Raw genomic sequence first — 57,671 nt, forward strand, 5'->3', positions numbered from 1 at the left:
TCAGAATTTTAACCTTAACAGATGCTGGACGCTTACCATCTTGGTTATCTGCATCATCCCACTTCTTCTGACCAGCAACTGTGGTTGTTTCTGATTGATGGGTATTGGTCACAACAAATCCTTCAGCAGCATTTCCAATAACTTGAGCTTGATAATGAGGGACTGCGTCCTCTTCCAGAGAGTAAACTACTTCTTGTCCTTTTTCATACTTGTTCAAGTTAGTGAACTCAGTTGACCACTGGTCAGCTTCGGTCAAAGTTCGGTTCGCAACTTCTGATTTCTGACCGCCGACTTCTTTATAAAGTTTGACAACAACACTGGCAGGACGTTTGCCGTCTTGATTCTCGGCATCATCCCATTTCTTGCTAGCTTTGATAACTATTTTCTCTGGCGTACGACTATTGGTAACAGTGAGATTCCCCTGATCTACTTCTGGGGCATCGTAACCATCAAGCTGATCTTCACCGATTGTATAGGTGATTTTTTGACCATTTGCATCAAGGATTGGTAAATCAGTTGTCTGAGCTGTCCACTCCGCATCAGTACTGCCACCAGTTACGGTCACTGTCTTATCAGCCAGTTTTTGACCATTAGCGTAAACATCTACAGCAATGGAAGCTGGACGCTTACCATCCTGGTTGTTTTCATCTTTCCAAACTTTCTTAATTGTCAACTTTTTGTTGGCATTGGGATCTACCGTATTCTTGACTGTCTTAACCGCTCCTTCAGCCTTGATAGTCACCTTCATCGGATCACCGTCCAGCACATATCCTTCTGGAGCTGTTACTTCTTCTACTGTGAATTGGCCTTTCTTGATTTCTTCACTTGAGAAAGGCTGTGTAGAAACCCGACCGTTAGCATCTGTTGGCGGCAGAGTAATTTCTTCGCCACTCGGAGTTATCACCTTAAAGATAGCTCCCTCCAGCATTTTACCAGTCTTAGAATCCTGTTTGTAAATAACCAGACTATTACTGATATCAGCAGTAATGACACCGCCTTCTGTAATGCGGCTACTTCGTTCAACAGTGAAACTCTTCTGAGCAGGACGATCATCTCTAAACGGTAACGTTTCATTGTCAACTTCCATCTCAGCTGTATTTGAAACCAAAGAGCCATCAGCAGGTGAAGTCGTCGTATAGCTCAACATAAAAGCATGATTGCTCGGGTTGCTAATCGTTAAAGTAAACTCTGTATAAGTCTCATTATATGTAATGGTATAATCTTGACCTTGTTTTAATACAACTGAATTGGAAATACTGGATAAACTATTTGTATAAGCTCCCTGGCGTAAAACAATCCCTTCTGGAACAAATTGCATAGGAGCACTGTTATCAGGAATCTTATCTTTAATGACAATTGGCGAATTGTAGGTTTTTTGTTGAGTGTTAATCCGCACAACCCAGTTATGTGAATAATCTCCACTTTTTCCAAGAATAGCCGAATTATATGGTTTTTTAGCAATAACTCCTCCAAACTTGGCAAAGTTTTCTCCAGCTGTAGAAAAACTACTTTGCCTACGTTCATTAATAGTTACCTTATGTGCCATCGTACCTTGGGTCTCATCTGGATTATAATTCCAATCTTGATTAGCCCCTATCGATGTTGCCTGAAAGTCAAAGAAAAAACTACCTTTTACTCCACTTGCAGTTGTTTTAGCCTTATACTCCTCCAAATTTTGAAGAGTTACTGTTATAAGACCACCCTTAGCCGAACCGTTGGATTTAGTCTTTGCTGCACCAAGCTGAACCTGTGTCTCTTGGTCTGTCAGATTAAACTTGGTGCCATCAGCAATGGTTGCTCCATTCGGAACTGTAAAGGTAAAGGTATCTCCATCTTTCAGTCTATTGTCATAAGCAGACAAATCAAAAGTCAGTTGATAGCGATAGCTTCCTCCTTGCGTCAATGAGTACGCACCATTAATCTTAGTTGCTTCCCGGCCATTTACATAATCCCAGATTTTTATGTCTGTAATTGCATTTTTCAAAGTATCCGCTTGAATATGTCTTACAAAAAGCCTCACATCCAGCAAAAATAGAAGGGGCAACATCAGAAACAACAACCATTTCTTAACTTTCATCATATCTCCTCTTTTATTTTATAGCCAAATAAACATATATACTTCATTGTAACAAATCCATACTGTAAAGGCAATGAAATCAGCAAATCTTTTTCTATCTATTTCTTTATTGAATAATTTTTTCATTCTCTATTGGCATTTTCACAAAAATAAGTTATAATAGAATCTCAAGCGGAGGTGGTGGAACGGCAGACACGCATGCTTCAGGCGCATGTGCCCGTACGGGTGTGAGGGTTCAAATCCCTTCCTCCGCATAAAAAGCAATCCTATCATGATTGATAGGATTTTTTGTTATTATGAAGTAGAATTACACTGCTGAGAAAAGCCAGAAAGGTCAGTCCCCCTGTTAAATACTTCTCTAATAGACTAGCGGTCACAAAGAAATTGAAAACAGTAGCCAAAAAGAGAAAAACAGTTCCACTTAAGATAATCTTTCTCAGAACAGAAGACTTCAAGCTACTTCTTAGCCAACCACCAAAAGATAGATAACTAAGACTAAAGAAACCCCACAGCAAGAAAAGCAGGAAGTTAACTGGCCGCAACCATAAAGGAAATACTATATAAGCGCCGCCAAATACCAAAAGTCCCAGAGGCAGACCTAGCATAAGCAGGAAATGGAGTAAAGACTGCGAAAACCAGAGCAAGGCAGAAAACAAAGACAGAAATTTCACTTTCATATGTACCTCATGAGCAAAATAGAAGACCAGCTATATAGAGCGGATCTTCTATTTTTTTATAATCCTTCAGACTTCAAAGCGTCTGCCAAGCGCGCAAATTCCTCTAAACTCAGAGCTTCTCCCCGAACACTTGGAGATAAGTCAGCTCGTTCTAAAGCTGCTGTTAGTTTGCCTTTAGTCTCCTCTGACTTTCCAAAACAACTGGTCAGGTTATTCCATAGGGTCTTCCTGCGGTGGACAAAGCTGGCCTTGGAAACCTTGAAAAAGAATTTCTCGTCCTGTACCTCAACAGCTGGCTGGTCTCTGCGCACCATCTTGAGAATAGCCGAATCCACATTTGGCGCAGGCACAAATACTGTTCGCGGTACAATAAAAGCAACCTTGGCCGTCATGTAATACTGTACCGCAATCGACAAACTACCGTAGGCCTTGGTATTAGGCTGAGCTGATATCCGATCCGCTACTTCTTTTTGCATCATAACGACAAACTCACTAAAAGGAATCCCGCTTTCAATCAAATGCATAAGAATAGGCGTAGTAATGTAGTAGGGCAGATTTGCCACTACCTTGATAGGCAGGTCTGGATTTTTAAACTCTGCTATGTACTGGGCCAAATCAACCTTGAGAATATCCTGATTGACCACTGTCACATTGTCAAAATCGCGCAGGGTATCCGCCAAAATTGGCACCAGACGATCATCAATCTCAAAGGCCATAACTTCTGCAGCATTTTCCGCCAAAAACTCCGTCAAAGCCCCAATACCAGGACCAATCTCGATGACATTGACTTTTTTGTCAATCTCAGCAGTATCCACAATTTTCTGGAGGATGTTGGTATCAGTCAGGAAATTCTGACCGAAGGATTTTTTAAAGGTGAAACCGTGACGCTCCAGAATGGCACGGGTCACACTATGATCTGCAATACGCATGTTTTCTCTTTTCTAATTATTTATTCATTATCTTTTAAGGAGGTCATTTGCTCTAGCAAGCTGTAAAGTTTTTTCTGCTCTTCTTCCTCGTAAGCAAATGCGTTAGCCTTTACTTCTCTGCATTTCTCGTCATACAAAAAGCCCTCATAACCATCTTCTGTAGATAAGGCTGTATAAACTTTCGCCATTTCTTCAGGACTAATCGAAAATCTCGACTTAATTTTATACAGATTTTTCATAAAAACGCTGAGATGATCATAGCGACGCATATCTACTTTGACAATGGTTACACGGATGGCCTGAATTTTGATGCCTTTCGACTGTTTCCGCATGTAAAGGGATAGCATCAACAAGGCCAGTTTATTCTGATAATAGGTCTTAGCAGGACTGTAATGTTTTTGTCCAGATAAATTTTCAAAATCAAGCTTCATGAAAGGATAAAGCACTAGCCCTTGGGAAGAAATATTAACAATCCGACCACTTTCTGACTTTTCCAACAAGCCCTTCAACAAGGCAGAAAGTAAAAAGGGAGCAACCACGTTGGTCGCAAATTGTCTTTCTAATCCGTCTTTGGTAAGAATTGGCTTTTTGATTGATAAGTCAAAATCAGCCGCATTGTTAATTAAAACATCTAAAGTCTCTTCTTTTTGGATATACTGTTCCACTGCTTTCCTGACGCTCTTCATCTCAGATAAATCAACCAAGATATAATCTACATGCGAATTTCCTGTTTGTTGACGGATTTTCTCACAGGCTTGCTCAGCTGCTTCTTTCCGCCGACAAAATAAGGTCACTGACCAGCCCTTTTCAGCTAACTGTTTTGCAGCCTGATAGCCAATACCACTATTGCCGCCCGTAATAATTACTTTTTTCATTTCTTACTCCGTTAGACCTGAATATCTGAGCATGGTTTCTTCCACTTCCGCCAAGGTCACCCCAAATAATTCCAAGCGTTTGAGGAGCTGCTTACCATTAGAATAGCCGATACGGAGCTCTTCTCCCAGATACTCTCGACGCTGACGGCTGTCACTTCCCATAAGCAAACCTAGTCGCACAAGATCGCTTTTGGTGATGTCAAAATTATCCTCATCATCGAAATATCCGACTAGACCAGCTAAAGCTTGCTGCAAATCCTCAAACGAAGCGTGTTCTACTCCGAGCGACCGACCTTTGTTCTTAGACTTGGGAGTTGCTTCATCTCGTCGGAGAAAGGCATGCTGAGCAGTTGGCACTGCCTCCATAATCATTCGACGGATACGCTCGCCATTGTAGTCTGGATCAGTAAAGACAATAACCCCACGCAGCTGGTGCAGTTTCTCAATCCGCTCTAGGTCTTCTTCATTGATAGCGGAACCTCTCGTCTCGTAAGTGTCAACTTGGTAAAATCGCTGCAGATTGGCCGTATCATCCTTGCCCTCAACGACAATTACCTGGGGGATTTTTATCTTCTCAGTCAAGCCCAAACACCTTCTTTGCATTATCATAGGTCGCTTGCGCTACTTCTTCGACAGGCAACCCACGAAGCTCAGCAATTTTCTTTACAACATAGCGAGTATAGGCTGTTTTGTTTTCTCGGCCTCGTTTGGGAACAGGCGCCAAGTAAGGTGCATCCGTCTCGACGAGGATTTTGTCCAAAGGCAGATTCTGAGCCGCCTCCTGAATATCCGTCGCTTTCTTAAAAGTGACAACTCCAGAAAAGGAAATCATCATTCCTAACTCGATAAAGCGCTCTGCCATTTCCAAAGAACCCGAATAAGAGTGCATAATACCACCTCGAGGGCCCACGCCTTCACTCTTGATAATCTCATAGGTATCTTCTAAAGCATCACGTGTGTGAACGACAAAGGGCAGGTTCAGCTCTTTGGAGAGCTGGATTTGGCGTCGAAAAACCCGCTCCTGAACATCCTTGGGCGCAGTCATCCAGTGATAGTCCAGTCCAATCTCGCCCAGAGCCAGCACTTTGGGGTGACGAAGCTTGTCCAGCAGATAGGCTTCCACAGCCTCATCATAAGTCCCAGCCTCAGTCGGATGCCAACCGATCGTAGCATAAAGCTGATCATAGCTGTCAGCCAACTCCAAGGCGCGTTCAATGGTTGGTCGGTCAAAACCGACAATATTTATTTTACTGACGCCCATTTCTGCAGCCAGCTGCAGCTCCTCTGCCTCTCGACCAGCAAATTCTTCCACATTTAAATGCGTGTGTGTATCAAAAATCTTCATGGTTTACTTCCTTGTATTTCCTGTCCTTTATTATACCAAAAATGACCTGAAAAATCAGAAGTCTCTTCAAAGCAGAAAAATAAGATAGCTGCCATTCAACAGCTATCCGAATCTGCCTTCAAGTTCTCCATTGGAATAATTAAGTAAAAAGAAAGTGCCAGCATTAACACAAGCGGGAGGAGAATATAAATAATTCCCATACTGCTGGCAAGAGCTATTAACAGCATGGATAAAACACTCGGAACAGCCATGCTAAATAGATTAATAGCCGACTGGATAGCCCCCATGGACTCTTCTGGAATCATACTGAATACAGATTTCTGCAATCTTGGACTCAGCAAACCGACTGTAACAGCACAAGCAAAGCTCGCTATCAGGACAAGTAAAAAGTTTTGCCAGAAAAAACCGCAAAGAATAAAAACTTCACATACTTGGCTACTATACATAGCAAGCTTAGTCGAAAGTTTTTTCAGCAAACTGCCACTCAAAATGTTTCCTAAAATCAAACCAGCAGAACTTAGAACAATTAACACGGCAATGGACTGACCAACATGCAAATTCCAAAAAGGCCTTTTCAGCAATAAGAGAGTCGTTACTGGCGTCAGAATGTTCAGAGTGACCTGCCCAAAGGTTGAAACCAATAACAACCTCACAACATTCTTCAATCCCAGCAAGGCTTTAAGAGAATCCAATAAATGCTGCCAATAATTCTCTCTATTTAGCTCCTTGGCACTGCTGAGCTCCGGTTCTAAGTCCTGTAAGCTTTTACTAATATGCCAAAACCCAAGGTAAGCTAGCAAGAATGTCAGAGCATTTAGACCTGCCAAAGCTCCGATACTCATCCAAGCGATGAGAAAACCGCCAGCTAGATTCCCCAAAATATGAACCAGACTCATACTAGCTTGTCGAAAGCCCATAGCAGAGGTCATATCTTGCTCAATCACCTTTACATAAACTGGGGTCAGCATGGCCCCTGAAAAATAACTCAGACTATCCGACAGAAAGTTAATCAAGCAAATTACAAGCAGAATCAAGAAAGAGAATTCTTGTCCAAGCAGCAAAAACGTTACCAAGCTATATAAAAGCACCTTACTAAACTGTATAAGCAGGTATTTATGAATACGATTCTTCTGAAAGTCCGCCGCAACTCCAGTAAAAACCTGAATTAACTGGGGCAGCGTTTCAGAAAGGGAAATCAATAAAACCGCAAGTGGAGCAAAGGAATAGGCGGAAACATAGTTCATCAAAGCCAAATAAAAAATAATGTCTCCAAAACCTGAAATCCATTGATTGATGAGCAACTGGCGAAAATTTTTGTTTTTTGCAAAAACAATCATACGACATCTCCTTTACTCTTGTTAGATTTTTGTTTAACAAATCATAACAATAAATTAGATTATTGTCAAATTATTGTTAGGTTTTCATTTTACAAAATAAAGGCCTAGAATGAATCTAGGTCTTCTTAAACTATTTTAGGTCCTGTTTGAACTTCTCTATAATTTTTTGAATCAGTTCTTTATTGACCGTGTATTTAACCGAATCATCATCCATCACAAGCTCCAGCAAGCCAGAATTTAGGAGCTTTTGCGTATGGAATGAGATAGAGGCTCTTGTAAGCCCCAATTTTTTAGCTATATCTTTATTCTTGGCATGCGGTTGAATCAATTCAATCAAGACTTTATAGCGGGTTTCATCACCAAGAGTTTTTAAGGTCAGAGCCAATGTTTCATCGTTAAGCTCTGATTCCGCCTTTGATAACTGGGAACTTCTCGTCGAAAGGACTAAGGAATAGGAAGTGAAATCAGGAACCTTTTCGAGAAAAGAATCAATAAACATGGGTGACAGAACAAAGACTTGAGTGTCCTTTTCAAGAAGCTTGGCATTCTGCTCTTCATCATCCATCACATCAGATAGGCTAAATTCTTGTTCAAAAGCTAGAACTTCCTGCTCAAACTGCTCATAAATAGGCTGATAGAGCTCGAACACTCTTTCCAGCAAGGAAACTAATTGATCCCGAAGCTTCTCTGGATACTGAATAGCTTGGTACCAGTACCATTTATTTTCCGGAGACTTGTCACTATTCTCTATAAAATCCAGCAGATCTTCAGGATATCCCTTGGTAACTCCCCCTTTAGAAAGCTTAAGTGATAAGCAATAGATGATTTGCTCTGCGTCTAGTTTTTTCAGACATTCTAACAAGTCATGCAAATTGGCCGGATCTTCTCCTTTTTCTAGCAAGTAGAGGTAGAGGAGCGGAGCCAGTCCCACTGTAGCTCCTTCGAACAAACTAACCGCAACAAGCTCGCTTTTCAAAGGAAGTAAATCCTGATAAAGCTTATCATAGTGCGGCTGTACATCAAGAAGCAGCTCCTTTTGATTCTGCCGTAAATCCTTCCACATATGTTTATCTTCCCTTGAAACGATGGCAGGCACCATAAGAAATTCATATAACTTACTACGATAATGAACAAGCTTTACACCCACAGATTCTTCCCTCCTTACATACACATACTCCGCTTCTGACCAGAAGAGTATACAATTCCTGTTTTTCATTATACCAAAAATCAAGCAAAATATTCATCGTCTTCTGCTCTGTTCATCTCCTGACAAGAAATCTATCTCTATACAATAAGAACTTTTTAGAAAATTTCACATAGTCCTTAAGACTGATTTTATCATTTTTCGATATTTTCTTATTGATTATCGATAAAACTTGTGCTATAGTTACTAAGAAATGAAACGTTAGTCGGAGGAAATTATGACAGACAAAATGAAAAAGACTGCTGAAGATATGAGCATTACACTTACAAAAATCAGTATCAGCCTTTTATTTATTGCTTCCATTATCCTGATAGCTCTAGGACCTTGGGTCGTCAACCTAGTTATCGAATTTCCCTCTCCATTCTTTCAAGGAGAGACACGCTTTTGGGTCTTGCTGCTGCTCGGCTATGTCCTCGGCTGCCTGGCTCTGGCCTGCATTGTCCATCTCTATCGACTCCTTAGCCGCATTGGTAAAAATCAGGTCTTTATCACACAAAATGTTCAGTACATGCGCTATCTTGGCTGGGAAGTGGGCACTGTTGCTCTTATCTCTCTTTTTATGGGGCTGACAGCCTATTTGCCCATGCTCTTAGTCACTGTTTCTTGCAGTATATTGACCCTGATTATCCGTGTCATCCGCAATGCCTTTGGCAAGGCCATTGAGCTGCAGGATCAAGTGGACTACACTATTTAGGAGGTCTTATGATTCAGATAAATTTAGACCTTGTCATGGCGCAAAAGCGCATCAGTGCTGGCCGTTTAGCAGAGTTGATTGACCTAACACCAGCCAATCTATCTATCCTAAAAAATAATCGAGCCAAGGCTGTCCGCTTTTCAACACTCAACGCTCTCTGCCGTGAATTAGACTGCCAGCCTGGCGATATTTTGGAGTATATCCCTGACGATGAGGAGGAGAAATAATTATGGAATACCCAGCACAAGATCAGATGAATGTCCAGCCTTGTCTGCCCGCAGAGGAAGAAAGAAAGACCATCTTCGCAGGCCTAGAGGACAAGCAACTGCGATTCTTTAAAATCAGCTATCTAATCCTCTATCTTTTAACCTACTTTTACTCTGCAGTATTTTTTAATTATCAAACGGCATCCTTTTTCCCTTTTGCAATCGGTCTTATATTGCTAAGCGAAGCCTTAATCAGGAAATTGGCCTATCCATCACTGCAGATAAAAAATCTTGACAGCAGATTAGAGGCTAGAAGCTTTCTGATCATGACGCTAGCTCAAGCCCTAGCTTTAAGCCTCTGGGGACTTCATCGCCAGCTAGAATTTTTTCAATTTCTGGCCATCCACATCTCATTCGCCTTCTATATTCTGTCCCGTACTGGCTGGTTAAGCCAGGGACGTTTGGGGATTCTGGTCTGGTTTGACACCATTCAAGCCTTCTGCATCCTGCCCTTTAAAAATTTCATTGCTGCTATTCTAGTCTTTATAGAAGGTAAGCAGCAGGACTCTTCTGACAGCTCTGACAGTCTGTCTTCGAAGAAAGCCCAACAGCTCGCGATTATCGTCAGCAGCTTCTTTGTTGCAGGAATCTTGGTCTACTTTGTCTGGTCCCAACTGAGTCAGGTTTCAGACAGCTTTGCCTCCTTCTTCAGCGATACCGCTGATGTTATTGAGAATCTACTTGACTCCCTCTTTTCAAGTCTTGATAGCAGCATGATTCTATTCAAGGCCTGCCTGGCTGTTCCTGTCAGTCTTTACCTTTATGGCCTCCTAGCCGGCAGTCTGTTAGGCAAAAAAGATACTAAACTTAGCTACAAAAAATTTCAAGCAAGTATCCGCCCTTTGCGAGTAGCACCCGCTTTCGCAGCCTACATTATCATCGGCAGCCTCTGCCTGACCTATGCACTCTTCTTCCTGACGGGTCTGGGTGAGCTCGGTCAGCTCCTAAGCGCCGGAACAGTAGCTCAGGCTATTTCTCCCCAGAATGCCTCAACTGTTGCCGTAGCTGGCTTCTGGCAGCTGGTTCGGGTGTCTATCCTTAACTTTGCAGTCCTAGGTGTCTTCTATCTGATTGCCAAAAAACCGCTCTGGGATCAGAAAGGGACGCGATTCGCAGCTACTATTCTCTTTATCTTTACCGGTCTGCTAGCTTTACTAGCTGGCTGGAAATTATTTGGAATCTACATCTATCTCTACGGACCAACACCACTGCGCTTGATTTCAGCTTGGTTCATCCTAGTTCTCTTAGTCTGGTGCCTACTGACTCTGATTCGCTTCTACAAACCTATCCAAGCTATCCGCACCGGCATCTTTTACGCCTTGATTAGCTTTACCTTGCTCTGCTATCTGTATCCAATGCTTTTACCAGTGGCAAAATAAGCAACTGTACTTAACTATACACAAAAAACCAGAAAGAAAAACAGTTTCTTTCTGGTTTTATTCTCCTTTTTTACATCATTTACCAGCATTCAATAATAGACCGCTCACCTTTCCAATTCAAAGGAAAAATGATTATATTCTAAAATCACAGGTCAGCAAATGATCATTGACCATGCCAATTGACTGCATAAAGGCATATACAGTCGTAGAACCAACAAAAGAAAAACCTTTCTTTTTGAGTTCTTTGCTGATTTTATCGGATAGATCCGTTCGAGCGGGCACCTCTTCAATACTGGACCATGAATTGACAATCGGTTCATTCTTTACAAAAGACCAAATATAAGAATCTAAACTACCATATTCTTCTTTTAGTTTTAAATAGTCTTTAGCATTTTTTATAACTGCCTTTATTTTTAGCCTATTTCGTATCACTCTTTGATCACTAAGCAATTCTTCAATCTTCTGCTCGTCATAGTTGGAGACTATTTCAGGATCGAAGTTTTCATAAGCCTCTGTCATAGCATCCATTTTTGACAAAATAGTTTGCCAGCTCAAGCCCGCCTGCTGACCTTCCAAAATCAACATTTTAAAGAGTTTATGCTCGTCATGCACAGGTCGCCCCCAGTCATGGTCATGATAATTTCTCTCAAGCTCACTATTTTCAGCCCAATCGCACCTTTTTATCTCAACCATCTATTTTCTCCTTATAGTTTAATTTTCTCAACTTGATTATTATCTAAGACCAAGAAAGCATCAGAAAAAGAGACTTCAAAAAGTTGCAAGGAGTTTATGTGTTGCTCAATAATATCTTGATAATAAGGATATTTCTGGACAAAAACGCCTCTTATATCCTCAATAGAAAGCTGGCTTTCTTTGACTCTCCCTTGAATTCGGATATACCTCCCATCACCTTTCGGGATTGTTGTAAGAGCTATACGATTATTGGTTGCCAACTCTTGAATTTTTTGACTATTTTTAAATGAGATAAAGAACAATTTCTTTGTATCCTCATCATAGTAAAAATTTACAATTCTTACATTTGGCATATCCTTTACAGAAGTTGCTAGGGCCATTTCTGTCTGTTCTGCCAATAAGGCCTTAAAATATTGCTTCATATTTGACTCCTTTATTATTTTCTCTAAAACTAGTATAATATAAAAAGGTATCATTATTTGAAACCATTTTATAAAAATATGGAGCTTAGCATGAATAAATCTCAAAGAATTAACGATATGCTTATTTTTCTCAATAAGAAAAGACAATTCAATCTAAAAGATATTATGAATCGATATCATATTTCAAAAAGCACTGCCCTTCGTGATATTGCCAGCCTTGAAACGTTAGGCATTCCAATTTATTCTGACTTAGGCCGGAATGGCAGTTATAAAATTCTTAGCAACGACTTGTTATCTCCTATTATTTTCTCCATAGATGAAATTTCTGCCTTGTATTTTTCCATGCTGACTCTAGAAAACTACAATATGTGCCCTTTTGATATTGACCTACAAAAATTAAAAGAAAAATTTGAAAACTCGATTTCAGAACAGCAGTTAAGCAAGATCACAAAAATTGAGAAAATCCTTCAACCAGAAGTCAGGAAAACAATCAACAACTCTCAGTTGCGAATCATTCTTGATATTTTATTACATAGGCAGGAAGAATTTTTTCCAATTAAGTATGAACAGCAGTCTCTTCAGGTTCAATTTATCAAACTATATAGCCACAAAGGAGATTGGTATGTAGAAGTCATAAATAAAGACACTGGAAAAAAAGAGGAACTTTCCTGCCAGTCTATTGAATTTCACCCATAAATTTAAGACAAAAAAACCAGCGGTCTCGAGTCTCCGCTGGTTTCTTGATAAATCGTTTGGATTAAGCAGCCAAAACTTTGCGTCCTTTACGACGGCGAGCTGCCAATACACGACGACCGTTTTTAGTTGACATACGGTGGCGGAAACCATGTTTACGCGCACGACGGATTTTACTTGGTTGATAAGTACGTTTCACGATGAATACCTCCTCTTAGATTCTTGTATTCGTTTAGCCGGCTAGTTGTGATCAGTTACTAAACATACTTTACTATTCTATATGATTCCGGGGCTTTTGTCAATACTTACTTAAATAACTTTCTCTTTGTAAACGTAATCATATGGTCCGAGTTGCCTCATAAAAGGGAATCAAGGCTGTCATGGCCTCCTGCAGCTGGGACAGCACCTGCTCTCTTGAAGCGGCCTGAGAAAGGGGAATATCGTATTTGACTAAGACCTTACGAACCTGACCGACTGCCAGCTGCTGAGTAAGGAACTGGCGATTTTCCTCAGTACCTTCAAAGCGCTGACTCACACCATCAATCTGGGCAAAATAGTAAGCTGGCGACTGAATAGGCAGATTCAGTACCCGATTTTGCTTGTTGAGGCTGTTCTCATCTTTCTTACGCTCCATAAAGCTCACCTCTAGTGACACTCCAAAATCTTCTGCAGTCCCATACAAGCGCAGAGCAAACATCGGTTCTGTGATTTCTCCATAGCCTTTAAGATAATTCCAAAAATGGGGCCGCAGTATCTGTGCCTGATTCATCCACTGGCTGGTTCGCTCCAAGGTCAGCTTAGGATAGAGGCTCTGAAAATCCTTGACCAAATCCGTAAACTCCTTACGTGCCGCCTGGCCCTTAGCTCTCAACTCCAACATAGACTCACGCAGCCGCCCTGCCTTGTCTGGAGATATATACTTAGCCCCTTGATGAGGCAGATAAGTTTCAATAGCTGGAAAAAGTGACATAAAAAATCCTTTCTTTACTCTCTATAATAGAAAACCTCAGGCTTATCAACAACAACACTCTGAGTTATAAGAATTCGATCTTGTTTTTTATTAGAAGCATCTGCTATCGTTTGATCATCCGCAGTCACAGACATATCAACACCTGCTGGAATAAATAAGATGGCTGCACCCGGACCTCCAGAGGATACTCCACCTTGTAAATAAGAATCAATCATTCTAAAATTATTTCCCAATTTTAGGTCGTTATTAACCAAGCCATTTTTATCAAATACTAATTCACTCCCCTTCCCATTTCTCCATCTACCTTCAATACTAGTATAATCTCCTTTTTGGATGGCTTCCAAATCCAATTGAGGCGAACTACTTTGTTCTTTGCGATTTTCAACACTTGTCGTTGCTTGATAGTCTTCTATGTCTTTCCACTTTAACGAAGATAGATCAACTTCTTTTTTAGAAGCTAACCCAAAAACTGAATCTACGCTTTTTTCAGAATTTGAATCTACACCTGCTATTTGAAAATCTGCTTCTTTTAGCACATCTATACCACTATTATCAGATCTCAGTCGATAAAGATAACCCTTAGCATCAGGACTTAGAGAGTGCCATTGAGCATAAAAGACTGTTCCATCTGTATATATTGTGGCGCTTTCTCGACTTCCACCTGCTGAAGCTACTTTTGATTGAGCTAAATAAGTTGATGTTCCTTGATTCAAATAATAAATAGCCTCTAAATAATAAGCCCCGTCAGAATGATGTCCTGTGATTAGTTCATTCGTCCCATTTTTATCAATATCATAGAATGTGTATATCTGCGCACGGCCTTCAGAAGTATCTTTTGTTAATTTCTCCAAAGTCGAAGCATATAATTTTTCATCTTGTTCTACTGAAATTGAAGAACTCTTTTGCTCTTTATCCAATGCACTCTTACTCGAATCAGGAGTATTATCCTGATTCTCTATTTTCTTTTGGCCACAGGCAGCAAGTAATGCTAACCCTAAAATAATTAGAAAAACTCTCTTCTTCATAATTCTTTCTCCTAGTTTATTACTACAAAAACCAGCATCTCTGCTGGCTTTCTTTTTATTCGCTATCAATATCCACGACGACATAGCGGTTAGGCTCGTCGCCTTCGGAATAGCTAGTCACGCCATCGATGCGAGAGATGATGCGGTGGATAATTTTGCGCTCGCTGTTAGACATAGGGTCAGTGTGCTGACCGCGTCGGTCTTCCAAAGCCCGCTGAGCCAGTTTCTGCGCATAGCTTTGCAGCACTTCTGCCCGATGCTCAACATAATCATTGACATTAATAGAAATGTAGAAGCTCTTAGAATATTGGTTATAAAGATAGTTTTGTGCCAATAGCTGCAGAGCTTTCAAGACTTTTCCGTGGTAGCCAATCACGCGCCCTGGTTCATTGGTATCAATCTGCATGTTAATGGTACGGCGATTGTGACTGCTGGAAATGCCCGCTTCAACATCCATCTCATCAACGATTTTCTGAACATAGTTCGTTACATTCTCAACCACTTCTTCAATATCGTAGTCAGCTTCAACTTGGATGCCCAAGTCAGCAAAAGAGCTTTCTTCTGTTTCTGTCGGCTCAGCCTTGTCTTTAGCTGCTTGTTCAAAAGAGATAACCTTGCTATCGTCCGCTTCTGCTTGAGCAACTGCCTCATCAATAGCTTGGTTGGTCTTGAGAAGATCAATGGTGCCAGTCTCTTCTAAAATTGTATTAGCTTGCTTGTCATTTTTGAGAATTTCAGCCTTTACCTCATCTGAGATAACTTCGCCTTCTCCTTCAACCTTCTTGATGGCAGCTACCACACGACCCAAATCAACCGTTGCTTCACTGACAGACTGCACAGGCTCATTCTGAGCATTAATCTCTTCGGGAACACCTTTTACAGCCTTTTGATTGGCCTTGACAACTGTCGTCTCAGCAATCGGCTCGACATCCACCTGAGCTGGCTTCTTGCCAAACAGACCTAAAAAGCCTTTTTTCTCACGTGAAATAACAGTGATATGCGCTCTCATACGTGGAATATCCAACGTTTTCAAACCATTTTGAATGGCTTCTTCAACACTTGCTCCTGTAAAAATAACCATTGCAAGAGTCCTCCTTCTTACTTACTTTTTCTTTTTCTGTGCTTTTTTCAGGGCACGTTTCTTTTTCTGTTCTAATTGACGCTCTGACCGTTCCTTTGCTTCCCGCTCGGCAATGATTTTAAAAGGATTGCTCAGCAGCAAGGTCTGAACCACCTGATAAGCATTTGAGACAGCCCAGTAGAGGGCTACCCCGCTCGCCGCATAGAGGGCAAAAAAGAAAATCACAACTGGCATTAGGTACATCATGACTGTCATCCCGCCATTTCTCTCAGGCAAAGCTTTGTTTGAAAGCCACGTACTGAAGAAAGTGAAGAGAGCCGCCAACAGCGGAAGAATAAAGGTCGGATCTGTCGCTCCTAGATTGAGCCAGAGGAAGTGACCTGTCTTCATAAAATCAACCCGAGTTAGGGCTTGAAACAGAGCCAGGAGCACTGGCATCTGGATAAAGAGCGGAATGAATGAGGCATAAGGATTGACACCCATTTCTTTGTAGAGCTTTTGAGTTTCCTCAGCCAAGGCCGTTCTGCTCTCCATATCCTTACCAGGATACTTTTCCTGTAGCTGCTTGATATGCGGCTGCACTTCCTGCAGCTTACGCGAAGAAGTCGTCTGGAATTGGAAGACCGGCAGGAGAACTGTCCGGATAATCAAGGTAAAGAGAATAATCCCAATCCCCTTGCTGCCACCAAAGGATAGAAAACGAATGGTGTCCGCAAAGAAATAGACCAACTTCTCCCAAAAGTCATGTGAATCGGCCGTTACTTGACTGGTTCCGCAGGCTGTGAGAAAGAGCAGCGAGGCGACCAGTAAAATCCCTAATTTACTTTTCTGTTTCACAAATGAATCCTTCCTGATAAAGTTTAGCAATCTTTAATACATGCAATAAATTTTGTTCAACTTGGTGGTAGTCCAGCTCCTCTACTCCTTTGCGAGCAATAACTACGAAGTCTGCCTGGACTAACTGTTTCTGATGCTGCATCAAGACATGGCGGATTTTTCTTTTAATACGATTACGAACCACTGCATTCCCCAGCTTTTTACTGACCGAAATTCCAACCCGAAAATGCTTTTGCTCTTTTTCTAACATGTAAACGACAAATTTTCGATTAGCAAAACTCTGTCCACTTTTAAAAATCGCATTAAAATCTTTTTCGCTCTTGACGCGATATTTTTTTCTCAAAACTCAACTCCATCCACCAAAATTATATCTATTATACCATATTTTTCGAAAATGCCAATAAGTCCTGCTATGACGCCGGTTTTGCAAATATTTAAAAGGTTGATTCACTTAAAAAACACCGCAATTTCCTTGCGGCGTTCCCTATATCTTATCCCTTTTTCAGCTGTTTCTTCGCTCTTTCCAACTCCTGACGGATCTGTGCAAATCCTGTCCCACCAAGGGATTTCCGCTTCTGTACAGCAGTCTGCGACTCAAGAACTTGATAAATATCTTCCTCAATCAGAGACGACACTTCCTGATAACGGCTCAGCGGGATATCCTGTAGATAATAGCCTGCCTTGCTGCATTCCAGCACCAACTTTCCGACAATCTCATGGGCTTCCCGGAAAGGCAGTCCTTTCTTGGCCAGATAATCAGCCAATTCTGTCGCATTGGAGAAGTCTTGCTGAGTTGAAACCAGCATTTTTTCTTTGTTTACTGTCATACTAGACAGCATACCCGCCATAATATCCAGCGATTTTTGGATAGTATCTACTGTATCGAACATGCCTTCCTTGTCTTCCTGCAGGTCCTTATTATAGGCCAAGGGCAGTGATTTCATAACCGTCAGAAGGCTGAAGAGATGACCATAGACCCGACCACTCTTGCCCCGAATCAGCTCCGCCATGTCCGGATTTTTCTTTTGCGGCATAATGGATGAGCCAGTACTAAAGGTATCTGATAAGCTGACAAAGCCATATTCATAGCTGCACCAGTTAATCAGCTCCTCGCAGAGACGAGACAGATGCATGATGAGAATGCTGCTGTTAGATAGAAACTCCAGGATAAAATCTCGATCACTAACCGCATCCAAGGAATTGTGATAAATGCCTTTGAAGCCCAACAAATCAGCCGTCAGCTCCCTGTCAATCGGAAATGTTGTCCCCGCTAGAGCGGCTGCACCTAAAGGAGATAAATCCGTATGCTCCAGGTTAAAGGCAAAGCGCTGACTATCCCGGCTGAACATCTGATAATAGGCCAGCAGATGATGGGCAAAGCTAATCGGCTGGGCATGCTGAAGATGGGTATAGCCTGGCATAATAGTCTCTACATGCTCCTCAGCCAAGTCCAGCAGCACCTGGCGCAAATTCAAGAGTTTATACGCAATCTGACCGAGCTGATCCTTGAGATAAAGGTGCATATCTGTCGCCACCTGGTCATTACGAGAGCGAGCCGTATGAAGCTTGCCAGCTACTGGCCCAATCTCCTCAGTCAGAAGAGCCTCCATATTCATATGAATATCTTCATTCCGCACATCAAACTCAAGCTCTCCAGATTCATAACGCGCCAACAGCTTTTCCAAGCCTGCCTGAATAGCAGCTGCTTCCTCTGGAGCAATGATTCCCGTCTGTCCCAGCATTTTGACATGGGCTAGGCTGCCCTGCAAATCATAAGGAGCCAGACGATAGTCAAAGCCAATGCTGGCACCAAATTCTTCTACCCAGCCTTCCAGAGAGGCTTCAAAACGTCCGCCCCACAGTTTATGATTCACCATAGGAAAGCCCCTTTCTATTTGTCCTTGTGAGCCTGAACCTCTGCGTGAACCTTAGACGGAAGCCCCCATAGCTTGATAAAGCCAATTGCGGCATCCTGATCAAAAGTATCTGCACTGGTATAGGTAGCCAGACTTTCATCGTAGAGAGAATTGTCAGACTTACGCGCTACGACTGTTGCAGAGCCCTTATAAAGCTTCACTTTAGCTGTGCCATTGACCACCTGCTGAGTGGACTTAAGGTAGGCAATCAAAGCTTCTGTCGCTGGATTAAACCAGAGGCCATTATAGATGAGATTGGACAGTTCATTTTCGATAATCGGCTTGAAATGGGCCAGTTCTCTGACTAGAGTCAGATCCTCGATTTCCTTGTGGGCAGCCAAGAGAGTCACCGCCCCAGGGCATTCATAGATTTCCCGAGACTTAATCCCTACCAAACGGTTTTCCACATGGTCAATCCGTCCAACACCGTGCTGTCCAGCTAAGTCATTTAGCTCAAGGATCAAGTCCGCAAGCTTCATCTTTTTGCCATCTAAAGCAACTGGCACACCTGCCTCAAAGTCAATATTTACATAGACTGGGCTGTCTGGCGCTGCTTCTGGTGCAACCGTCAAATCATAGGCATCTTCCGGTGCTTCATTCCAAGGATTTTCCAAGACTCCGCACTCATTGGCCCGTCCCCAAAGGTTTTGATCGACTGAGTAAGGACTATCCAGATCTGCAGGAATTGGCACACCATTAGCTTTGGCGTAATTAATTTCTTCTTCCCGAGACCATTTCCACTCCCGAACCGGAGCAATGACATTGAGACTGGGATCCAGGGAGGCGATAGCCACTTCAAAACGTACCTGATCGTTTCCTTTTCCGGTACAGCCATGGGCAATGGTTGTCGCCCCCGTCTTGTGGGCAATTTCAACCAATTTCTTAGAAATCAAAGGTCGGCTCAGAGCGGACACTAGAGGATATTTTCGTTCGTAGAAGGTGTGTCCTTGCAGAGCAACCAAGACGTAGTCTTCTGCAAACTCATCTTTAACATCAATAACATGTGATTCGATAGCGCCAACTTTCAGCGCCTTGTCATGAATGAAATCCAAATCATTTCCTTCACCTACGTCCATACAGACCGCGATCACATCATAATCCTTGTTCAGCCAAGTAATGGCCACTGAAGTGTCCAAGCCGCCGGAATATGCTAAAATGACTTTCTCTTTAACCATATGATTACCTCTATCCTTCTACATTTTATTTTTAAACATTCTACTGTATGAAAATGCGATTGTCAAGAGAAATTTTAATATTTATTAAAATAAAAGTGTTTTATCGATTTTTATTCAAAATCAATATATTATATACTGGACTCAAAATAAGAAAAAAGAGTCCGTCAAGACTCCTTATTTTACACGGTAAAAAACATCGGGATGTTCGGAAACGCTCTGGGTGATGATGAAGCGATCTTGACTGGTATCAGTCGGATCCGTCCCATTGACAGTCTCCCCAGCTGGAAGACTCTTTCCTGCTGGAATGATAAGAAAGGCAGCACCGGTTTGGTTTTTCCAACGAATCCCTGCTCGGTAAATCCCATTTTCATCTGGCCCAGAGTAATCTCCTGTCTCAAGCTTGGCAACATCTGACTCGATACCAGACGCATCGAATGTATAACTGTTCCCTTTGGCATCCTGCCAAGTACCAATCATGCTGGAAAAATCGCCAGAAGCAATAGCCTTCATATCCAAATTAGAAGTTGGTGCCATCTCTTTCTCTTCTTTGCTAGCTCCCTTGGTAGACTGTTCACTTTCTGTTTCCGAATGCTGCTGAGAGCCAGCATCAGAAGTTTCTTGATTATCTGAGTCGCCAGAAAGTTCGCTCGAACTGTCCCCTCTTTCAGACTTTTTAGAAGATGCGGAGCTAGTCGAACTTACTTTAGAACTGTTGGAAGCAGGATTCGTCTGCTCTTTCTTTTGGTTACAGGTTACTAGCACGAGTAAAGCTACTAGCCCTCCAACCAAGATGATGAGCCATTTTTTCATTTTTCTCTCCTTAAAGTATTTTCTTATTACAATTGTGACATAAAAACAAAAATTTGCAAAGTAAAAACCAGCTCGAAAGCTGGTTTATCTTATTGAATTTGATTTAGCATGTTTTCGATATGCTGGATGGATTTTTCGCGGCCTAGCAGGTAAATCGTATCTGGCAGCTCCGGTCCATGCATTTCACCCGAAACGGCAATCCGAATCGGCATAAAGAGGTTTTTGCCCTTGATCCCTGTCTCTTTTTGTACAGCCTTGATTTGCGGGAAGATATTCTCTGTCACAAAATCTGCATCAGACATAGCTTCTAGCTTTTCTTTAAAGGCTGTCAACACGGTCGGTACCGTTTCACCAGCCATGACCTCACGCTCCGCATCTGTCAACTCTGGGAAGTCCGCAAAGAAGAGGTCTGTCAGCGGCACAATTTCGTCTACAGACTTCATTTGTGGTTTGTAGAGCTCTACAAGCTTTTCTGCCTTATCGGTCAAACGACCTGCTTCTTCCAAGTATGGCTTAGCCAGAGCAAAGATTGTGTCAAAATCCGCATTCTTGATGTATTCGTTGTTCATCCAGTCCAGCTTCTTCTGGTCAAAGGCAGCTGGGGACTTACTGAGACGTTTTTCATCAAAGAGCTCGATCAATTCTTGGCGAGAGAAAATCTCATGCTCGCCGCCAGGATTCCAGCCCAGCAGTGCAATAAAGTTAAAGACTGCTTCTGGCAGGTAGCCCTTCTTGCGATAATCCTCGATAAACTGCAAGGTATTGGTATCGCGCTTGGACAGCTTCTTACCTGTTTCAGAGTTGATAATCAAGGTCATGTGCCCAAATTCTGGAGCTTCCCAGCCGAGGGCTTCATAAACCATGAGCTGCTTAGGTGTGTTAGCAATGTGGTCATCCCCCCGAATAACGTGCGAGATTTCCATCAGATGGTCATCAATAACCACAGCAAAGTTGTAGGTTGGGTAGCCGTCTTTCTTCTGGATCACCCAGTCACCACCGATATTTCCGCCTTCAAACTCAATTTCACCCTTGACCATGTCAGTCCACTTGTAGACACCAGCTTCATTAACAGCCAGACGAACCGTCGGAATGATGCCCGCTGCTTCGCGCTTAGCGATATAGGCTGCCTTTTCTTCCTCAGACATACCTAGAAACTCATTGATATAACGCGGTGTTTCACCAGCTGCTTCCTGACGTTCGCGTTCAGCCGCTAATTCTTCCTCAGTTACATAGGACTTGTAAGCCAAGCCCATGTCCAAGAGTTCATTAACGTATTTTTGGTAAATATCCAAGCGCTCAGACTGGCGGTAGTTTTCGTGAGTCTCAGGACTTTCGTCCCAGTCAATACCCAGCCAGCGTAAGTTTTCAAGCTGTGAACGTTCTCCGTCTTCTACATGGCGCTTGCGGTCTGTATCCTCGATACGGATAATGAAGGTCCCACCATAGTGACGAGCATAGAGGTAGTTAAAGAGCGCAGTCCGCGCATTTCCGATATGTAATAGTCCAGTCGGACTTGGTGCATAACGCACTCGAATCGCTTTTGTCAAAGTTCCATTCTCCTATTTGTATTTCGGGGAATCATTCCCACTCCGATTTTCAAACGTAATCATTATATCATACTCTGAGGGCAGAATACGACTTTACAGTCTATTTTTACGACAGGCGCTCTTCCAGCTGGAAGTCGATAGGAAGCCAGGCCAGCACATTCTCCAGCTGCTTTTCCCAGTAATACCACTCATGCTTACCTGGACTGTGGCTGTAAGTAATCTCCAAACCTAAGTCTTGCAGGTTTTTCACTGCCTCCTGATTGGCCTTGTAGAGAAAATCTTCTTCGCCACACCATGCCCAAAGCTTAGTCTTTTTATCAGATTGCTTGGCTATACTCTCCAGCGAATGAGGGCTGCTGGTCCAGTCTTTATAGTCTCCAAAAACTCCTCGCCAATAGGCTGGCGTTGCCATTTCAGCATTATCTGGACGAGCATCAAGAAAACTCAAAGCTCCAGAAAGACTTGCTGCGTATGAAAAACGGTTAGACTTGAGAGCCAGCTTAAAGGCTCCGTATCCGCCCATGGAAAGACCAGCGATAAAATTCTTCTCCCGCTTATCCGACATATTTGGGAAAAAGCGCTTGAGCACCCGAGGCAGCTCCTCAGCGATGGCTTCGTAATAGTTAAAACCGTACTGAGTATCGGTGTACCAGCCATTGCTGGTATTAGGCATGACAACAATCAAGTTGGTCGAGCGAACCAGACGCTCAATATTTGAGCGCTTGAGCCAGCTGTTGTGATTCCCGTTCATACCATGAAGCAGATACAAAACAGGAATATCCTTATCATCCGGCTTGTCTACGCGAGCTGCATCCGGATAGAGGACATTAACGCCCCATTCCATCTCCAAAGCTTCAGAATAATACTCTATTTTCATCACTGCCATTCGCATTTCTCCTTCGTATCTTTCTGACAAGAAAAAGCCGAAACCCGACTTTTCTTGTATTTGTGTTCAGATTTTTACCGCACTTCCATAACGACCGGCAAAATAGCTGGGCGACGCTTGGTTTGGTCAAAGAGATATTTGGCCAGACTGTCACGGACAGCACCCTTCAGCTCACCCCAGTCAAAGCTATCCTGCGCCAAGTATTCTTCCACAGTTTTATTGATAATGTCAGAGCTTTCGCGCAAAATATCTCTGCTCTTCTTGACATAGACAAATCCACGGGTATGTACTTTAGCCTTGGAAATGATTTTCTTTTCCTTACGGTTAACTGTGAGTGCCACGATGAAAATACCATCTTCAGACAAGACCTTGCGGTCGCGGAGGACGATATTACCCACATCTCCAATCGCATTTCCATCAATCATGACATCTCCAGCTGATACTGCACCAGCCGGCACAAAATCACCATGGTCGTATTCCATGATGCTGCCACGCTTAGGAATAAAGATATTTTCCGGCAGCATACCAACTTCCATGGCAGCCTTAGCATGAGCATCCAAGCCACGGTACTCACCCTGAATAGGGAAGAGGTACTTAGGCTGCAGCAGGTTAATCATGAGCTGCAAATCACGCGCATTTCCGTGACCTGAAACCCGCAGGTTTTGGGTAATCAGCTTGACAATGCCCCCCGCCTGATAAATCATATTTTCCACGCGAGCCACGACCGCTTCCTTGGCAATTGACGGCGTCGTTACGATGTAAATCAAATCGCCTTCCTTGATTTCCACATAGCGGTGACGTCCGATCGACATCTTGCGCAGGCCATTGATAGGCTCACCCATCCGGCCAGTCTCCAAGATGATCAGCTCATGGTCTTCAAACTTAGACATTTCCTTGGGCTTGATCAAGAGGCGTTCGTCCACCAAGGACAGCTTCTTGAGGCGGATAGCCGTACGAACGATGTTTTCAACATCAAAGCCTGTCAAAACCACTCGGCGGCCAGTCTCTGCAGCTGCATCAAAGACCTGCTGAATACGAGACAAGTTGCTGGCAACCGCCGCAACAATCACGCGGCCATCCCAGTCAGCAATCGTATCTTCGATTTCCTTGCCGACCTCGCTCTCGCTAGCCACCTGAACGCTACTGTCCGCATTGGCTGAATCACTGAGCAAGGCCAGAACACCCTCGCGGCCAATCTCAGCCAGACGGCCAAAGTCTGTCGCGTAGGACGGGCTGGCAGACTGGTCAAACTTGAAATCACCTGTATAAACGATACTGCCTTTTCTGGTCTTGATGACAACTCCCAAACTCTCAGGAATCGAGTGAGTCGTCCGGAAGAAGGAAACCACTGTTTTGCCAAATTCAATCTCAGTATTTTCATCAATCACATGGAAATCATTGAACTTCTTAACCGCATCGTTATTTTTAACAAAAAGCTTGGCCAGCTCAATCGTCAACTCTGATCCGAAAACCGGCACCTTAGCATCTGCCAAAAGATTAGGCAGAGCACCAATCGCATCCGCGTGCCCGTGTGTCAGAAAGACACCCGCAATCCGCTCCTTGTTTTCAAACAAATAGTCCATGTTGGGAACGACATAATCCACACCCAACTGCTCATTTTCTGGGTACTTCAGCCCAACATCCAATACAAAAATGGAATCATCCACTTCGGCAACGTAGAGATTTTTACCATTTTCACGCACGCCGCCCAAAGCAATCAGTTTAATATTGCTCTTGCTCATTTTTTCTCCTATTCAATTTTCAGAATCTCACTTTTATCAAAGATTCTTTATTTTATTACTAACGGTCCTTGGCTAGCCAAGTCGAATTACAGTCTTGCAAACCAAAGGTTCGCATATCCAACCTATTATAGCATTTTTTCATGTTTTTTCAAAGTCAAGTGTGTCTTCTTAGCGTACTTGACTACAAAAAACGACCTCTAGCTTTACTCGGCTAGAGGTCTGGTTTACTTCGCTGGTATGAGAGCAATCAGTTCATCCAAGGTGTAACTGAATAACAATTTTTTGATTTATTGTTTTTATTATTTTTTATAAACTTTTAATTCCTTCAACCGCTAATGATTTTCTTTTTATCTTAGCATTGGAAATCTCTATAATATAATAAAGCGCTATTGATTGAATTCTCGAAGTTTGAAAACCATCTAAAAGCTTCTACTTTCTATACTATCGTTACAATCAAGCAAGCTAAGCAGGCCTGTCTGACAATTCAACCAATATGTCAAGTAAAGCAACTACTTATGTATTACAAACAACTATACCAACAAAGTAAACTTTAAAGCGAATGAATTTAGTTTCCTTTCTTTCTATTTCCTTAATTCTATTATAGTACTCTATCCAGATTTTGGCAAGCGTTTACACTTAAGAAGTAGAAAAACTTTTTAGCTATAAATCATGCAAGCAAAAAGGAAAGGAGACCTTAAAATGATCTCCTTTAAACTCTAGATAATTTTTATCAGTGACTATAGCTAACAAAGACTTTTTATAAGGAAAATCAACTATTGGTTTTATTTATCGTCTTTCTTAACCATATTTTTAACGCCTTCGATTGCGCCTTCAACAGCATCTTTGGCATCTTCTGCAACTTCTTTAACTTTAGAAACTACTTTTTCAGCAGCTCCTTCTTTTTCTGTTTTTTTATCACCAGTTAATTTGCCTAGGCCTTCTTTAACAGAACCTTTAGCTTGGTTGAATTTTTCTTCTGTAGACATAATTTAGACCTCCATTGTCAGTTTCAATTTTTAAAGAAATGAAACAATATAAGAATCTCTAATCCCAGTTAGAGGATTAATGAACGCGTGCTTTTTCCTTTGATGCAGCGTCTTTAACAGCCTCTACACCATCGCCAACTTTTTCTTGAACAGCTGAGAAACCACCGCTAATGCCAGATTTTGCTTTTTCGAATTGCTCAGAAGCAAATTCGCCTGTTGATTCAGCAACATCTGTCACTCGGTCTTGAAGGCTTACTGAATCCGCTTCGTGTTGTTCTTTCGTTTTAATATCAACAACATTTACATTTACTTCAACAACTTCCAAATCAGTCATCTTAGAAACTTCTTCTGCAACGACTTTCTTGATTTCTTTGTATAAAGTAGGAACATTCTTTTGATATTCTGCAACAACATTCAAGTCAACAGCTACTTGTTCTTTACCAACTTCAACATTGACACCATGAGTGACATTATCAGAGTTGACCAATTTATCTTTTATGTTAGAGAAGAAACCACCATCAACAGCCAGCAAGCCTGAAACTTTCTCTAAAGAGAGACCGATAATTTTTTGAATGACCTTATCATCGTAAGTCAATTCACCTTTTACTTCGTGAGCTACTTGAGCAACTTCTTTTTTAGCAACATCTTTAACATCTTTATTTGACATGTTAAACTCCTTTATTTTTATTTAAATATATTATTTTTTTGAATATAATATCCGATTCCTGCCCCTAGAGTAGCGCAAATCAAGACAAATAGAGTCTTAAAGAAGCCAAAGGATAGGATAAAACATGCTAGAATAATGCCTGCCAATCCAGACAAGATTGGATATTGATATTTTTTAAACCATTCCATTTTTTACTTCCTTACTTTACTCGGCTAGTAGTTTTTGTAGCCGCTTCTTTTGGCTTGAAGTCTGAGACAGAGATTTTAAGCTTGACATTATGATTGATTCCGAAGAATTCTGTCAATCCAGACGCAATTTCTTCTTGAATCAACTGACTTCTCTTGATGATGTTTTCCGAAGGAACAATCGCTCCTTTAACAGAAACCATGCATTTGTTTTTACGGCTATTTACTGAAACTGTAGGATCTTTAATTAAACCGTGTTCTGTTAACAGACTACGAACAAACCCTTCAATGGCTGAATTTTTCAGCATCAGTTTCCCATCCGCATCAGCTAGCTGAATTTCCAAACGTCTCTTAGGATAAAAAGCTATCACTAACATCAGTAGTAAGATTAAGCTTGCTAAAACCACAGTGCCCCAGAAAACATATCGAGAAAGATAGTAGCCCACAAAAGGAATCTGCTTCCAAGTGAATAACTTCCAACTAAATAACTGGAGCCCCAGACCGCTGACTTTATGAAAGTCTAGCAAAACAGGAATCAAAATTGTCAAGATTAAAATACATAAAATAAGGGAAAGTATTTTTCTTGATTTTGACATATTGAATCCTCACATCATTAAATTTTAAAATATAATTTGAACAGTAAAAAGACAATTTATGCCTTTTTACCTACAAAAAATGATACAACAGCTACTACAATAACTGCACCAATGATAGAAGGAAGCAAGGCCATACCAGCCAAACTAGGACCCCAAGTTCCCAAAAGTGACTGACCGACAGCAGAACCAACTAAACCTGCAACAACGTTTGCAATAACACCCATTGAGCCGCCTTTTTTAGTGATTGATCCAGCAATAAGACCAATAAGACCACCAACAATAATTGACCAAAGCATATTGATTCTCCTTTCTAATTTTTTCTAAATCAAAACTGTTAAGTAATATTTTTTACTATTGTTTTTTGATTAACATAATTATATAATTTTCCAACTTGGAAACATAATAATTCAACTTGGTTTTCTTTCCGTTTATCTGTACTATAGATACGTAAAAATGAGAATACATTGTTTTATAGGCATTTATCAGCGTTTTTAGATATATTTTTGAGTTATTAAACGAGGTTAAATGCATAAAATATGGTATAATTGCCTGATAATAAAAACACTATATAAAGAAAGATAATATTTTAATGCGAGAATTACTGTCTAAAAAGAGCCACAGGCAATTAGAACTATTAGAACTACTATTTAAAAACAAACGCTGGTTTCATATTTCTGAACTGGCTGAACTATTGAATTGTACAGAACGTTCAGTAAAAGATGATTTATCTCATGTCAAGTCTGCGTTTCCTCAATTGATTTTTCACTCGTCCACTAATGGCATACGTATCATTAATACCGATGATAGTGATATTGAGATGGTCTATCACCATTTTTTTAAGCACTCAACCCATTTTTCAATTTTAGAATTCATCTTCTTTAACGAAGGATATGAAACTGAGAGTATTTGTAAAGAGTTTTATATAAGCTCTTCCTCACTCTATCGTATAATCAGTCATATTAACAAAATTATAAAAAAACAATATAATTTCAAAATTAGTCTCAATCCTACTCGGATTATTGGAGATGAGATTGATATCCGTTATTTTTTTGCACAATATTTTTCGGAAAAATATTATTTTCTTGAATGGCCCTTTACAGATTTTTCAGTAGAACCTTTGTGTAAGCTGTTAGCACTGGTCTATAAAGAAACTGCATTCCCTGTCAATTTCGCAACTCAACGAATGTTAAAATTGCTCCTCGTTACAAATTTATATCGAATAAAGTTTGGTCATTTCTTGGAAGTTGAGAAAGATTCTTTTAACAATCAATTGTTAGAATCTTTCATGCAGGCAGAAGGAATCGAAGACATTGTAGCGAGCTTTGATTCTGAATATCATATCCCTTTGAATAAAGAAGTGATAGGCCAACTATTTGTCTCCTATTTTCAAAAAATGTTTTTCATTGATGAAAATCTATTTATGAGCTACACAAAAACAGACAGCTATGTAAAAAATTCGTATCAATTATTAAGTGATTTAATTGATCAGATAGAAAGCAAATATAATCTAAAAATAGACAATAATGACAATCTTATTTGGCATTTGCATAATACAGCACATCTGCACCGTCAGGAACTATCTACAGAATTTATTCTGTTTGATCAAAAAGGGAATACCATCAAGAACTTTCAAAATATTTTCCCTCAATTTGTTTCAGATATTAAAAAAGGGATTGAACATTACCTAGAGACTTTGGATATCTATAGCACACCAATGAAAGTCAACCATCTATCCTATACTTTTATCACTCACAGCAAACATTTAGTGCTGAACCTTTTACAAAATCAGCCTAAATTAAAAGTTTTAGTCATGAGTAATTTTGATCAGTATCATGCAAGATCAGTAGCAGAGACACTTTCTTATTATTGCAGCAACAATTTTGAACTGGAGGTTTGGAATAAATTAGAATTATCAATCGATTCTTTAAAAGAATCACCTTACGATATCATCATTTCTAATTTTATTATTCCACCCATTGAGAACAAAAGACTGATCTATTCCAATAATATTAATACGGTCGCACTCATCTCCTTACTTAACGCAATGATGTTTATTCGATTAGACGAGTGATTTAGACTATTTTTATAACAAAAAAACCGCATTCTAGCGGTTTTTTTTAATCTATTTTTATTAATCTATGAGAGTCTTTTGAACATTAATTGTCTAACTTTGTGGGAGCAGTACATTATTTAGTACATATTCTTTCTCTTGGTTTTACAAAACTCTGAGCAAGCCTATTCAAACAAGCCATAGTAGTCTGCGATGGTCATCTTGGCTTTCTCGTCTTTGTTCAAGTCCTGAATAATCTGCCCGTCTTTCATGACGATTAGTCGATTGCCGTATTTTAGAGCATCTTCCATGTGATGGGTAATCATAAGAGCTGTGAGGCGGTCACGACTGACAAACTCATTGGTCAGCTCCATCAAGGCTACACTGGTCTTAGGATCCAGTGCTGCAGTATGCTCATCCAGAAGCAAAAGCTCTGGTCGCTTGAGCGTTGCCATGAGCAGGCTCAAAGCCTGTCTTTGCCCACCAGATAGAAATTCAATCGGCGTATCCAGATGTTTGTCCAGACCATTACCGATTTTCTCAATCGTCGCCTGAAACTCTTCCCTGTAGCTGTTGAGCCCACGGGGCACCAAGCCACGCTTTTCGCCTCGGAATTTGGCGATAAGAAGATTTTCCGCCACTGTCATCCGCGGAGCTGTTCCCATCTTAGGATCCTGAAAGACACGAGACAGGTACTTGGCTCGCTTTTCTGGTGAAAAATGAGTGACATTTTCCCTCAAGATATGAATGCTGCCACTGGTCAGAGGGAGAGTGCCGGCAATAACATTGAACAGGGTCGACTTTCCTGCACCGTTTCCACCTAAAATCGTAATAAAATCATGCTCGTGAATGTCTAAAGAAACATCATTTAGGATGATTTTTTCTTCATCAAAGCCGCTCTTTACAAGCTTGGTTGCATTTCTTAATTCTACAATCGCTGTCATTTGCTTAACTTGGCTCCTTTAAAGAATTTATTTTTCAGGGTTGGAATCATGAGACAGACGGCCAGAATCACCGCACTGTAAAGACGGAGATAGTTGGTATTGAAGCCGAGAGCAATGACACCCCAGATCAAGAACTGATAGGCAATCGCACCAACTACAATAGTGATTAGCCGCTCTGCCAAGGTCAGACTCTGGAAGAGCACCTCGCCAATGATAAGACTGGCCAGACCGACAACGATCACTCCAATCCCGCGGGACACATCCGCATAGCCTTCCTGTTGGGCAATCAGCGCCCCAGCCAGAGCAATCAAGCCATTTGACAGAATCAGTCCCATCAACTCCATACGGCCAGTATTGATTCCAAAACTGCGAGCCATATCCGGATTATCTCCGGTCGCGATATAAGCCTGCCCGAGCTTAGTATCCCAGAAAAAGAGCAGGGCTGCAATCACTAGGCTGACAAAAATCAAACCAGTCAAGAGGTCATTGACTTCCCCTGAAAAGGGCAGAATATCCTGAATCTTACTGCTGCCTAAAAGCCCCAGATTGGCACGGCCCATCAGCATCAGCATGATAGAGTGGCAGGAGGTCATGACCAAAATCCCAGAAAGCAAGGTCGGAATTTTCCCCTTGGTATAGAGCAGACCTGTCACTGCACCCGCAGCACAGCCCGCTAAAACGGCCGTTGCTGTTGCTAGAAAAGGATTGACTCCCTTGGTAATCAAGGTAACGGCCACCGCCCCGCCCAAGGGGAAGGAGCCTTCTGTCGTCATATCAGGAAAGCCCAGAATCCGGAAGGTCATAAAAATACCTAGACCTAAAACGGCCCAAACCAGTCCCTGAGAAATAATGGAAAGAATCATAACATTGTCCTAACTAATTAAAATCGTTTCTCTATTTTAACATAAAAAAGGAGCCAATTTCAATGCTGATGCGCAGACAAAGAAATTGACTTCCTAACTACTCCTCAACAACTGTCATCCGACCAGTATCTACATCATAAACCGCGCCTGAGATTTTTATATCAGCTGGGATCAGCGGCGACTGCCGCAGCAAGGCCATATCCTCACGCACACTTTCCTCTACATCTGTAAAGGGCAAAAAGTCCTGTTCGCTGACATCGACACCTAGTTCTTTATGAAGATAGGCCGTAAAATCTTCATTCTTAAAGGTCTGTGCCCCGCAGTCTGTATGATGCAAAACCACGATTTCCCGCGTTCCTAGCTGCTGCTGGGAGATGACCAGCGAGCGAATCATGTCCTCTGTTACCCGACCGCCGGCATTGCGCAAGATATGAGCGTCTCCAAGCGCTAGACCCAGAGCCTGAGCCACGTGAAGCCTAGAGTCCATACAGGTCACAATAGCTACCTTAGTCTTGGGATTAATGGGCAGATGTGCTGTCCCATGCAAATCAACATAAGCTTGATTGGCCTTCATAAAGTTTTCAAAATATGACATTCTTTCCCCTTACTGGTACTTTGATATTCAAATAATTTTATATTATCTTACCATCTTTTCTGCTATTTGTCAGTTCTCGGCTTTGTTACAAAAAAATAGGACAGTCAAATCCAGCATCTAGCCTGATCTTCTGTCCTAGTTTTCTTTATTATGAGCTTCTTGGAATAAACTTGCTGAGTGAGCCTGCAAAGGTTTGAAGATTGAGACTTTGTACATAGACTTCACCAGTACCTTGGAAGGTGTTGACCACTCCTTCTCCCGTTCCAATAGACTGCCAGAAACCATTTTCCAGATGGATATTATAATTCAAAGATTGGCTCCAAGCCACTACATGGGCATTGTCAATTGTCACTTCTTGGTTATGAAGCTCAATTTTCTTAATAGATCCAAAGGCATTAGCCAAAAGTGTGCCCTGTCCTTGGGTCGTCATAACGAAGAGACCGCCTTGCCCTCCAAAGATTGCCTTGCCGACGGACTGACGCTCCATGGTATAGTAAGCCGTACCATCAAGAGCTAAAAAGGCACCGTCATTCAGCCGATATTGCTTTTCGCCTAGCTGAAGAGGAATGACTTGACCAGGAGCATCTGGCGCTAAAGCAAGATAGCCATTATTAGACTGGGCAACAGCCTGGGTGATAAAAGTACTTTCACCCGAGACCATCGAACGCCCCACAGCCTTGACAAAACGTCCCAAGCCAGAACCACTTGCATTGAGCTGGGTATTCAAGGTCACATTCGGCGTGTGGTAGACCATACTGCCACGCTGGATAAAGACAGTTTCTCCTTGATTGAGAGACAACTCAACTAAAGGAAACTGCATATTACTGTCCATAGAAAATCGCATAAGAAATGCCTCCTTGTTTTTCTAAATTATAACAACAATAAAATATTTTTGCAATCTAAAACAGAGCAAATTTATCAAGAAAATACTTTCTTTAAGACTTGTCCAATCGTCGTCACACCGATGACTTGGATATTGTCTGGAACTTTGAGGCCGTTCAGAGAGTTTTTAGGAGCGTAGACTTTGGTGAAGCCCAGCTTTGCTGCTTCATTGATGCGCTGCTCGATGCGGTTGACCCGTCGGATTTCGCCAGTCAGGCCAATTTCACCGATAAAGCACTCTTGGGGGTTGGTAGGCAAATCCTTGTAGCTGGAAGCAATGGCGACCGCTACCGCCAAGTCAATAGCCGGCTCATCTAGCTTGACGCCACCAGCAGACTTGAGGTAGGCATCTTGATTTTGCAGGAGGAGTCCTGCCCGTTTTTCCAGAACTGCCATGATGAGGCTGGCTCGGTTAAAGTCCAGACCAGTCGTGGTTCGTTTGGCATTGCCGAACATGGTTGGTGTCACCAAAGCCTGCACCTCAGCTAAAATCGGCCTCGTTCCTTCCATGGTCACGACAATAGACGAACCTGTCGCGCCGTCCAGACGCTCTTCCAGAAAGACTTCACTTGGATTGACAACCTCAACTAGCCCGCCAGATTGCATCTCAAAAATACCGATTTCATTGGTCGAACCAAAGCGGTTCTTGACCGCTCTCAAGATACGGAAAGTATGCTGACGTTCACCCTCAAAATAAAGCACGGTGTCCACCATGTGCTCCAAAGTTCGAGGACCAGCTAAGGTTCCTTCCTTGGTCATGTGACCAACGATAAAGGTCGCAATATTATTGGTCTTGGCCAGCTGCATGAGCTCAGCTGTCACCTCTCGAACCTGAGAAACAGAGCCTTGAACACTGGAAATTTCCGGCGACATCACTGTCTGAATGGAGTCGATAATCAGAAAATCTGGCTTGATTTTCTCAATCTCTGTGCGGATATTTTGCATATTGGTCTCGGCGTAGAGATAAAATTCACTGTCAATATCACCGAGACGCTCCGCCCGCAACTTAATCTGCTCAGCTGATTCCTCCCCACTGACATATAGGACGGTGCCCTGATGAGAAAGCTGGGTAGATACCTGCAGAAGCAGGGTGGATTTCCCGATACCGGGATCCCCGCCAATCAGAACCAGACTACCAGGCACTACGCCACCACCCAGCACACGGTTGAACTCGTCCATTTCCGTCTTGGTCCGATTGACATCAATCGAAGTGACCTCAGCCAGCTTCATGGGCCGGGTCTTTTCGCCTGTCAAGGAAACACGGGCATGCTTGACCTCTGCAGCCTCTACTTCCTCAACGAAAGAAGACCAAGAGCCGCAGTTAGGACAACGGCCTAGATACTTGGGCGAATGATATTCACAATTTTGACAGACAAAGGTCGTTTTTTTCTTAGCGATGAGATGTCTCCTTTATATTTCTAATTCACATTCAACAAACTGACAAAAATCAATCTGCTGATCAGCTACAAACTGGCGGATGAGCATGCGGTGAGCTACAAGAGCTACCGTCTCGTATTCTCTGTATTTACTTAGGGTGCGCACAAAGCGGTCTTTCATCTGCTCAGCCGTTTCATAATGGACAGGACTTCCTGCAGGAAGAGAACCATCGTTTTCAAAAAATAACTTCCGAGCCTGCTCAAACTTTTCTGTCCCACTCTCATATACCTGCCATTCATGCAGAAAAGGCTCCACAAAAAGCGGGAGTTGGCGGTCTCGAATCAAATAGGAGGCCGTCTCCAAAGCCCGCGTCACAGAAGAGGAAATCAGAATTTCCGCCTGTTCCAGCAAAGGATTAGCAGCGGCCTCTGTCGCCATCCGACGACCAGCAGCCGACAAGGGAGCCAAATCTAGTCCAAAGCCAGTGTAACCAGCCTCTTCCAAAAGTGAATAATCTGGCTCTCCGTGACGGATAAAAATGATTTTCATACTAATGTCCTCATAAAGCTATCCAATCTTGATTCCGCAATCTTGCCATTGCTTCAGTGTTTTAGAGAATTTCTTCTGGTTAGCAACTCCGACAGCGGACAAATCGATGGAAACCTGATAATTCTCCTTGACAGCTGCCAAAACGGAAGCCTTGACACAGCCATTGCCATCGACCCCAATAAACTCTATGCTTTTAGCGCCGTTTCCCTCTAAAAAATCTTTTAAATCCGGATTAGTAAAGCAAGAAGCCCAACGCTTCTCAAAGATGCGAGAAGATACCACCTGCAAGCCAGTCGCAAATTTCTTCTTCCTATCTTTTCTCTCCTAGAAAAAACGGTTGAGAATTTAGATAACCCGATTGCTGGGATAGCTGGCAATTTTGTCATTTACAGCCACAGTCAGTGCTTCATTATCATATGCTTTTCCTACAGCAACATAATCTGACTGCATATCTACAACTAATAAATAGTCTGACATTTTCTTACTCTATTTCCCTGTCGAGCCAAATCCGCCGGTCCGCACACCTTCCGCTTCATCTCCATCCGCAATTAGAAATGGTGCAAAGACAGCCTGCACTACACGTTCGCCAACTTCAAGGACGACTTCCTGATCCGTGATATTCTTCATTTGGGCAAAGATATGGCCTTCGTTTTCAGGATTGCCATAGTAGTCGCCATCAATGACCCCAACGGAGTTAATCAAAACCAGGCCTTTTTTACGAGGGTTGGATGAGCGATCGTAAAGATAAAGCACCTCGCTCGGCTGCATATAGGCCTTGACACCAGTCGAAACCAGCTTAATCTCCCCTGGCGCAATGATTGTGCGCTCTGCCACTTTCAAATCGTAGCCCGCTGCGTGAGCCGTCTCTCTCTTGGGCAACAAATCTTCATTTGTAAAGCTGGAAACCAGCTCGAATCCTCGAATTTTCATGCATTTCTCTTTTCTATTTTTGCTGTCCCTATTATACTAAATTCGCAAAAAACAAGCAAAAAAACCGCCAATTGGGCGGTTCTTATAGGGAGATTATTATGAAAAAGAAAAGTTTTAGGATTTCTAAACAAAGTTAGGAGGTCTTTGTTTATGGTCTTAGTATAGAACACTTATCTTAAATTTTCCTAAAAGTAACTTAAAAAAATGAAATTATTTTTTACAGCTCTTGCAAGAGGTACTGAAACAGCTCCAAATTGCCCTTTTCTTCGTTTATTAAAAACTCCGGATGCCATTGAAGGCCTATGATACGATGATTGTCAATCGATTCAATCGCTTCGATGGTATTATCTCTTGGATCAAAAGCTGTCGCGCGGAAATTAGGTGCCAAGTCTCTGATGCTTTGGCGATGAACCGAATTAATCTGGCTAGCCTGACCAAACAAACGCTCCACAACACTGTCTTTCTCCGTGCGAATGGAGTGCGAAGTACCAAATGGCAAGCCCTGCCAGTGATTGTCGATATGCTGATTGAGAGTTCCGCCAAAAGCAACATTTACCAACTGCAGACCGCGGCAAATAGCCATGACAGGCTTGTTTTGGCGCAGAGCTTCTTTCAAGAGTGCCAACTCAAACTCATCGCGGACAATATTGTAATCATCACTGTCAATGGTCTTTTCTTCCCCATAAAACTGCGGATGAACATTTTGTCCGCCTGACAAAATCAGCTTGTCAATCGTTTCAACATAATCCTGAACTAAACTTTTATCCCCAACGGGAATCACCATTGGCAGGCCACCAACCATTCGTACGCCGTCCACAAACTTGCGTGAGACAGAGGTGTGAATATTCTTTCCAGCTTCATCTACTGGACAAAGATTGGCTGAAATTCCAACAATTGTTCTACACATACCGTGATTCCCCCTTATTTTGATATAGTATATCTTACCACTCCTCTGCGAAGCCGTCCAATAGATTTTTTTAAAGCTGGTTATAAAAATTTTTTATCGGAATATGCAACACCATAAATCTCTTTTTTTAAATTTAGAAAAACATTTCAGAATTATCAGAAAATTATTTACTTTTGGAAGAAATTTGTTATAATAAGCAGTGTAAAAACTCATGACTTGGAGGTCCCTATGAGAAAATCAAATATTCTTCTTGCCGCAGGGCTCACTCTGCTCTCTGTCGGCTTACTTACAGCTTGCTCTGGAGGCGGAAATTCCCAATCCAGCAAAAAAATCTACAGCTATGTCTTTACGTCTGATCCAACGACTTTGGACTACATCCAGTCGGCAAAGGTGTCTACCCATGAGCTGACTACAAATGGTGTAGATGGCCTACTGGAAAATGATAAATATGGAAACTTAGCTCCGTCTATCGCAGAAGACTGGACAGTCTCTCCAGATGGTCTCGTCTATACCTATAAGCTGCGCAAAGATGCAAAGTGGTATACCGCTGATGGTGAAGAATACGCAGATGTTACAGCTCAGGACTTTATAACAGGTATCAAACATGCTGCCGATATCAAATCTGACGCCCTCCCTCTTATCCAAGATTCCATCAAGGGACTGAGTGAATATGCAGCTGGTACCAACAAGGACTTTTCAGCTGTTGGAGTTAAGGCACTGGACGATCATACGGTTCAATATACACTCAACAAGCCTGAAACCTACTGGAACTCTAAAACAACATCAGGTGTTATGATGCCGGTCAACGAGGCCTTCCTAGAAAAGCAAGGCAAGGAATTCGGTCAGGCAACCAAAGCCGACTCCATTCTGTATAACGGTCCATTTATCATGAAATCCATTACTTCTAAATCCTCTGTCGAATTTGAGAAGAACCCTAACTACTGGGATAAGGACAAGGTCAAGATTGATGGTGTCAAACTGTCTTACTACGATGGTTCTGACCAAGATTCATTAGCGCGGACCTTCGGAGATGGCGGCTACAGTTTGGCAAGACTCTACCCAGCAACTTCCAGTTATTCCTCAATCGCTGAGAAATACAAAGATAATATCTTCATGACAGAAGCAGGAGCGGGGGTCGGTCTAATCAGCTTTAACATTGACCGTCAAAGTTATAACCATACTTCTAAAACCAGCGATGAACAAAAAGAAGCTACCAAAAAAGCTCTGCTGAACAAAGACTTCCGCCAAGCTCTAGCCTTTGCCCTTAACCGCGAAAGCTATTCGGCTCAGGTCAACGGAGAAGATGCAGCCAAGCCAGCTGTCCGTAATCTCTTTGTTCCGCCAACCTTCGTACAAGCCAATGGCAAGGAATTTGGCACTCTTGTCGAAGAATCACTGGCTTCCTATGGTGACGAGTGGAAAGGTATCAAGCTAGATGACGGTCAAGACGGTCTCCACAATACTGACAAAGCCAAGGCGGAATTTGCCAAAGCCAAGCAGGCTCTTGCAAATGAAGGCGTACAATTCCCAATTCACCTAGATGTTCCTGTCACTTAGAATTCTACTAACTTCGTCAACCGTATGCAATCTCTGAAACAGTCATTAGAAGAGGCTTTAGGAAAGGACAATGTCTCTGTAGATCTACAGATGCTGGCTGAGGACGAAGCACTAAACATCACCTTCAATGCTGAAGCTGCTAGCCAGGAAGACTGGGATATCAACGGTCTCGTTGGCTGGGAGCCAGACTACCAAGATCCATCTACTTACCTAGACATTTTAGTCCCAGGTAACAGCACTCAGACCAGAACCTACCTTGGATTTGAAGACAAAGACAATGCTGCTGCTAAAGCTGTAGGACTGGATGAGTACAGCAAACTGATTGAAGAGGCCGGAAACGAAACACAAGATGTTGACAAGCGTTATGAAAAATATGCTGCAGCTCAAGCATGGCTGACAGATAGTGCCCTCGTTGTGCCAACTATGAGCAGCAGAGGAGCAGCACCGTTCATTTCTCGGATTGTGCCATTTACTAACTCTTATGCTCAGACAGGTACAAAAGACGCCAACTATCATAAATACGTAGAAATCAGTGATGAGATTGTCACAACTAAAGACTATCAAAAGGCCCAAGAAAAGTGGAAAAAAGAAAAAGAGGAATCCAATAAAAAGGCCCAAGAAGATCTGGCTAAACATGTGAAATAATCACTACTTTGATGTTAATTAAAAAACCAGCAGGAACAGAAACCTGCTGGTTTTTTTAACTTTTCTATTTAATATTTTAAAGCCCGGCTGATTATCCAGCTGCAAAACCAACCATCTACTCAAAGACAAACTGGTTGTGATAGAGTTCTGAATAGAAACCGCCGAGTTTGAGGAGCTGGTGATGATTGCCCTGTTCGATAACCTCTCCGTCTTTGAGGACGATAATCTGGTCTGCATTGAGGATTGTTTTGAGGCGGTGAGCAATGACAAAGCTAGTTCGGCCAGCCACAACGGCTTCCATGGCCTGCTGAATCTTGCTCTCTGTTACTGTATCGACATTAGAAGTCGCTTCATCCAAAATCAAGACTTGCGGATCCGTCAGCAGGGTTCTAGCAATGGAAATCAGCTGTTTCTGCCCAGTTGAGAAAATATTCTGGTCATCATCCACGATGGTATCGTATTTGTCTGGCAGACTTTCAATATAATCATGAATATGAGTCGCACGCGCAGCCGTTTCTACCATCTCCTGACTAGCATCCGGCACACCGAAGCGGATATTGTCCCGAATCGTACCGCTAAATAGCACCGAATCCTGCAAGACAATCCCCACATGGCTCCGTAAGCTATCCAGCTCATAGTCCCGAATGTCGCGACCGTCAAACTCAATGCTGCCACTATCCACATCATAAAAACGATTGAGCAGGTTCATAATGGTCGTCTTACCTGAACCAGTCGGGCCAACAACAGCCGTCATCTTGCCCTTAGGGGCTAAAATAGATACGTCTTTGAGAATAGGCTTGCCTTCTACATAAGAGAAGTCCACATGCTTGATCTCCACGGAGTCTGTAAGCTCTGTGAAAGCAGGTGCATTCTCTGGTCGGACTTCCTCTGGTGCATCAAACATCTCCTGAATCCGGTCAGCCCCTGTAAAGGCCAACTGCAAACTGCCCCAGCTGGCTGCAATCTGGATGATGGGCTGATAATACTGCTGAGAAAACTGAGTAAATGTGGTAATCAGGCCAACTGCAACAGCCGTTTCGACATTAGGGTCGCTCAGTAAGACAGCCGAACCAACAAAAATCACAATGGCTGTATTAATCAAATTCATCCCGTTCATAATAGGGAAAAGAAGCCCTGAAAATGTTCGGCCTTTAAAGGTTGCTGAGCGCACTCGATCATTCTGCTCAATGAACCCTTTGATGACCTCCTCCTGCATCCCCTGAACGATAACAGCCTTCTGACCGGAAATAGTCTCGTCCATATAAGCATTGAGGCGGCCGACTTCTTTTTGCTGAAGATTGGTGTATTTCCGAGCCAGCCTAACAATGACCACTAGGAGAAGAAAAGCAACCGGTGTGCTGGCTACCGTTATCCAGGCCAATCTAGCATTTTGGACAAACATGATAATCACGAGCCCCAGATAGAGCAAGGCATTGCTCATCACCTGGATCATGCTCTCATTTAGAGCTTGCAGGATATTGTCCAAGTCGCTGGTAAAGCGCGACAGAATGTCTCCATCCTGATGGCGGTCAAAGAAAGCAACTGTCATCTTGGACAGCTTGCCAAACAGCCCCTTGCGCATCTCATTGGTCGAATGGGCAATAACTCGGGTCATCAAAAGCATGTAAATCAGGCTAGAAACAGACAGGCAGACAAAGGATACCAATACACTGCCCATGACGCTGCCAAAAGTCGACAGAATCTGATCAGTCTCACCCTTCTCTGCAAAAGCACGTCCCAACTCAACCAAATGCTGAACAGCCTGACCGACATAAACCGGAAAAAGGACCTGAAAAACAGTCGCTGTTATCATCATCAAAAGGACAACGACAAAGGATAATTTGTAACGCTTAAAATATTGCCAGAAAAATGCAATCGTCCGCATCTTAGTCCTCCTTTCCTTTCTGAGTTTCGTAGATTTCACGGTAAACATCGTTAGTTGCGACCAATTCCGTATGCGTCCCTTGGCCAATCAGCCGTCCTTGATCCAAGACCAGAATCTTATCTGCATGAACGACGGAGCTAATCTTTTGAGCAATGATAATTGTCGTCGTTCCTTGCAGCTCTTTATTCAAGGCTTCTTGAACCAACTTTTCTGACTTGGCATCCAAGGCTGAGGTCGAATCATCTAAAATCAAAATATTGGGATTGTTGACAACACCTCTGGCAATGGACATCCGCTGCTTCTGACCGCCAGAGAAGTTGCTGCCACGCTCCTCCACTGCACTGTCAAAACTCTCTTCCATACGGCTGATAAATTCACTAGCTTGGGCAATACGAGCCGCCCGCTCCATCTCAGGCAGCGAAGCGTTGAGCTTGCCCTGACGGAGATTGTCCGCAATGGTCCCGCTAAATAGAATCGCCCGCTGGAGCACGATGGAAACATTTTTACGAAGAGTTCCCTGACTAAGCTCTCGCAGATCTCGACCGCCAATCTTGACAGAACCTTCCTGCGGGTCAAAAAGACGAGGAATCATCTGGGCCAAGGTGGACTTACCAGCACCTGTCGCACCGACAACGCCAATCATTTGCCCCGGCTCAACCTCAAAGCTGATGTCCTTTAGCATTGGCTCGTCATCGTTGGGATAGGAAAAAGTCACATGCTCAAAGCTGATGCTGCCTTCTAGTTCTTCATCTGGTGAGTCTGGGAAAGTCATAGCTGGCTCCGTCGCCAATACTTCCTTGATCCGACGGATAGAAATGATTCCCCTCGTCACGCCATTTCCCAAAAAACCAACCATAATAATAGTGAAAATAATCTGGCTCAGATAACCGATAAAAGAAGCGATGGAGCTGACCAGGCCTGGTTCCGCCTGAATCATGCCAGACAGAGTCCAGATAGCCAAGTAAACAGAACTGTAGCCGACCAACATCATCATTGGCTCAATGATTGAAAAAGCATAGCCAATATAGAGATTCTCTGACAAAAGCTCATCAGACACCTGACTAAACTTATGAAACTGGTCTTCCTCCCGAACGAAGGACTTGACCACTCGCACACCACGAAGATTTTCCTTGGCAATGGCATTGATCTTATCCAAAAGAGTCTGGAATTTCTTAAAACGAGGCCCCATCATCCCCATCATGACAGCCGTTAGACCAGCTATGAGCAAAATCAGCAAGAAGATAATCCACCAGAGAGAGGGCATGGTTACAATGGCCAGAATGACTGAACCGATAAAAAGAATGGGCAGTCGAAGAAGAATTTGAAAGAGCATCATGGTCACATTTAGAATCTGATTGATGTCATTCGTCATCCGCACGACTAGATTTCCAGCATTGAATTCCTCGATATTGGCATAAGAAAAGGTCTGAATCTTGCGAAAAGTCTCTTCACGGAGATCTGAAGAGACAGCCTGAGCAATGTAAGCCGCCAAGGTCACATTAATCCCTCCTGCTACTAGCCCGACAAAACCGATGCCAATCAGCCAACCGCCCATACTGTAGATGGTCTGGCTATTTTGCTCCTGCAGAGCATCTAAGATGTGCTTTAAAAACCAGGGCAGTAAAAGAGAGCTGGCAATCATCAGCGAGGTCATCAAAAACGAACTCAGGGCATACCATTTATACCGTAATAGACTTTTAAAAAACATGCTTCCTCCTACTTTTTTCATATTTGACTTAGTTTCCTTACTATATCACAGATAAAAACAATGTCAAGCAAGAAATTTCTTATATTATATGGTAAAATGAGATATAGAACTCTAAAACCGATTTAAATTCAGACTCGGAATTTCATCATAAGGAGAAGATATGGATAAACAACGAGTTGCTGTGATTGGTCCTGGTTCTTGGGGAACGGCCTTATCACAAGTGTTAAATGACAACGGACACGAGGTTCGTATTTGGGGAAATATCGCTGAGCAAATCAACGAAATCAATGACGAACACACCAACAAACGCTATTTCAAAGATATTGTACTGGACGAAAAGATCAAGGCTTATCACAACCTAGAAGATGCTTTAAAAGATGCGGATGCCGTGCTTTTTGTCGTGCCGACCAAGGTAACCCGTCTGGTAGCCAAACAAGTAGCTCAAGCCCTAGACCACAAGGTGAAAATCATGCACGCCTCCAAGGGACTGGAGCCCAATACCCACGAAAGGATTTCAACTATCCTAGAAGAAGAAATCCCTGCAGAGCTCCGTAGCGAGATCGTCGTTGTCTCAGGTCCCAGCCATGCTGAGGAAACCATTGTGCGCGATATTACCCTGATTACTGCTGCTTCTAAGGATCTGGAAACAGCTAAGTATGTGCAGGAGCTTTTCAGCAATCACTACTTCCGCCTCTACACCAATACCGACGTTATCGGAGTGGAGACTGCCGGCGCTCTGAAAAACATCATCGCAGTCGGAGCTGGTGCTCTCCATGGACTAGGTTATGGTGACAACGCCAAGGCAGCTATTATCACACGCGGTCTGGCCGAAATCACGCGTCTAGGTGTCAAGCTAGGAGCCAGTCCTCTGACTTACAGCGGCTTATCTGGTGTCGGTGACCTGATTGTCACAGGGACCTCTGTACACTCCCGCAACTGGCGGGCCGGCAATGCTCTAGGACGCGGTGAGAAATTAGCTGATATTGAAGCCAATATGGGTATGGTTATCGAAGGAATTTCCACCACCAAGGCTGCCTATGAACTGGCCCAAGAGTTAGATGTTTATATGCCGATTACACAGGCTATTTATAAGGTTATTTATCAAAACTGTAATATCAAAGATGCCATTTATGAAATCATGAACAATGAATTCAAGGCTGAGAACGAATGGACTTCGCTCTAATAGAAAGGAAATGATTATGTCAAAAGTTAAGAAAGCCGTCATACCTGCAGCTGGTCTTGGAACCCGCTTCCTTCCAGCTACCAAAGCACTGGCCAAGGAAATGCTACCAATTGTTGACAAGCCAACCATTCAGTTTATTGTTGAGGAAGCTCTTAAGTCTGGAATCGAAGATATTCTAGTTGTCACAGGTAAGTCTAAACGCTCAATCGAAGACCACTTTGACTCCAACTTTGAATTGGAATACAACCTCAAAGAAAAGGGTAAAGATGACTTACTTAAATTGGTCGATGAAACCACGGGTATCGGTCTGCACTTCATCCGTCAGAGCCATCCGCGCGGACTAGGAGATGCTGTTCTTCAGGCTAAGGCTTTCGTCGGAAACGAGCCTTTTGTTGTCATGTTGGGCGATGACCTCATGGATATTACTAATGACAGAGCTATGCCTCTTACCAAACAATTGATGAATGATTACGAAGCTACCCATGCTTCTACTATCGCTGTCATGCAGGTCCCTCATGACGAAGTATCTTCTTACGGTGTAATTTCCCCTCAAGGTGAAGGAGTCAACGGCCTATATAGTGTGGAAACTTTCGTTGAAAAGCCAAAACCTGAAGATGCACCGAGTGATTTGGCTATTATCGGCCGCTATCTTCTGACACCAGAAATTTTTGAAATCTTGGAAAATCAAACTCCTGGTGCTGGCAATGAGATTCAGCTGACAGATGCAATTGACACCCTCAACAAAACACAGCGCGTGTTCGCCCGCGAATTCAAGGGCGATCGCTATGATGTCGGTGATAAATTCGGCTTTATGAAGACTTCTATCGATTACGCTCTCAAGCATCCGCAGGTCAAAGACTCCTTGAAGCAGTATATCATTGACTTGGGTCATACATTAGAGAAAAAACAAAGTAAAAAATAATTGTTTCAAATAACTAGCGTTGAAAACAAAATTTCAGCTATAAAAAAGAGGTTGATGAACCTCTTTTTTATATTTCGTTAGTATCTTACACAAACTTGTTAAATCAAGGAGTAATGAAAGCCTAGAAAAATCAGAAGGGCAGCCAAGGCTAGATAGCAAAATAGGGCTAGCCAACGCTGAGCTGGTTTAAAAGTATTGCTTGATTCTTTAACAGGGAGAATGACAGCGCAGAGTATGCCACCAATTAAACCACCCAAATGTCCTGAAAGGCTGATACCAGGCATGAAACTAAAAATGATATTGACCACAATCAAGGTCATATAAGACTGACCTAGCTGCTGAATGTAGCTGTCACGAACGACATACTGCAGAGTCACGATAGATGCAAAGAGACCAAACAAGGCGGTTGAAGCCCCTGCTGACAGACTATCTGGACTAAAAAAGAAGACAAAAACATTACCCATTAGCCCCGACATCACATAGAGCAGAAAAAAATTCCGCGAACCAAAAATATCTTCTGCCTGCCGTCCAATAAAATAAAGAGTAACAACATTTACCACAAAGTGCTCCAAGCCAATATGCACAAAAATTGCAGAAAAGAGACGCCATATCTGAACAGGATTTATAATAATAGCTGGAGAAAACACTGCTCCAAATTCAAAGATGGTTTGTTCTTCAGCATAAGAAAAGCCACGTAAAACAAACATCACCACAAAGACAAGTGTTGTCAAAATTAGCAAAATACTGGTCACAGGATATTTTTTATCGTAGATGTAGTTCATAAGTCAACACTTCCTTTACTGCTATATCGTGATAATCGGGCTCAAAATCAGACTGTTGAAAACTATAGATGCTGCTGACAGACGCCCCAGCAAAATCAACTAGATAGCGATCATAGTAGCCACCGCCGTAACCAATCCGAAACCCTTGAGAATTGAAGACCACGCCCGGCACATGAATCAGATCAATTTCTGTCTTGTCCACAGCCTCTTCACTTATCGGCTCCATAAGTCCAAAAGAGCTTTTTTGCAGGCAACTTTCATTGTAATCCACAAATATCATCCGACCCTGGCCATAGGTTTTAGGCACTAAAACCCGCTTGCCATCTAACTGAGCCTGCTTGATAAAGGCTGCAGTTGAGACTTCATGCGGCATAGAAAGATAGGTAGCGATAACCTGAGCTTTTTGATAAGCTGCTGAACTGAGCAAGTGCTGGGTCAGCCAGTTATCTGCCTGCTCTTTTTCTTTTCCTGTCAGTTTCTTCATCTGGTTCAGTACAGTTTGTCTCAGCTCTTTTTTCACGCAGCTCGTCCACCTTTTTCTTATCTTTCGTTGATTTTATAATCTAGGAATTTCCCAATCTTTTCAATAGCAAAGGGCAGTGCTGCCTCATCCGGTGTCATCTTGGGATGATGGAGGGCATAGGGACTATCCACTCCCAGCCAGAACATGACGCCCTTGACCTTGCTGAGCAGATAGCCAAAGTCCTCGCCTGTCATAGCCGGCGCAATATCAATCAGCTCCACTCCTTCTTCCTTCTGGAAAAAGTCCATTAATTCGTCTGCTAGGTCAGAATGATTTTCTACAGGCAGATAACCACCTTGCTTGAGTTCCAAGTCCAATTCCAGACCGAAACTTTGGGCTATGCCCTCTGCTATTTCCCGTAAGCGTTTCTGAGTCAAGAGGTTCATCTCCTGAGTCAGAGTCCGAATGGTACCATGCAAAAAGGCCGTTTCTGCTATGACATTGTTGGTCGTGCCAGCATGGAGCGAACCAAAGGTCACAACCGCTCCCTCGATAGGATCGACATTGCGACTGACAATGGTCTGCACCTGGGTGATAAAGTAGCTAGCCGCAACCAAAGCATCGTTGGCTTCATGAGGAAAAGCCGCATGGCCCCCCTTCCCCTTAAAGGTCAGCTTGACTTCACAGGTGCCAGCAAAAAGCGTTCCTCTATTAGTGGCAATATCGCCAACTTTGAGATCCGGCCGCACATGGAGGCCGTAAAACTCATCCGGCAGCCAGTCGCCAAAGGCACCATCTTCATACATGAGCATTCCGCCAGCTTCATTTTCCTCAGCAGGCTGAAAGAGAAAAAGCAGATTGTGGGTAGGCTGAGTGCTCACAGCTTGCTCCAGCAGTCCTAGAGCGACCGTCATGTGCATATCGTGTCCGCAGGCATGCATCCGGCCTTCATGAGTGCTGGCAAAGTCCAGGCCTGTATCCTCCACAATCGGAAGACCATCAATATCTGTCCGCCAGCCAATCGTCTTATCTGGTGAACTTCCCTTGATAAAGACCAAAATACCAGTTCGCCAAGTTCGGATTTCCACAAAGTCTAGACCTGCTGTCAGTCCATCAATGACCTGCATCAGGTAGGCATGAGTCTTGTATTCTTCCAGACCGATTTCTGGTATCTGGTGTAAATCACGGCGAATTTTCAGATAATCAAGCATTTTTCTTTCCTTTAAAATCTTGTCAGACCTGTCAAAGTTTTGGGCTAGGCCCAATCAATTCATCTTTATGCCATTTTTAAAGAGTACGCAGGGCGTCTTCCAGAGCTGTCTTCTGCTGGGTCTTCTCGTCAATGGTCTTGATAACTCGTGCCGGAACACCAGTAACTACTACTTTTTCCGGAACATCCTGGGTCACAATCGCACCAGCCGCAACAACGGAACCACTGCCAATTTGTACGCCTTCAATCACAACCGCATTGGCACCAATCAGCACATTGTCACCGACCCGAACTGGCTCAGCACTAGCCGGCTCAATGACTCCCGCCAGAACAGCACCAGCACCGACATGACTGTTTTTGCCGACAATCGCTCGGCCTCCCAGAATGGCACCCATATCAATCATGGTCCCAGCACCAATCTCCGCACCGATATTGATGACTGCTCCCATCATGATGACAGCATTATCGCCAATTTCAACTTGGTCACGGATAATAGCGCCTGGCTCAATGCGGGCATTGATATCGCGCTTGTCCAAGAGCGGTACCGCTGAGTTGCGGGCATCCTGCTCTACGACATAGGTCTTATTTTCCTCTAAGTTCACTAGGAGCGGCTTGATTTCTTCCCAGTCTCCAAAAAGAACATTGCCTAACTTTACAACAGACCAAGGGATTGATCCGTGCAATTCTCCATCAAAGGTTACTTTGACAGGAGTTTTTTTCTTGGCATCAGCGATAAATTTGATAATTTCTTGAGCGTTCATTTTAGTAGCAGACATAGCTTTACCTCTTTGTTCTTTCTATTTCTTTATTTAGAGAAAGATACACTCTCTCCTAGCCATTTAATATTTATCTATTATAACACATTTCAGATGTTTAGTTTGCACATTATTAGAATGATACTATTATTTCCTATTCATAGGTTTTAATATTTTTTAAATGAAGTCTCCCATCTTTACCCTCAGCAAATTCCAAATGATAGTATGTTCTATCCAATATACCATACTCCATGGATGCAAAGTAATAGCCCTTAACTCCTAATTTGTAATAACTGTTTGGAAGCCCCAAATGTTCTAAAACCTCTTGGTCACTTATACCTTTTTCTGAGTCAGGCTTTAATTCCTTGAGGAAGGATAGTTTCTCCTCTGACAAATCTTCCTTTTGATCGGTAAAGTAATTGACACTAATAAGACGCATTCCTGAACCAAAATCTCCAAACTGAAAAAGGGCAAATCCTCCTCCTGCTAGAGTATAGGTAAGTGACAATAATTTATCTTTCTCAACCATCATCTCTTCACTTCTTTGAGCCAAACCATACCGTTTGACAAAGTCAGAAACTGTAATATTCTTATACTCAATCTCTTCAATCTTGTAGTTCACAAAATCAATTTTTTCCCACTCCAGAGCTTTAGCATTTGGAGAACTGTACTTTGGTTCTTCTCGAATCAACTGCTTCTCTCTATGAAAACTTGTTCGATTTCCAAATAGGACAATAAGTCCTACACAAAGAACTGTTATTACCACAGCAGTCACCACTCTGAAAAGAGGTGATTTAGATTTAATCTTTGATACTCCTAGCTTTCTAGACTCTGTTCTATAAATTTGTCTATTAGAATTCTTAACGTTCTGTTTGTCTAAAGTCTTTGTTACTTCCTTGAAGTTTGACTCAGGTATTGATTTTGTTTCTTCCTTGAGATTTGGATTAGATGTCAGAGCTTGCTCTGCCTTAAAATTTCTCGTTGAAGAAATTTTAGTTCTACTAAATTTCTCCTTGTGTTCCCTTCGTAATTTTTCTAAATCCCTTTTTCCCATCGTCACATCTTTCTATTACTTTTAAAACAGGAGTCTATCTTCTCAGACTTTACTTTTCAACAAATTTTTTAGACGGTAAAGCCCATTTACTTCATCAAAATACAAAGAAACCGTCATATTGTCTGTGGTGGAATAACTAAGACTAATTAAAACAACTTGCCCCTTACCTACTTTAGAAGCATAAATGGTTTTAGGCATCCCCAGTTCTGCTATGGCCTGTTTTACTTCCATTCCTTCTTGCTCATCTTGAGGAATAAGAGATTGGTAATCATCGACCGATTTCGTAACTGGCCCCCAAGCATTACGAAATATTCTAACGTATACTAATGAGAGCTCTGTTTGACCTCCAACATCCCTAAACCTTAAGATAATATCTCCTTTCTCTCCTATTAATTTATACGTCAATTCAACTAGTTGGCTGCCTTTCACGCTATTATCTATGCTACCGGAACTAGCTTTTCCATACTTCTCAACAATATCCTGTGGAAGTACATTAGGTTCTTTCATCGTTTTTACCATCTGTAGCACATCTTCTATTTGAAAGTCTATTTGTCGATTCTCTTCAATAAGGTCAGAATATTCTTCAGTCTGCTTCTTTATATTGTCTTCTGATTCATTCTGAACAGTACTAGCAGACTGCGCTGATGACTCATTTGGTACTTGATTGGACCTTGGCCACATATATGATACAAGGATTGAAAAACAAGTAATTAGCACTAGACCTGTAGAAACTACTAACAAAGAGGCGTATCGAGACTGACCTAAACTTGATATAAGTTTAGGTTTTCGATTCCCTGCCTACTTTTTTTGCTGTTTTTCTTTAGCTGTAGCCTCAAAGACTTCCCCCTGAGGACTGCTATCAGAGAATACACTAGTTGCTTGCTTGTTTAATCCCGTCTTCTTTGACCATTCTCGTTGAATTTTTCGTCCTCTTCCCATGCACTTCTCCTCAAATAAACCAAATCTCTATTTTTTCTATCAATTATTTTTTTAAAACAAAGAAGACCGTCTGCCTACTTTTTCATAATCTGACAAATACTATCCATTCAATAAAATGAACCTTGGTCGCACAATAGAGGATATTTTTAATTTTCCACTGCAATGAATACTCATAAGCATCTTCAATCATTGCCTACTGATACTTTTCGCTCTCAAGATAGCTAACATCAGGTGATATGTTTTTCGTAAAGAAGATAGTCACCGGCCTGAGAAACGGTGAACCAGAGACTTACATATTTCCCATCCTTCAACTTATATAAAACATTCAGCTTTTGACCACTCTCGCCACCGGAATCAATTTCTATGTATTTTGATAGACCAAACTTCTCTAAAATTTCCTGATAGCTAGTTCCATCTTCGTTTTGAAACTCTTTACCAAGGACAAGATGTTCAAAATCTTCCTCTTTTAGATCCGTTCGGCTTTGAACATGCTGCGAACTAGCAAGATTATAAGAATAAATACCTGACAATTGATATTCATTATTTATTTTTTCAAAGTAGAAAGACAAACGCTGCCGCGGTTCTTCTCGAGAATAGAAAAGACTCATGCGCCCATCAGTCTGATTCAGGAAAGGAGCTAGATTACCTGACTGCGCTTTACCAAATTTCTTCACAATATCCTTGGGTGTTAGTCCAGACCCACTTCGCTCATCAACATCACTTTTTTTCTGTAGTTGAAGCTGACTAATATCCTCATAAGTCCAGTCAAAATGATTGTTCCCCTTATCCACATATTCGTCCAATACTCTCTGAGGGGATAAGAAATGTTCAAACCGTTCCACCAAATAAGGAACTGACAAAAGCAAGAGGATGGACAAGAAACCTACTGATAACCACAGCACTTGTTTATTAACAAGCTTACGTCCAAGAATTCCTTTTCTGTCTCTCTCAACCGGAGTAGAGCACTTATTTTCCACCCTATTCTTCGCAACTTCTTGGCGCTCTGCTTCAGTAATATCTAGTTCCTGTTCCTCTTGAACTTTTCCTGCTCTCTTCTGACCCTGTTGAAATTTAGTTTGACGCTTCTGACGCAGACTCTCCCAGTCTTTTCTTGCCATCCTTCTCTCCTTCATGACCCAACTATCATCCCCAAACAAATAATTCTAAACCATAGAATAAGAATCTTCTTATCAATAAACATACTTCCGAGTCAGTCGATAATCTCCTGTCTTTGATAAGGCAAAGTCTAAGTAAAGATAGCTTTTATTCGTCAGCTTATATTTGAGATAGACAATCGTTCTGTCTTTATAGTCTACAGACTTGTTGATAACTTGTGGCAAACCAAAACGCGACACCACATCTTGAATGTGGGCACCTTGACCAAATTCGTCTGCTTTCAAGTCCTGGAAATCTGCTTCAGTCAGCGTTTCTGAGCCACTTGAGTAAAGCGAGCTGCTCAGTTGGTTACCACGGATTGTGCTCAGTCGGTACTTGCCGTCAATTTTTTTGAACAAAAGACTAGCTGTTTGTTGTCCACTCGATTCACTATAAAAAAGATAAAGTGTATCGTCGCTACCGTTATTGCTTTCTCCTCCAGAAGTTGCCTTCCCAAACCGTTCGATAATTTCTTCGGCAGTTGGAGCGTCTTGTCCTCTTCCTTGCTGTTCAGATGAATAGACTTGAAGAGCTAAGATATCATCAAATGTCCAAGCGAAGTTAGCTGCTTTCTTATCAACATAAGCTGTCGCTTCTTGAGAAGTCTCATCCTCAGGAACCTCCCATGAGCGAGATACTGTTTCCGAAAAAGAGTAACTCTCACTTTCCTTACTAGAGGACCAACTAGATTGATAGGTGTTGCGTTCCTGACTTCCCTTATTTGAAGAAACATATCGAAAAATAGGAATAAGCACCAATATCACTAAAAGAATTGATCCGCTTCTCCAGACCCACTTAAAATTTCTTCTTCGCTTCTCTACAAACTCCCCTTGCTTCCAATCAGTTTTTGTTTCGAGTTTCTGCTCTCTTGTTGGTAGCCGTCGTGATTCTTCTTTCGTTTTATCAATATCAGGACTTATTTGAGGTTGTCGCTGCTCTTTTTTAGCTGTCGCCGATTTACCTCCTGTAAATTTAGCCTTGTGCTGTTGTCTCAATGACTCTAAATCTCTTTTTTTCATCCATTCTCCTATTGTATTTTTTAAACTCTATGCTTTTAACACCTTGAACAAAATTAGCTTCTACATCAAGCACTAATTGTTTGTTTCTCCTGCTCCATCCTCTAAGTCAGGACTTTTTTCTAATATATAACCTTGAGAATCGGAGACTCCAAAAGAAAGATTAACTATTTGTCCATCAGATAACTGGTAACTAATAGACACTTTGCTAGAAGATATGTAATTTGTATAGATAGAAAGACTATCTGGCAATCCCAATTGACCGACAACTTCTTGGTAGGATTTTCCTTTCTCTATACCAGAAAAATCTTGACGAGTTAATTGAGAATTTCTATTTGGCAAACTGTTGCTGCTAAGACGATGACTAAACAGAGAATCTAATTTAGGCGTTCCCACACTACCGTAACTAGAAAAAGAAATTGAAACCGAAGCATTTGATCCTGCATCAGGATAATCTAAATTCAGTGTTATTATTTGATTATCATAGTTATGTTCTCTCCCTGATTTCGCTTTTCCTAACTTAGCAACCACTTCGTCTGCAGTTAAACGAGAGGCAGTTCCTTTAAAATCCGCAAACAAAAGTGCAATATCATCATAAGTGATATGAAACTGATAGTCTTCTCCAGCAATCAATTCTGAACGATTAGTAGTATTTAAATCTTTTTCGCTGTTAGATGGCGTTCCCCCCTGATAAATATCAAAAGAATCATTATAAATATTGTTTGTTTTAGAGCTCGGATTGGAAACTAGCCCTGCAGCTCCTAGTCCTATGAGTAACATAAAAAAAGCCCACATAAGTTTCCAACCCATAGAACTATCAGAAGAAGACTCCGAATTTTCCTTCCAAAAAGCCTCATTCTCTTCTTTTTTAGCGAGCTCCTCAGCACTAAATCTCGGACGAAGCTCATACTCCTCTGCTTCAGATACAAGTTCTGAGTCTGGACGATTAGTTTCATCCTTAAAATAGAGTGATTCTTTCTTCTTAGATTTCAAGGATTCTAAAGCAAAAATAAGACGAGATAACTCCCTCCCCCTCAGGTACAAGAAGTCATCTGACTCAGCCGTTGAAACTCGTTTAGTCTCTGTTTCAATTCTCAAGCCGTCTGGAGTCTCTGAAACATCCTGATAGCTTAACTGAGCTCCACTATCTTTGTCGCTTACATTAATTATTGGATTAGAGGAGGATTCATTGAACTCAATGTTTTCGACTGATTTTTTCTCAGTCATTTGTGATTGAGCTAAAGCCTGAGATTCCTCTTCTTCAGATTTTCTGGATGGAAATACAGAATGATTGACGTCCCTTCTTTTAGGCTGAACCTTGTTAAATTTTGATTCATGTTCCCGTCTTAAGGCTTCCAGATTTCTTTTTTCCATATATTCTCCCAATCATATTTTTTAAACTAATCAGCATTAGTAAGATAGCATTTGTTATTTATTTTGATAGAACTACTCGGAAAGACAGACACTAGCTTCTCTTTCTTCAATAAGCTAAAAATACCATATCTGTATCAATAACTTTTTTAAGATATCATTTACTCTTTAAAATATTTTACAACAAAAATAACTAATGTGAGACTTTAGATGGATAGTCCTTTTAACTTCTCAGTTCACCCTTCCTCTAAACACTTTGAAAAGGCAATGTTTCGCTAAGACAGTCTTGTTCCAGTATATCATATTTTGAACAGGTTTAGCTCTAAATCTACGAGGAAAAAGACACGAACTTTCGTCCGTGCCCAACAAAGCAATTCCAAACTTATATACCAACGACCTTATTTAATTCTTTCGTTCAAAATGTTTCCAGTGTTGGCGTCAATGGTCATTTTGATCTTTTGCGCACCGTTCAGAGCTTCCTCTCCATCAAAAGCACTGTCTACACTAAAATGCTCTTTCTTGAGAAGCTTGGTCAAACTGCGATTCAGATCCACTTCATCTTCCACCAACAATAACTTCATCAAGTCCCTTTCCAATCTTAGTCTTTCGTTTTCACAAGAATAGTAATCACATCTGATCTAATTAGGTTTCTAGCAGCTTGATGAAAGTCTATCGCACTGCTGCTAGGTCTTCTCTGATTGTAACATATAATCAAGGAAAGGAAAACTACTGCTAAATAGACAAGTAAGTAAAAGACAAGCCAGATAGCGGACTAACCAACAAAACTTGATAAAATCTAATTTTTAAAATAGCAAAAAAACCTCCCCTAAGGGAGGCTGCGTTTCCTATTACAAACGTGCATTCAATTCTTTGCTCAATTCTTCAAATCCTGGTTTTCCAAGAAGGGCAAACATGTTGCGTTTATATGCTTCAACACCTGGTTGGTCAAATGGGTTGATGGCATTCAAGTAACCTGAAAGGGCGATGGCCAATTCGAAGAAGTAGATGGTGTAGCCAAGAGTGAAGGCATCTTGCTCTGGAAGAGTCACATACATATTTGGTACGTCACCATCTGTGTGGGCAAGAAGAACACCGTCAGTTGCTTTTTTGTTTACAAAGTCAACGTCTTTTCCTTGAAGGTAACCAAGTCCGTCAAGGTCTTCTTCCAAGCTAGGAATAATCACGTTCTTACGTGGTTTGTCAACACGGACAACTGTTTCAAACATGATACGAGTTCCTTCTTGGATAAATTGACCCAATGAGTGCAAGTCAGTTGAGAAGTTAGCTGAAGTTGGATAGATTCCTTTTTGGTCTTTCCCTTCTGACTCACCAGCCAATTGTTTCCACCATTCTGAGAAGTATTGAAGTGATGGCTCGTAGTTTACCAAAATTTCAGTTGCATAGCCTTTGCGGTAAAGGATGTTACGAACTGCTGCGTATTGGTAAGCTTCGTTTTCAGCAATCTTGTCTGAAGTGTAATCTTTACGAGCTGCATTCGCACCTTCCATAAGGGCTTTGATGTCCGCACCTGATGCAGCGATTGGAAGCAAGCCAACTGCTGTCAAGACTGAGAAACGTCCACCGATATCATCTGGAACCACAAATGTTTCCCAACCGTTGGCATCTGCTTCAACCTTAACAGCACCTTTTTGGCGGTCAGTTGTGGCATAGATACGTTTATTGGCTTCTTCTTGGCCGTATTTCTTAACCAAAAGCTCTTTAAAGACACGGAAGGCAATCGCTGGTTCAGTTGTTGTACCAGATTTAGAAATCACGTTTACTGAGAAATCTTTGTCAGCTACATACTCTACCAGGTCAGCAAGGTAAGTAGATGAAATTGAGTTTCCAGCGTAAAGGATTTGTGGAGCTTTGCGTTCTTCTTTTGTTTGCAAGTTTGCAAAGTGGTGGTTCAAGAAGTCAATGGCTGCTTTGGCACCAAGGTAAGAACCACCGATACCGATCACAACCAAGACATCGCTGTCTGATTTGATTTGCTCAGCAGCTTTCAAGATGCGGTCAAATTCTTCGCGGTCATAATTTTCAGGAAGGTCCAACCAACCCAAAAAGTCGCTACCAGCACCAGTTCCTTTGCGGATTAATTCATCTGCTGCTGTTACTTGTGATTGCATATACTCCACTTCATGCGGGGCAACAAATTTATCTAAAACTTTTGAATAATCAAATTTAATATGTGACATGATATTCCTCCATTTTTTATTCCACTCTATCATATCGCTTTCATACTTATTTAGCAAGTAATTTATTGTTTTAAAACGCTTCCAATTTAATTTTTTATAAATGAGCTAATCCTAGTAGCCATCTGAAAGCAATCGTTTGCGTAAGTCGGAAAATTTTAGCCCTATTAATAAGAATATTTTTGATTAAGAAGAAAGCCAATATGCTTTTTAAAATTAGAGGTTAGCTGAATTCATTTTAGGTCCATTCCAACTAGATTCACTGCTCCAATATTCATCTGCGCCTTTCAGGCTTGATTCATTCAACATTGGAACGTAGATATCGCTTCGCTCAAACTGCATCAATGTACCTAAGTTCTTTTGTGTCCTTTGGACTTAATTCACTAAAAGACTCTATACGGTTTACAGATTTTTCCCTTATGGGAAAAATTGCATCCATTGCTCTAAGATTCATCTGCGCCTTTCAAGCTTGATTCATTCAACATCGGAACTTAGTTCTAGCTTCGCTCAAACTGCGTCAATGTCTCTAAACTCATCTTCCTCCTTCGGAGTTGATTCGTTAAGAGGCATAGAAAAAGAGCACACAGTTTACATCGCTTAGGGCTGCTGGATTCCTCCCCTGACCCGCTTCACGCAAAACTGTTGCTCCGTTAATTAGTATAACACAAACTTTTGATTTTGGCTAATTTTATTTTTTCCTTCTCTGTCTGAAAAATTCCTGCATGATTTGAGCGCAATCTTCTTGGAGAACACCTGTTTCCACCTCTACTCGGTGGTTCAGGCGCTCATCTGTCAAAATATCATAGAGGCTGCCAGCTGCTCCAAACTTCTGATTTGCTGCCCCATAAACAACATGAGGAATGCGTGCCAGACCGATTGCTCCACTGCACATGACACATGGCTCAATGGTCACAAAAAGCGTTGTACCCAGCAAGCGCCAGCTATTTTCATGCCGATTCGCCTCTTCGATAGCCATAATCTCCGCATGCATAACAGCCCGCTGCAGCTCCTCACGTGCATTGTGACCGCGGCCGATAATCTTACCTTCTTTAACCAAGACACAGCCGATAGGAATTTCATCATGAGCTAGGGCAATCTCCGCCTCCTTTAAAGCTTCCCGCATAAATACTTCTTTTTCTTCAATCGTATAATTCATCATTGTCTTTCTAAATCTGTAGTCGTCTATCTCATTATACCACAAGCCTGTCGCACTTCTCAGAAAAAGTAAAAGCCACCACTGGGGTGACTTTCAGGAGATTATTATGAAAAAAGTTTAGGATTTTTAAACAAAGTTAGGAGGTCTTTGTTTATACTGTTAGTATAAAATATATATCTTAAATGAGTCTTAATATGAAATTTTCCTACAAAAAAGCACAAGAAGCAATTTTCTTGTGCTGACTTTTTTATAAATTTGACCAGACGCTTTCCAAGATGTTGGTCTGCTCGCGGCCAGGGCCGACTGAAAAGGTAGAAATACGAACACCAACCAGCTCACTCACTCGGCGAACATAGTTGCGGGCATTTTCTGGCAAGTCTTCCAGACTGCGGACACCAGTGATGTCCTCTGACCAGCCTGGCAGCTCTTCGTAAATCGGCTTGCAGCGCTTGAGCTGTTCCAAACTAGCGGGGTAATGGTTTATTCGCTGACCATCCAAGTCATAGGCTACACAAATCTTGACTGTATCCAGACCGCTCAAAACATCAATGGAGTTAAGCGAAAGATTGGTAATCCCTGATACACGGCGGCTATGGCGCATAACAACCGAATCAAACCAGCCTACCCGACGCGGACGGCCAGTGGTAGTGCCATATTCATGGCCGATATCACGAATGCGGTCACCAACTTCATCAAAAAGCTCTGTTGGGAATGGCCCATCTCCGACCCGACTGGTGTAAGCCTTGCAGACACCAACGACCTTGTCAATCTTGCTCGGACCAACACCGGAACCGATGGTGACTCCCCCTGCAACCGGATTAGAAGAAGTTACAAATGGATAAGTCCCTTGGTCAATGTCCAGCATGACACCTTGAGCCCCTTCAAAGAGCACTCGCTTCCCTTGGTCCAGCGCATCGTTGAGGATAACAGAAGTGTCCGTCACATACTGCTTGATTTGCTGACCATATTCATAGTATTCTTCAAAAATATCATCAAAGCTGATTGCTGTACTATCGTACAACTTCTCAAAGAGGCGGTTCTTCTCAGCTAAATTCCGCTCCAAGCGCTCTCTGAAAATATCTTTATCCAAAAGGTCAGCGATGCGGATACCGACACGAGCAGCCTTGTCCATATAGGCAGGGCCGATTCCCTTGATTGTCGTCCCGATTTTATTGTCACCTTTTGCTTCTTCCTGCAGGCGATCCAGCTCGATATGGTAAGGCAGGATGACATGCGCTCGATCAGAGATGCGAAGGTTGTCTGTCGTCACACCTTCCTCATGCAGGTAGTTCAATTCTTTGACCAGAGATTTAGGATTCACCACCATTCCATTTCCTATAACAGAAATTTTTTCTGGGAAGAAAATCCCTGACGGAATCAGATGCAGCTTGTACTTCTTGCCGTCAATCACGATAGTATGGCCGGCATTGTCACCACCCTGATAGCGGGCAATCACTTCGGCATTGGCTGAAAGGAAGTCTGTAATCTTCCCTTTTCCTTCATCTCCCCACTGGGTTCCTACAACAACTACTGATGTCATAATTTTGTCTGAGCTGAAGCAGCT

Annotated in this window: 56 protein-coding genes, 1 tRNA gene, 1 other RNA gene and 3 pseudogenes; 9 read left to right on the forward strand and 52 right to left on the reverse strand. The window is 42.1% G+C overall.

Annotated features, from left to right (window positions below; translation table 11 throughout):
* A partial coding sequence (locus AX677_RS02640) for a Cna B-type domain-containing protein (RefSeq protein WP_156445977.1) occupies positions 1 to 2,077 on the reverse strand: 2,077 nt, incomplete at its 3' end.
* Positions 2,078 to 2,248: 171 nt separating this feature from the next.
* On the opposite strand from AX677_RS02640, the gene AX677_RS02645 reads away from it, so the two are divergent.
* A tRNA-Leu gene (locus AX677_RS02645) sits at positions 2,249 to 2,331 on the forward strand.
* Positions 2,332 to 2,346: 15 nt separating this feature from the next.
* Here the strand turns inward: AX677_RS02645 and AX677_RS02650 are convergent.
* The 7 genes from AX677_RS02650 to AX677_RS02680 form a co-directional block, all read right to left on the reverse strand.
* Complete coding sequence (locus AX677_RS02650; RefSeq protein WP_060976083.1) at positions 2,347 to 2,754, reverse strand: hypothetical protein; 408 nt, start codon at positions 2,752 to 2,754, stop codon at positions 2,347 to 2,349.
* Positions 2,755 to 2,810: 56 nt separating this feature from the next.
* The gene (rsmA, locus tag AX677_RS02655) at positions 2,811 to 3,683 is read right to left on the reverse strand and encodes a 16S rRNA (adenine(1518)-N(6)/adenine(1519)-N(6))-dimethyltransferase RsmA (protein ID WP_060976084.1); all 873 of its coding nucleotides are present in this window, start codon (positions 3,681 to 3,683) and stop codon (positions 2,811 to 2,813) included.
* A 20-nt stretch (positions 3,684 to 3,703) separates the two neighbouring features.
* A complete protein-coding gene (locus AX677_RS02660; RefSeq protein ID WP_060976085.1) occupies positions 3,704 to 4,558 on the reverse strand; it encodes an SDR family NAD(P)-dependent oxidoreductase in 855 nt (284 codons plus the stop codon).
* Between the two features lie 3 nt (positions 4,559 to 4,561).
* Positions 4,562 to 5,161: a ribonuclease M5 gene (gene rnmV, locus AX677_RS02665; protein ID WP_060976086.1), complete on the reverse strand. Its 600-nt coding sequence runs from the start codon at positions 5,159 to 5,161 to the stop codon at positions 4,562 to 4,564.
* Positions 5,133 to 5,903: a TatD family hydrolase gene (locus AX677_RS02670; protein WP_060976087.1), complete on the reverse strand. Its 771-nt coding sequence runs from the start codon at positions 5,901 to 5,903 to the stop codon at positions 5,133 to 5,135. The genes rnmV and AX677_RS02670 overlap by 29 nt, the downstream gene beginning before the upstream one ends.
* A gap of 95 nt (positions 5,904 to 5,998) precedes the next feature.
* Positions 5,999 to 7,240 (reverse strand): MFS transporter, encoded by a 1,242-nt coding sequence (locus tag AX677_RS02675; RefSeq protein WP_060976088.1) that lies wholly within the window; start codon positions 7,238 to 7,240, stop codon positions 5,999 to 6,001.
* Between the two features lie 130 nt (positions 7,241 to 7,370).
* Positions 7,371 to 8,456 (reverse strand): helix-turn-helix transcriptional regulator, encoded by a 1,086-nt coding sequence (locus AX677_RS02680; RefSeq protein WP_060976089.1) that lies wholly within the window; start codon positions 8,454 to 8,456, stop codon positions 7,371 to 7,373.
* Between the two features lie 205 nt (positions 8,457 to 8,661).
* Between AX677_RS02680 and AX677_RS02685 the strand changes: the two genes are divergently transcribed.
* Genes AX677_RS02685 through AX677_RS02695 form a run of 3 tightly spaced genes read left to right on the forward strand, consistent with a single transcriptional unit; the run spans position 8,662 to position 10,783 of the window.
* On the forward strand, positions 8,662 to 9,138 hold the full coding sequence (locus AX677_RS02685; protein ID WP_002899125.1) for a DUF2975 domain-containing protein: 477 nt from the start codon (positions 8,662 to 8,664) through the stop codon (positions 9,136 to 9,138).
* Between the two features lie 8 nt (positions 9,139 to 9,146).
* The gene (locus AX677_RS02690; RefSeq protein ID WP_002899126.1) at positions 9,147 to 9,365 is read left to right on the forward strand and encodes a helix-turn-helix transcriptional regulator; all 219 of its coding nucleotides are present in this window, start codon (positions 9,147 to 9,149) and stop codon (positions 9,363 to 9,365) included.
* A gap of 2 nt (positions 9,366 to 9,367) precedes the next feature.
* The gene (locus tag AX677_RS02695; protein WP_060976090.1) at positions 9,368 to 10,783 is read left to right on the forward strand and encodes a DUF4153 domain-containing protein; all 1,416 of its coding nucleotides are present in this window, start codon (positions 9,368 to 9,370) and stop codon (positions 10,781 to 10,783) included.
* 132 nt (positions 10,784 to 10,915) lie between these two features.
* Here AX677_RS02695 and AX677_RS02700 read toward each other — a convergent pair whose 3' ends face one another.
* Together AX677_RS02700 and AX677_RS02705 are read right to left on the reverse strand one after the other, a co-directional pair.
* Positions 10,916 to 11,476: a DNA-3-methyladenine glycosylase I gene (locus AX677_RS02700; protein WP_060976091.1), complete on the reverse strand. Its 561-nt coding sequence runs from the start codon at positions 11,474 to 11,476 to the stop codon at positions 10,916 to 10,918.
* Positions 11,477 to 11,487: 11 nt separating this feature from the next.
* Complete coding sequence (locus tag AX677_RS02705; RefSeq protein WP_060976128.1) at positions 11,488 to 11,952, reverse strand: pyridoxamine 5'-phosphate oxidase family protein; 465 nt, start codon at positions 11,950 to 11,952, stop codon at positions 11,488 to 11,490.
* Positions 11,953 to 11,976: 24 nt separating this feature from the next.
* Between AX677_RS02705 and AX677_RS02710 the strand changes: the two genes are divergently transcribed.
* Positions 11,977 to 12,594 carry a YafY family protein gene (locus AX677_RS02710; protein ID WP_060976092.1) on the forward strand — a complete coding sequence of 206 codons (618 nt, stop codon included), beginning with the start codon at positions 11,977 to 11,979 and terminating at the stop codon, positions 12,592 to 12,594.
* Positions 12,595 to 12,655: 61 nt separating this feature from the next.
* Here the strand turns inward: AX677_RS02710 and rpmH are convergent, their stop codons facing one another.
* The 17 genes from rpmH to AX677_RS02790 all read right to left on the reverse strand — a co-directional run bounded on the left by rpmH (position 12,656) and on the right by AX677_RS02790 (position 27,310).
* Positions 12,656 to 12,790 carry a 50S ribosomal protein L34 gene (rpmH, locus tag AX677_RS02715; protein WP_002893904.1) on the reverse strand — a complete coding sequence of 45 codons (135 nt, stop codon included), beginning with the start codon at positions 12,788 to 12,790 and terminating at the stop codon, positions 12,656 to 12,658.
* 138 nt (positions 12,791 to 12,928) lie between these two features.
* Positions 12,929 to 13,561, reverse strand: coding sequence for a hypothetical protein (locus tag AX677_RS02720; protein ID WP_060976093.1), 633 nt, complete (start codon positions 13,559 to 13,561; stop codon positions 12,929 to 12,931).
* Positions 13,562 to 13,575: 14 nt separating this feature from the next.
* Positions 13,576 to 14,670: a DUF6287 domain-containing protein gene (locus tag AX677_RS02725; RefSeq protein WP_197416877.1), complete on the reverse strand. Its 1,095-nt coding sequence runs from the start codon at positions 14,668 to 14,670 to the stop codon at positions 13,576 to 13,578.
* Positions 14,642 to 15,667: an RNA-binding cell elongation regulator Jag/EloR gene (gene jag, locus AX677_RS02730; protein WP_002893912.1), complete on the reverse strand. Its 1,026-nt coding sequence runs from the start codon at positions 15,665 to 15,667 to the stop codon at positions 14,642 to 14,644. The genes AX677_RS02725 and jag overlap by 29 nt, the downstream gene beginning before the upstream one ends.
* 21 nt (positions 15,668 to 15,688) lie before the next feature.
* A complete protein-coding gene (locus tag AX677_RS02735; protein WP_060976095.1) occupies positions 15,689 to 16,504 on the reverse strand; it encodes a YidC/Oxa1 family membrane protein insertase in 816 nt (271 codons plus the stop codon).
* The gene (rnpA, locus tag AX677_RS02740; RefSeq protein WP_060976096.1) at positions 16,488 to 16,847 is read right to left on the reverse strand and encodes a ribonuclease P protein component; all 360 of its coding nucleotides are present in this window, start codon (positions 16,845 to 16,847) and stop codon (positions 16,488 to 16,490) included. Before rnpA ends, AX677_RS02735 begins: the two co-directional genes overlap by 17 nt.
* A gap of 148 nt (positions 16,848 to 16,995) precedes the next feature.
* Entirely contained in the window at positions 16,996 to 18,381 is a 1,386-nt protein-coding gene (gene argH / locus AX677_RS02745; protein ID WP_060976097.1) for an argininosuccinate lyase, read from the reverse strand.
* Between the two features lie 14 nt (positions 18,382 to 18,395).
* Positions 18,396 to 19,595, reverse strand: a complete 1,200-nt coding sequence (locus AX677_RS02750) for an argininosuccinate synthase (RefSeq protein ID WP_004193868.1) — start codon at positions 19,593 to 19,595, stop codon at positions 18,396 to 18,398.
* Positions 19,596 to 19,769: 174 nt separating this feature from the next.
* Positions 19,770 to 20,405 (reverse strand): DUF6287 domain-containing protein, encoded by a 636-nt coding sequence (locus AX677_RS02755; protein ID WP_060976098.1) that lies wholly within the window; start codon positions 20,403 to 20,405, stop codon positions 19,770 to 19,772.
* Between the two features lie 89 nt (positions 20,406 to 20,494).
* Positions 20,495 to 21,952, reverse strand: a complete 1,458-nt coding sequence (gltX, locus tag AX677_RS02760; protein WP_060976099.1) for a glutamate--tRNA ligase — start codon at positions 21,950 to 21,952, stop codon at positions 20,495 to 20,497.
* Positions 21,953 to 22,058: 106 nt separating this feature from the next.
* Complete coding sequence (locus tag AX677_RS02765) at positions 22,059 to 22,838, reverse strand: alpha/beta hydrolase family protein (RefSeq protein ID WP_002916601.1); 780 nt, start codon at positions 22,836 to 22,838, stop codon at positions 22,059 to 22,061.
* Positions 22,839 to 22,912: 74 nt separating this feature from the next.
* A complete protein-coding gene (locus AX677_RS02770) occupies positions 22,913 to 24,580 on the reverse strand; it encodes a ribonuclease J (protein WP_060976100.1) in 1,668 nt (555 codons plus the stop codon).
* 782 nt (positions 24,581 to 25,362) lie between these two features.
* Positions 25,363 to 25,566, reverse strand: a complete 204-nt coding sequence (locus AX677_RS02775; protein WP_002893927.1) for a CsbD family protein — start codon at positions 25,564 to 25,566, stop codon at positions 25,363 to 25,365.
* Between the two features lie 76 nt (positions 25,567 to 25,642).
* Positions 25,643 to 26,233, reverse strand: a complete 591-nt coding sequence (locus tag AX677_RS02780) for an Asp23/Gls24 family envelope stress response protein (protein ID WP_060976101.1) — start codon at positions 26,231 to 26,233, stop codon at positions 25,643 to 25,645.
* A gap of 17 nt (positions 26,234 to 26,250) precedes the next feature.
* Complete coding sequence (locus AX677_RS08965; RefSeq protein WP_002905455.1) at positions 26,251 to 26,421, reverse strand: DUF2273 domain-containing protein; 171 nt, start codon at positions 26,419 to 26,421, stop codon at positions 26,251 to 26,253.
* Between the two features lie 11 nt (positions 26,422 to 26,432).
* Entirely contained in the window at positions 26,433 to 27,014 is a 582-nt protein-coding gene (gene amaP, locus AX677_RS02785; RefSeq protein ID WP_004193879.1) for an alkaline shock response membrane anchor protein AmaP, read from the reverse strand.
* 56 nt (positions 27,015 to 27,070) lie between these two features.
* Entirely contained in the window at positions 27,071 to 27,310 is a 240-nt protein-coding gene (locus AX677_RS02790; RefSeq protein WP_002893931.1) for a GlsB/YeaQ/YmgE family stress response membrane protein, read from the reverse strand.
* A gap of 293 nt (positions 27,311 to 27,603) precedes the next feature.
* Here AX677_RS02790 and AX677_RS02795 point away from each other — a divergent pair, with 293 nt between their 5' ends.
* Entirely contained in the window at positions 27,604 to 29,085 is a 1,482-nt protein-coding gene (locus AX677_RS02795) for a M protein trans-acting positive regulator PRD domain-containing protein (protein WP_004193881.1), read from the forward strand.
* Positions 29,086 to 29,249: 164 nt separating this feature from the next.
* On the opposite strand, the gene AX677_RS02800 is transcribed toward AX677_RS02795, so the two are convergent.
* The 9 genes and pseudogenes from AX677_RS02800 to AX677_RS02845 form a co-directional block, all read right to left on the reverse strand.
* On the reverse strand, positions 29,250 to 30,008 hold the full coding sequence (locus AX677_RS02800) for an ABC transporter ATP-binding protein (protein WP_060976102.1): 759 nt from the start codon (positions 30,006 to 30,008) through the stop codon (positions 29,250 to 29,252).
* Positions 30,005 to 30,871 (reverse strand): ABC transporter permease, encoded by an 867-nt coding sequence (locus AX677_RS02805; RefSeq protein ID WP_060976103.1) that lies wholly within the window; start codon positions 30,869 to 30,871, stop codon positions 30,005 to 30,007. The genes AX677_RS02800 and AX677_RS02805 overlap by 4 nt, the downstream gene beginning before the upstream one ends.
* Positions 30,872 to 30,968: 97 nt before the next feature.
* Positions 30,969 to 31,466: a carbonic anhydrase gene (locus AX677_RS02810; protein WP_060976104.1), complete on the reverse strand. Its 498-nt coding sequence runs from the start codon at positions 31,464 to 31,466 to the stop codon at positions 30,969 to 30,971.
* 148 nt (positions 31,467 to 31,614) lie between these two features.
* On the reverse strand, positions 31,615 to 32,310 hold the full coding sequence (locus tag AX677_RS02815) for a TIGR00266 family protein (RefSeq protein WP_060976105.1): 696 nt from the start codon (positions 32,308 to 32,310) through the stop codon (positions 31,615 to 31,617).
* A 74-nt stretch (positions 32,311 to 32,384) separates the two neighbouring features.
* A complete protein-coding gene (gene radA, locus AX677_RS02820; protein ID WP_082730206.1) occupies positions 32,385 to 33,746 on the reverse strand; it encodes a DNA repair protein RadA in 1,362 nt (453 codons plus the stop codon).
* Positions 33,747 to 33,758: 12 nt separating this feature from the next.
* Positions 33,759 to 34,274 (reverse strand): histidine phosphatase family protein, encoded by a 516-nt coding sequence (locus AX677_RS02825; protein ID WP_060976107.1) that lies wholly within the window; start codon positions 34,272 to 34,274, stop codon positions 33,759 to 33,761.
* 18 nt (positions 34,275 to 34,292) lie between these two features.
* Positions 34,293 to 34,751 (reverse strand): annotated as a pseudogene (locus AX677_RS02830) (cysteine hydrolase family protein).
* 9 nt (positions 34,752 to 34,760) lie between these two features.
* Complete coding sequence (locus tag AX677_RS02835; protein ID WP_060976108.1) at positions 34,761 to 35,204, reverse strand: dUTP diphosphatase; 444 nt, start codon at positions 35,202 to 35,204, stop codon at positions 34,761 to 34,763.
* Positions 35,205 to 35,421: 217 nt separating this feature from the next.
* Positions 35,422 to 36,111, reverse strand: coding sequence for a gamma-glutamyl-gamma-aminobutyrate hydrolase family protein (locus AX677_RS02845; protein ID WP_002908590.1), 690 nt, complete (start codon positions 36,109 to 36,111; stop codon positions 35,422 to 35,424).
* A gap of 228 nt (positions 36,112 to 36,339) precedes the next feature.
* On the opposite strand from AX677_RS02845, the pseudogene AX677_RS02850 reads away from it, so the two are divergent.
* Positions 36,340 to 38,313: pseudogene (locus AX677_RS02850) on the forward strand (peptide ABC transporter substrate-binding protein).
* Positions 38,314 to 38,428: 115 nt separating this feature from the next.
* Here the strand turns inward: AX677_RS02850 and AX677_RS02855 are convergent.
* Both AX677_RS02855 and AX677_RS02860 read right to left on the reverse strand, forming a co-directional pair.
* Entirely contained in the window at positions 38,429 to 40,198 is a 1,770-nt protein-coding gene (locus AX677_RS02855; RefSeq protein ID WP_060976110.1) for an ABC transporter ATP-binding protein, read from the reverse strand.
* Position 40,199: 1 nt separating this feature from the next.
* Positions 40,200 to 41,906: an ABC transporter ATP-binding protein gene (locus AX677_RS02860; protein ID WP_060976111.1), complete on the reverse strand. Its 1,707-nt coding sequence runs from the start codon at positions 41,904 to 41,906 to the stop codon at positions 40,200 to 40,202.
* Between the two features lie 160 nt (positions 41,907 to 42,066).
* On the opposite strand from AX677_RS02860, the gene AX677_RS02865 reads away from it, so the two are divergent.
* Together AX677_RS02865 and galU are read left to right on the forward strand one after the other, a co-directional pair.
* Complete coding sequence (locus AX677_RS02865) at positions 42,067 to 43,089, forward strand: NAD(P)H-dependent glycerol-3-phosphate dehydrogenase (protein ID WP_004193913.1); 1,023 nt, start codon at positions 42,067 to 42,069, stop codon at positions 43,087 to 43,089.
* Positions 43,090 to 43,105: 16 nt separating this feature from the next.
* Positions 43,106 to 44,011 (forward strand): UTP--glucose-1-phosphate uridylyltransferase GalU, encoded by a 906-nt coding sequence (gene galU / locus AX677_RS02870; RefSeq protein ID WP_032907798.1) that lies wholly within the window; start codon positions 43,106 to 43,108, stop codon positions 44,009 to 44,011.
* Positions 44,012 to 44,109: 98 nt separating this feature from the next.
* Here galU and AX677_RS02875 read toward each other — a convergent pair whose 3' ends face one another.
* The 14 genes and pseudogenes from AX677_RS02875 to AX677_RS02940 form a co-directional block, all read right to left on the reverse strand.
* Positions 44,110 to 44,793, reverse strand: coding sequence for a rhomboid family intramembrane serine protease (locus tag AX677_RS02875; RefSeq protein ID WP_004193918.1), 684 nt, complete (start codon positions 44,791 to 44,793; stop codon positions 44,110 to 44,112).
* Positions 44,774 to 45,313 (reverse strand): 5-formyltetrahydrofolate cyclo-ligase, encoded by a 540-nt coding sequence (locus AX677_RS02880; RefSeq protein WP_004193920.1) that lies wholly within the window; start codon positions 45,311 to 45,313, stop codon positions 44,774 to 44,776. Before AX677_RS02880 ends, AX677_RS02875 begins: the two co-directional genes overlap by 20 nt.
* Positions 45,314 to 45,333: 20 nt before the next feature.
* A complete protein-coding gene (locus AX677_RS02885; protein WP_060976112.1) occupies positions 45,334 to 46,467 on the reverse strand; it encodes an N-acetyldiaminopimelate deacetylase in 1,134 nt (377 codons plus the stop codon).
* 76 nt (positions 46,468 to 46,543) lie between these two features.
* Complete coding sequence (gene dapD / locus AX677_RS02890; protein WP_060976113.1) at positions 46,544 to 47,242, reverse strand: 2,3,4,5-tetrahydropyridine-2,6-dicarboxylate N-acetyltransferase; 699 nt, start codon at positions 47,240 to 47,242, stop codon at positions 46,544 to 46,546.
* 133 nt (positions 47,243 to 47,375) lie between these two features.
* A complete protein-coding gene (locus AX677_RS02895; RefSeq protein ID WP_060976114.1) occupies positions 47,376 to 48,275 on the reverse strand; it encodes a hypothetical protein in 900 nt (299 codons plus the stop codon).
* 42 nt (positions 48,276 to 48,317) lie between these two features.
* The gene (locus AX677_RS02900) at positions 48,318 to 49,016 is read right to left on the reverse strand and encodes a hypothetical protein (protein WP_231730777.1); all 699 of its coding nucleotides are present in this window, start codon (positions 49,014 to 49,016) and stop codon (positions 48,318 to 48,320) included.
* Between the two features lie 425 nt (positions 49,017 to 49,441).
* Positions 49,442 to 50,332 carry a hypothetical protein gene (locus tag AX677_RS02905; protein WP_032907804.1) on the reverse strand — a complete coding sequence of 297 codons (891 nt, stop codon included), beginning with the start codon at positions 50,330 to 50,332 and terminating at the stop codon, positions 49,442 to 49,444.
* Positions 50,333 to 50,404: 72 nt separating this feature from the next.
* The gene (locus tag AX677_RS02910) at positions 50,405 to 51,388 is read right to left on the reverse strand and encodes a hypothetical protein (protein WP_060976115.1); all 984 of its coding nucleotides are present in this window, start codon (positions 51,386 to 51,388) and stop codon (positions 50,405 to 50,407) included.
* A gap of 72 nt (positions 51,389 to 51,460) precedes the next feature.
* Positions 51,461 to 52,759 (reverse strand): hypothetical protein, encoded by a 1,299-nt coding sequence (locus AX677_RS02915; protein ID WP_060976116.1) that lies wholly within the window; start codon positions 52,757 to 52,759, stop codon positions 51,461 to 51,463.
* A gap of 467 nt (positions 52,760 to 53,226) precedes the next feature.
* A pseudogene (locus AX677_RS09310) lies at positions 53,227 to 53,337 on the reverse strand (DNA-binding response regulator); the annotation flags it as partial.
* Positions 53,338 to 53,604: 267 nt separating this feature from the next.
* Entirely contained in the window at positions 53,605 to 54,954 is a 1,350-nt protein-coding gene (locus AX677_RS02925; protein ID WP_049547242.1) for a glucose-6-phosphate isomerase, read from the reverse strand.
* A 565-nt stretch (positions 54,955 to 55,519) separates the two neighbouring features.
* Positions 55,520 to 55,605: signal recognition particle sRNA small type (ffs, locus tag AX677_RS02930), an RNA gene on the reverse strand.
* Positions 55,606 to 55,639: 34 nt separating this feature from the next.
* Entirely contained in the window at positions 55,640 to 56,110 is a 471-nt protein-coding gene (tadA, locus tag AX677_RS02935; RefSeq protein ID WP_060976117.1) for a tRNA adenosine(34) deaminase TadA, read from the reverse strand.
* 244 nt (positions 56,111 to 56,354) lie between these two features.
* Positions 56,355 to 57,647 (reverse strand): adenylosuccinate synthase, encoded by a 1,293-nt coding sequence (locus AX677_RS02940; protein WP_060976118.1) that lies wholly within the window; start codon positions 57,645 to 57,647, stop codon positions 56,355 to 56,357.
* Positions 57,648 to 57,671 lie beyond the last annotated feature (24 nt).

The sequence above is a fragment of the Streptococcus sp. CCH8-C6 genome, assembly GCF_001557225.1.
Classification (GTDB): domain Bacteria; phylum Bacillota; class Bacilli; order Lactobacillales; family Streptococcaceae; genus Streptococcus; species Streptococcus sanguinis_C.

Coding starts and splice junctions, on each gene's coding strand:
- AX677_RS02895 (WP_060976114.1), bottom strand. CDS start 48,275: ATGGGAAAAAGGGATTTAGAAAAATTACGAAGGGAACACAAGGAGAAA.
- AX677_RS02750 (WP_004193868.1), bottom strand. CDS start 19,595: ATGGTTAAAGAGAAAGTCATTTTAGCATATTCCGGCGGCTTGGACACT.
- AX677_RS02905 (WP_032907804.1), bottom strand. CDS start 50,332: ATGGCAAGAAAAGACTGGGAGAGTCTGCGTCAGAAGCGTCAAACTAAA.
- jag (WP_002893912.1), bottom strand. CDS start 15,667: ATGGTTATTTTTACAGGAGCAAGTGTTGAAGAAGCCATTCAAAATGGT.
- AX677_RS08965 (WP_002905455.1), bottom strand. CDS start 26,421: ATGGAATGGTTTAAAAAATATCAATATCCAATCTTGTCTGGATTGGCA.
- AX677_RS02805 (WP_060976103.1), bottom strand. CDS start 30,871: ATGATTCTTTCCATTATTTCTCAGGGACTGGTTTGGGCCGTTTTAGGT.
- AX677_RS02690 (WP_002899126.1), top strand. CDS start 9,147: ATGATTCAGATAAATTTAGACCTTGTCATGGCGCAAAAGCGCATCAGT.
- AX677_RS02660 (WP_060976085.1), bottom strand. CDS start 4,558: ATGAAAAAAGTAATTATTACGGGCGGCAATAGTGGTATTGGCTATCAG.
- AX677_RS02835 (WP_060976108.1), bottom strand. CDS start 35,204: ATGAAAATTCGAGGATTCGAGCTGGTTTCCAGCTTTACAAATGAAGAT.
- rnmV (WP_060976086.1), bottom strand. CDS start 5,161: ATGCAAAGAAGGTGTTTGGGCTTGACTGAGAAGATAAAAATCCCCCAG.
- AX677_RS02865 (WP_004193913.1), top strand. CDS start 42,067: ATGGATAAACAACGAGTTGCTGTGATTGGTCCTGGTTCTTGGGGAACG.
- AX677_RS02685 (WP_002899125.1), top strand. CDS start 8,662: ATGACAGACAAAATGAAAAAGACTGCTGAAGATATGAGCATTACACTT.
- AX677_RS02925 (WP_049547242.1), bottom strand. CDS start 54,954: ATGTCACATATTAAATTTGATTATTCAAAAGTTTTAGATAAATTTGTT.
- AX677_RS02815 (WP_060976105.1), bottom strand. CDS start 32,310: ATGCGATTTTCTATGGACAGTAATATGCAGTTTCCTTTAGTTGAGTTG.
- galU (WP_032907798.1), top strand. CDS start 43,106: ATGTCAAAAGTTAAGAAAGCCGTCATACCTGCAGCTGGTCTTGGAACC.
- amaP (WP_004193879.1), bottom strand. CDS start 27,014: ATGTCAAAATCAAGAAAAATACTTTCCCTTATTTTATGTATTTTAATC.
- AX677_RS02790 (WP_002893931.1), bottom strand. CDS start 27,310: ATGCTTTGGTCAATTATTGTTGGTGGTCTTATTGGTCTTATTGCTGGA.
- AX677_RS02675 (WP_060976088.1), bottom strand. CDS start 7,240: ATGATTGTTTTTGCAAAAAACAAAAATTTTCGCCAGTTGCTCATCAAT.
- AX677_RS02845 (WP_002908590.1), bottom strand. CDS start 36,111: ATGTGTAGAACAATTGTTGGAATTTCAGCCAATCTTTGTCCAGTAGAT.
- AX677_RS02940 (WP_060976118.1), bottom strand. CDS start 57,647: ATGACATCAGTAGTTGTTGTAGGAACCCAGTGGGGAGATGAAGGAAAA.
- AX677_RS02680 (WP_060976089.1), bottom strand. CDS start 8,456: ATGAAAAACAGGAATTGTATACTCTTCTGGTCAGAAGCGGAGTATGTG.
- tadA (WP_060976117.1), bottom strand. CDS start 56,110: ATGATGAATTATACGATTGAAGAAAAAGAAGTATTTATGCGGGAAGCT.
- AX677_RS02875 (WP_004193918.1), bottom strand. CDS start 44,793: ATGAACTACATCTACGATAAAAAATATCCTGTGACCAGTATTTTGCTA.
- rsmA (WP_060976084.1), bottom strand. CDS start 3,683: ATGCGTATTGCAGATCATAGTGTGACCCGTGCCATTCTGGAGCGTCAC.
- AX677_RS02910 (WP_060976115.1), bottom strand. CDS start 51,388: ATGAAAAAAAGAGATTTAGAGTCATTGAGACAACAGCACAAGGCTAAA.
- AX677_RS02720 (WP_060976093.1), bottom strand. CDS start 13,561: ATGTCACTTTTTCCAGCTATTGAAACTTATCTGCCTCATCAAGGGGCT.
- AX677_RS02775 (WP_002893927.1), bottom strand. CDS start 25,566: ATGTCTACAGAAGAAAAATTCAACCAAGCTAAAGGTTCTGTTAAAGAA.
- dapD (WP_060976113.1), bottom strand. CDS start 47,242: ATGTCTGCTACTAAAATGAACGCTCAAGAAATTATCAAATTTATCGCT.
- AX677_RS02755 (WP_060976098.1), bottom strand. CDS start 20,405: ATGAAAAAATGGCTCATCATCTTGGTTGGAGGGCTAGTAGCTTTACTC.
- argH (WP_060976097.1), bottom strand. CDS start 18,381: ATGGTGAATCATAAACTGTGGGGCGGACGTTTTGAAGCCTCTCTGGAA.
- AX677_RS02810 (WP_060976104.1), bottom strand. CDS start 31,466: ATGTCATATTTTGAAAACTTTATGAAGGCCAATCAAGCTTATGTTGAT.
- AX677_RS02885 (WP_060976112.1), bottom strand. CDS start 46,467: ATGCTTGATTATCTGAAAATTCGCCGTGATTTACACCAGATACCAGAA.
- AX677_RS02670 (WP_060976087.1), bottom strand. CDS start 5,903: ATGAAGATTTTTGATACACACACGCATTTAAATGTGGAAGAATTTGCT.
- AX677_RS02695 (WP_060976090.1), top strand. CDS start 9,368: ATGGAATACCCAGCACAAGATCAGATGAATGTCCAGCCTTGTCTGCCC.
- AX677_RS02705 (WP_060976128.1), bottom strand. CDS start 11,952: ATGATACCTTTTTATATTATACTAGTTTTAGAGAAAATAATAAAGGAG.
- AX677_RS02770 (WP_060976100.1), bottom strand. CDS start 24,580: ATGAGCAAGAGCAATATTAAACTGATTGCTTTGGGCGGCGTGCGTGAA.
- AX677_RS02795 (WP_004193881.1), top strand. CDS start 27,604: ATGCGAGAATTACTGTCTAAAAAGAGCCACAGGCAATTAGAACTATTA.
- AX677_RS02725 (WP_197416877.1), bottom strand. CDS start 14,670: ATGTCGTCGTGGATATTGATAGCGAATAAAAAGAAAGCCAGCAGAGAT.
- AX677_RS02765 (WP_002916601.1), bottom strand. CDS start 22,838: ATGGCAGTGATGAAAATAGAGTATTATTCTGAAGCTTTGGAGATGGAA.
- AX677_RS02860 (WP_060976111.1), bottom strand. CDS start 41,906: ATGTTTTTTAAAAGTCTATTACGGTATAAATGGTATGCCCTGAGTTCG.
- AX677_RS02700 (WP_060976091.1), bottom strand. CDS start 11,476: ATGGTTGAGATAAAAAGGTGCGATTGGGCTGAAAATAGTGAGCTTGAG.
- AX677_RS02855 (WP_060976110.1), bottom strand. CDS start 40,198: ATGCGGACGATTGCATTTTTCTGGCAATATTTTAAGCGTTACAAATTA.
- AX677_RS02825 (WP_060976107.1), bottom strand. CDS start 34,274: ATGAAAATCATTTTTATCCGTCACGGAGAGCCAGATTATTCACTTTTG.
- AX677_RS02780 (WP_060976101.1), bottom strand. CDS start 26,233: ATGTCAAATAAAGATGTTAAAGATGTTGCTAAAAAAGAAGTTGCTCAA.
- AX677_RS02650 (WP_060976083.1), bottom strand. CDS start 2,754: ATGAAAGTGAAATTTCTGTCTTTGTTTTCTGCCTTGCTCTGGTTTTCG.
- AX677_RS02800 (WP_060976102.1), bottom strand. CDS start 30,008: ATGACAGCGATTGTAGAATTAAGAAATGCAACCAAGCTTGTAAAGAGC.
- AX677_RS02915 (WP_060976116.1), bottom strand. CDS start 52,759: ATGGAAAAAAGAAATCTGGAAGCCTTAAGACGGGAACATGAATCAAAA.
- AX677_RS02710 (WP_060976092.1), top strand. CDS start 11,977: ATGGAGCTTAGCATGAATAAATCTCAAAGAATTAACGATATGCTTATT.